The 57,671-nt window shown below is 66.2% G+C and carries 48 protein-coding genes (1 of these 48 running past the window's edge); 25 read left to right on the top strand and 23 right to left on the bottom strand.

What is annotated here, in order from left to right; all coding sequences use genetic code 11:
* The 5 genes from CXX84_RS19355 to CXX84_RS14020 all read right to left on the bottom strand — a co-directional run.
* A partial coding sequence (locus CXX84_RS19355; protein WP_223253100.1) for a hypothetical protein occupies nt 1-187 on the bottom strand: 187 nt, incomplete at its 3' end.
* Nucleotides 188-304: 117 nt separating this feature from the next.
* Nucleotides 305-1,495: an adenylate/guanylate cyclase domain-containing protein gene (locus CXX84_RS14005; protein WP_102977334.1), complete on the bottom strand. Its 1,191-nt coding sequence runs from the start codon at nt 1,493-1,495 to the stop codon at nt 305-307.
* Complete coding sequence (locus CXX84_RS14010) at nt 1,485-2,084, bottom strand: PH domain-containing protein (protein ID WP_102977335.1); 600 nt, start codon at nt 2,082-2,084, stop codon at nt 1,485-1,487. Before CXX84_RS14010 ends, CXX84_RS14005 begins: the two co-directional genes overlap by 11 nt.
* Complete coding sequence (locus CXX84_RS14015) at nt 2,077-2,985, bottom strand: biotin--[acetyl-CoA-carboxylase] ligase (RefSeq protein WP_102977336.1); 909 nt, start codon at nt 2,983-2,985, stop codon at nt 2,077-2,079. The genes CXX84_RS14010 and CXX84_RS14015 overlap by 8 nt, the downstream gene beginning before the upstream one ends.
* Before the next feature lie 87 nt (nt 2,986-3,072).
* Nucleotides 3,073-3,960, bottom strand: coding sequence for an SDR family oxidoreductase (locus tag CXX84_RS14020; protein WP_102977337.1), 888 nt, complete (start codon nt 3,958-3,960; stop codon nt 3,073-3,075).
* Nucleotides 3,961-4,185: 225 nt separating this feature from the next.
* Between CXX84_RS14020 and CXX84_RS14025 the strand changes: the two genes are divergently transcribed.
* The 4 genes from CXX84_RS14025 to CXX84_RS14040 all read left to right on the top strand — a co-directional run bounded on the left by CXX84_RS14025 (nt 4,186) and on the right by CXX84_RS14040 (nt 9,423).
* On the top strand, nt 4,186-5,769 hold the full coding sequence (locus CXX84_RS14025) for an acyl-CoA carboxylase subunit beta (protein ID WP_102977338.1): 1,584 nt from the start codon (nt 4,186-4,188) through the stop codon (nt 5,767-5,769).
* Nucleotides 5,766-6,002 carry an acyl-CoA carboxylase subunit epsilon gene (locus CXX84_RS14030; protein WP_102977339.1) on the top strand — a complete coding sequence of 79 codons (237 nt, stop codon included), beginning with the start codon at nt 5,766-5,768 and terminating at the stop codon, nt 6,000-6,002. The genes CXX84_RS14025 and CXX84_RS14030 overlap by 4 nt, the downstream gene beginning before the upstream one ends.
* Nucleotides 6,003-6,038: 36 nt before the next feature.
* Nucleotides 6,039-7,727, top strand: coding sequence for a DUF885 domain-containing protein (locus CXX84_RS14035; RefSeq protein WP_102977340.1), 1,689 nt, complete (start codon nt 6,039-6,041; stop codon nt 7,725-7,727).
* A gap of 250 nt (nt 7,728-7,977) precedes the next feature.
* Entirely contained in the window at nt 7,978-9,423 is a 1,446-nt protein-coding gene (locus CXX84_RS14040) for a dicarboxylate/amino acid:cation symporter (RefSeq protein ID WP_102977341.1), read from the top strand.
* Between the two features lie 102 nt (nt 9,424-9,525).
* On the opposite strand, the gene CXX84_RS14045 is transcribed toward CXX84_RS14040, so the two are convergent.
* Nucleotides 9,526-10,092 carry a hypothetical protein gene (locus CXX84_RS14045; protein WP_102977342.1) on the bottom strand — a complete coding sequence of 189 codons (567 nt, stop codon included), beginning with the start codon at nt 10,090-10,092 and terminating at the stop codon, nt 9,526-9,528.
* A gap of 213 nt (nt 10,093-10,305) precedes the next feature.
* Between CXX84_RS14045 and CXX84_RS14050 the strand changes: the two genes are divergently transcribed.
* From CXX84_RS14050 to CXX84_RS14075, 6 genes are all read left to right on the top strand, one after another.
* Entirely contained in the window at nt 10,306-10,959 is a 654-nt protein-coding gene (locus CXX84_RS14050) for a TetR/AcrR family transcriptional regulator (protein ID WP_102977343.1), read from the top strand.
* An 18-nt stretch (nt 10,960-10,977) separates the two neighbouring features.
* Complete coding sequence (locus tag CXX84_RS14055; protein ID WP_102977344.1) at nt 10,978-13,512, top strand: MMPL family transporter; 2,535 nt, start codon at nt 10,978-10,980, stop codon at nt 13,510-13,512.
* Between the two features lie 9 nt (nt 13,513-13,521).
* The gene (locus tag CXX84_RS14060; RefSeq protein ID WP_102977345.1) at nt 13,522-14,178 is read left to right on the top strand and encodes a Maf family protein; all 657 of its coding nucleotides are present in this window, start codon (nt 13,522-13,524) and stop codon (nt 14,176-14,178) included.
* A gap of 154 nt (nt 14,179-14,332) precedes the next feature.
* Nucleotides 14,333-16,150: an acetyl/propionyl/methylcrotonyl-CoA carboxylase subunit alpha gene (locus CXX84_RS14065; protein ID WP_102977346.1), complete on the top strand. Its 1,818-nt coding sequence runs from the start codon at nt 14,333-14,335 to the stop codon at nt 16,148-16,150.
* Nucleotides 16,151-16,164: 14 nt separating this feature from the next.
* Nucleotides 16,165-16,602, top strand: a complete 438-nt coding sequence (locus CXX84_RS14070) for a YybH family protein (protein ID WP_102977347.1) — start codon at nt 16,165-16,167, stop codon at nt 16,600-16,602.
* A gap of 35 nt (nt 16,603-16,637) precedes the next feature.
* Nucleotides 16,638-17,369, top strand: a complete 732-nt coding sequence (locus CXX84_RS14075) for a glutamine amidotransferase (protein WP_102977348.1) — start codon at nt 16,638-16,640, stop codon at nt 17,367-17,369.
* A 53-nt stretch (nt 17,370-17,422) separates the two neighbouring features.
* Here CXX84_RS14075 and CXX84_RS14080 read toward each other — a convergent pair whose 3' ends face one another.
* Complete coding sequence (locus CXX84_RS14080) at nt 17,423-18,832, bottom strand: MFS transporter (RefSeq protein WP_102977349.1); 1,410 nt, start codon at nt 18,830-18,832, stop codon at nt 17,423-17,425.
* A 276-nt stretch (nt 18,833-19,108) separates the two neighbouring features.
* On the opposite strand from CXX84_RS14080, the gene CXX84_RS14085 reads away from it, so the two are divergent.
* The 3 genes from CXX84_RS14085 to CXX84_RS14095 are packed head-to-tail and all read left to right on the top strand — an operon-like array spanning nt 19,109 to nt 24,346.
* Nucleotides 19,109-20,584, top strand: a complete 1,476-nt coding sequence (locus CXX84_RS14085; RefSeq protein WP_102977350.1) for an MFS transporter — start codon at nt 19,109-19,111, stop codon at nt 20,582-20,584.
* A gap of 1 nt (nt 20,585) precedes the next feature.
* Complete coding sequence (locus CXX84_RS14090; RefSeq protein WP_102977351.1) at nt 20,586-22,793, top strand: molybdopterin oxidoreductase family protein; 2,208 nt, start codon at nt 20,586-20,588, stop codon at nt 22,791-22,793.
* On the top strand, nt 22,790-24,346 hold the full coding sequence (locus tag CXX84_RS14095; protein ID WP_102977352.1) for an FAD-dependent oxidoreductase: 1,557 nt from the start codon (nt 22,790-22,792) through the stop codon (nt 24,344-24,346). Before CXX84_RS14090 ends, CXX84_RS14095 begins: the two co-directional genes overlap by 4 nt.
* Here the strand turns inward: CXX84_RS14095 and CXX84_RS14100 are convergent.
* Both CXX84_RS14100 and CXX84_RS14105 read right to left on the bottom strand, forming a co-directional pair.
* The gene (locus CXX84_RS14100; protein ID WP_189337601.1) at nt 24,335-24,964 is read right to left on the bottom strand and encodes a hypothetical protein; all 630 of its coding nucleotides are present in this window, start codon (nt 24,962-24,964) and stop codon (nt 24,335-24,337) included. The genes CXX84_RS14095 and CXX84_RS14100 overlap by 12 nt on opposite strands.
* Nucleotides 24,961-25,563: a flavodoxin domain-containing protein gene (locus CXX84_RS14105; RefSeq protein WP_102977353.1), complete on the bottom strand. Its 603-nt coding sequence runs from the start codon at nt 25,561-25,563 to the stop codon at nt 24,961-24,963. The genes CXX84_RS14100 and CXX84_RS14105 overlap by 4 nt, the downstream gene beginning before the upstream one ends.
* Nucleotides 25,564-25,752: 189 nt before the next feature.
* Between CXX84_RS14105 and CXX84_RS14110 the strand changes: the two genes are divergently transcribed.
* Nucleotides 25,753-26,055 (top strand): hypothetical protein, encoded by a 303-nt coding sequence (locus tag CXX84_RS14110; protein ID WP_102977354.1) that lies wholly within the window; start codon nt 25,753-25,755, stop codon nt 26,053-26,055.
* Between the two features lie 72 nt (nt 26,056-26,127).
* On the opposite strand, the gene CXX84_RS14115 is transcribed toward CXX84_RS14110, so the two are convergent.
* From CXX84_RS14115 to CXX84_RS14125, 3 genes are all read right to left on the bottom strand, one after another.
* A complete protein-coding gene (locus CXX84_RS14115) occupies nt 26,128-26,313 on the bottom strand; it encodes a PspC domain-containing protein (RefSeq protein WP_102977355.1) in 186 nt (61 codons plus the stop codon).
* Nucleotides 26,314-26,323: 10 nt separating this feature from the next.
* On the bottom strand, nt 26,324-26,584 hold the full coding sequence (locus CXX84_RS14120; RefSeq protein WP_102977356.1) for a hypothetical protein: 261 nt from the start codon (nt 26,582-26,584) through the stop codon (nt 26,324-26,326).
* A 138-nt stretch (nt 26,585-26,722) separates the two neighbouring features.
* Complete coding sequence (locus CXX84_RS14125; RefSeq protein WP_102977481.1) at nt 26,723-28,138, bottom strand: NAD(P)H-quinone dehydrogenase; 1,416 nt, start codon at nt 28,136-28,138, stop codon at nt 26,723-26,725.
* A gap of 119 nt (nt 28,139-28,257) precedes the next feature.
* Between CXX84_RS14125 and CXX84_RS14130 the strand changes: the two genes are divergently transcribed.
* Nucleotides 28,258-29,076, top strand: a complete 819-nt coding sequence (locus CXX84_RS14130; protein ID WP_102977357.1) for a purine-nucleoside phosphorylase — start codon at nt 28,258-28,260, stop codon at nt 29,074-29,076.
* 102 nt (nt 29,077-29,178) lie between these two features.
* Nucleotides 29,179-30,939 (top strand): phospho-sugar mutase, encoded by a 1,761-nt coding sequence (locus tag CXX84_RS14135; RefSeq protein WP_189337602.1) that lies wholly within the window; start codon nt 29,179-29,181, stop codon nt 30,937-30,939.
* A gap of 6 nt (nt 30,940-30,945) precedes the next feature.
* Here the strand turns inward: CXX84_RS14135 and nirD are convergent, their stop codons facing one another.
* Nucleotides 30,946-31,329 carry a nitrite reductase small subunit NirD gene (gene nirD / locus CXX84_RS14140; protein ID WP_102977359.1) on the bottom strand — a complete coding sequence of 128 codons (384 nt, stop codon included), beginning with the start codon at nt 31,327-31,329 and terminating at the stop codon, nt 30,946-30,948.
* A 271-nt stretch (nt 31,330-31,600) separates the two neighbouring features.
* On the opposite strand from nirD, the gene nirB reads away from it, so the two are divergent.
* From nirB to CXX84_RS14170, 6 genes are all read left to right on the top strand, one after another.
* Nucleotides 31,601-34,231: a nitrite reductase large subunit NirB gene (gene nirB / locus CXX84_RS14145; protein WP_102977360.1), complete on the top strand. Its 2,631-nt coding sequence runs from the start codon at nt 31,601-31,603 to the stop codon at nt 34,229-34,231.
* 2 nt (nt 34,232-34,233) lie between these two features.
* A complete protein-coding gene (gene cobA, locus CXX84_RS14150) occupies nt 34,234-35,268 on the top strand; it encodes a uroporphyrinogen-III C-methyltransferase (protein WP_102977361.1) in 1,035 nt (344 codons plus the stop codon).
* Between the two features lie 14 nt (nt 35,269-35,282).
* On the top strand, nt 35,283-36,434 hold the full coding sequence (locus tag CXX84_RS14155; protein WP_102977362.1) for a uroporphyrinogen-III synthase: 1,152 nt from the start codon (nt 35,283-35,285) through the stop codon (nt 36,432-36,434).
* A 217-nt stretch (nt 36,435-36,651) separates the two neighbouring features.
* Nucleotides 36,652-37,509, top strand: a complete 858-nt coding sequence (locus tag CXX84_RS14160; protein WP_102977363.1) for an FAD-dependent oxidoreductase — start codon at nt 36,652-36,654, stop codon at nt 37,507-37,509.
* A 210-nt stretch (nt 37,510-37,719) separates the two neighbouring features.
* Nucleotides 37,720-38,445 (top strand): deoxyribose-phosphate aldolase, encoded by a 726-nt coding sequence (gene deoC / locus CXX84_RS14165; protein ID WP_102977364.1) that lies wholly within the window; start codon nt 37,720-37,722, stop codon nt 38,443-38,445.
* A 53-nt stretch (nt 38,446-38,498) separates the two neighbouring features.
* A complete protein-coding gene (locus tag CXX84_RS14170; RefSeq protein ID WP_223253101.1) occupies nt 38,499-38,798 on the top strand; it encodes a hypothetical protein in 300 nt (99 codons plus the stop codon).
* 75 nt (nt 38,799-38,873) lie between these two features.
* On the opposite strand, the gene CXX84_RS14175 is transcribed toward CXX84_RS14170, so the two are convergent.
* On the bottom strand, nt 38,874-39,689 hold the full coding sequence (locus CXX84_RS14175; RefSeq protein ID WP_189337603.1) for a metal-dependent hydrolase: 816 nt from the start codon (nt 39,687-39,689) through the stop codon (nt 38,874-38,876).
* A gap of 3 nt (nt 39,690-39,692) precedes the next feature.
* The gene (mfd, locus tag CXX84_RS14180; RefSeq protein WP_102977366.1) at nt 39,693-43,373 is read right to left on the bottom strand and encodes a transcription-repair coupling factor; all 3,681 of its coding nucleotides are present in this window, start codon (nt 43,371-43,373) and stop codon (nt 39,693-39,695) included.
* A gap of 221 nt (nt 43,374-43,594) precedes the next feature.
* Here mfd and CXX84_RS14185 point away from each other — a divergent pair, with 221 nt between their 5' ends.
* The 3 genes from CXX84_RS14185 to CXX84_RS14195 are packed head-to-tail and all read left to right on the top strand — an operon-like array spanning nt 43,595 to nt 45,869.
* Nucleotides 43,595-45,103, top strand: coding sequence for an SDR family oxidoreductase (locus tag CXX84_RS14185; protein ID WP_102977367.1), 1,509 nt, complete (start codon nt 43,595-43,597; stop codon nt 45,101-45,103).
* A gap of 43 nt (nt 45,104-45,146) precedes the next feature.
* Nucleotides 45,147-45,644, top strand: coding sequence for a DUF2505 domain-containing protein (locus tag CXX84_RS14190; protein WP_102977368.1), 498 nt, complete (start codon nt 45,147-45,149; stop codon nt 45,642-45,644).
* A gap of 3 nt (nt 45,645-45,647) precedes the next feature.
* On the top strand, nt 45,648-45,869 hold the full coding sequence (locus CXX84_RS14195; protein ID WP_102977369.1) for an SCO4848 family membrane protein: 222 nt from the start codon (nt 45,648-45,650) through the stop codon (nt 45,867-45,869).
* Between the two features lie 109 nt (nt 45,870-45,978).
* Here CXX84_RS14195 and sufU read toward each other — a convergent pair whose 3' ends face one another.
* The 8 genes from sufU to glmU form a co-directional block, all read right to left on the bottom strand.
* Nucleotides 45,979-46,428, bottom strand: coding sequence for a Fe-S cluster assembly sulfur transfer protein SufU (sufU, locus tag CXX84_RS14200; RefSeq protein ID WP_102977370.1), 450 nt, complete (start codon nt 46,426-46,428; stop codon nt 45,979-45,981).
* A 23-nt stretch (nt 46,429-46,451) separates the two neighbouring features.
* Entirely contained in the window at nt 46,452-47,777 is a 1,326-nt protein-coding gene (locus CXX84_RS14205) for a SufS family cysteine desulfurase (protein WP_102977371.1), read from the bottom strand.
* A gap of 463 nt (nt 47,778-48,240) precedes the next feature.
* The gene (locus tag CXX84_RS14210) at nt 48,241-50,901 is read right to left on the bottom strand and encodes a LuxR C-terminal-related transcriptional regulator (protein ID WP_411266217.1); all 2,661 of its coding nucleotides are present in this window, start codon (nt 50,899-50,901) and stop codon (nt 48,241-48,243) included.
* Nucleotides 50,888-53,623 carry a LuxR family transcriptional regulator gene (locus CXX84_RS14215; protein ID WP_102977373.1) on the bottom strand — a complete coding sequence of 912 codons (2,736 nt, stop codon included), beginning with the start codon at nt 53,621-53,623 and terminating at the stop codon, nt 50,888-50,890. Before CXX84_RS14215 ends, CXX84_RS14210 begins: the two co-directional genes overlap by 14 nt.
* A gap of 122 nt (nt 53,624-53,745) precedes the next feature.
* Nucleotides 53,746-54,336, bottom strand: a complete 591-nt coding sequence (gene pth, locus CXX84_RS14220; protein WP_102977374.1) for an aminoacyl-tRNA hydrolase — start codon at nt 54,334-54,336, stop codon at nt 53,746-53,748.
* 110 nt (nt 54,337-54,446) lie between these two features.
* Complete coding sequence (locus CXX84_RS14225; RefSeq protein WP_102977375.1) at nt 54,447-55,046, bottom strand: 50S ribosomal protein L25/general stress protein Ctc; 600 nt, start codon at nt 55,044-55,046, stop codon at nt 54,447-54,449.
* A 282-nt stretch (nt 55,047-55,328) separates the two neighbouring features.
* Complete coding sequence (locus CXX84_RS14230) at nt 55,329-56,309, bottom strand: ribose-phosphate diphosphokinase (RefSeq protein ID WP_066274469.1); 981 nt, start codon at nt 56,307-56,309, stop codon at nt 55,329-55,331.
* Nucleotides 56,306-57,671 carry the 3' portion of a bifunctional UDP-N-acetylglucosamine diphosphorylase/glucosamine-1-phosphate N-acetyltransferase GlmU gene (gene glmU, locus CXX84_RS14235; protein WP_102977376.1) on the bottom strand. Its footprint extends 119 nt past the window's final position, so 1,366 of the gene's 1,485 nt are visible here — the last part of the coding sequence; its start codon lies beyond the right edge, outside the window — the gene reads right to left on this strand; it ends in the stop codon at nt 56,306-56,308. Before glmU ends, CXX84_RS14230 begins: the two co-directional genes overlap by 4 nt.

Genomic DNA, 57,671 nt, shown 5'->3' on the forward strand with positions numbered 1-57,671 from the left:
ACACACCACCATCATTCAAGTCCACCTCAGTGGTCTTGAACCCCGGATACAACACAGCACCAGTCACCACAACAGCAACCGCAGCACCAAAAGCAGTACCTCTGAAAAGGCGGGATCGGAGAAGCGGATGGCGATCTGCCGTTGTGGATGCGATGCCTTTTGCGCGCGTTCGTCCGCGAAGATTCATGGAACGGTTCCCCCAGATAGACCCCGGCAACAGCCGGCTTCCGGCTTGTGACAGCCGGGCACAACAAATATAGCCTTAATGGCCAACAAATGGATAAACTCCTGGCTCCCTGGCGCTCTAGTCCAGAACAAGCCCCTTGCCCAGTCCGCGGCCGAGCCTCACCGGCCGGATCTCGCCGAAGCCGCGGACGTTCTCGGGCGGCTGGGGTTCCAGCACAAACCGTTCGTCATGGTCCAACGCTGAAGCCGTCATCGAGTCCACCAAAACAGTCCCGGGATCGGCAAGGGTTGTGAGCCGGGCCGCGAGGTTCACGGTGGGACCATAGATGTCACCGAGCCTCGAGAGGATCCTTCCCCACACCATGGCCACCCGTGCTTCGGGAAGAATCTCGTCCTCCGTGAAGGCCTGGGCAAGGGCAAGGGAGATCTCGGCGCCGGCTGCCGGGGTTTCTGCGATGTACAGGACCTCGTCCCCTACGGTTTTCACGAGCCTGCCGCCGCCCACGGAAATAATCTCCGCGCACTTGTTTTCGAAGCGCTGGACCAGACGGGCCAGGGTTTTTTCGTTCATGCGCCGTGACAGGCTGGTGTACGAGACCAGGTCAGCGAACCCTACGGCACGAGCCAGTGGCAGCGGAGCGTCATCCTCGTCGCCTTCCCGGCCTTCTTCGCTCGCCTGCAGCCCTGCCTCGGCGCGGACGGCCAGCCGCTGGACACCGGCGTTGAGCTGGCGCCGCCAGGAGTAGACCAGCACCTCCTCGAGGGCGTCCACCAGTGCGGGCAGCTCGTTGACCAGCCGCTTGCGCGCCACCGCATCGGTGACGCCCTGCTCGTGGACCATGTCCTCCACCAGGGCTTCGATCTGCCACACCACCATCCGGTCCGTCATCTGGCCAATGGAGCGGGTGACGGAAATGGCTGCTTCTTCAGTTAGTTTTCCGGAGCGCACCAGGTCCACCACGGTGGAGAGCGCAGCCTGGTCCCGCTCAGTAAAGGCGACGTCCTCGTCGCCAAAGTTCGGGAAGCCGAGGGCGCGCCACAATTTGCGTGCGGACAGCAGGGAAAGCCCTGCGCCGGCGGCAACTTCACGACGCCGGAGCTTGCGTTCCCCGCCGAGCAGCCTGGCTTCCAGCGCCTTCATGGCGAGCCGTTCGGCGGACATGGTGCCGGTAGGGGGGTTGCTGCTGTGCACGGGCTGGCGGGTGGAAGCCTGCTGGGGATGGCTGTCAGCGACGGAAGCAGGTTCCGGGACAGCGGCAGGATTGGGCGCACTTGAGTCCACGCGTTCCTCCTGGTCCTCATCGTTCATCCCGTCCACCTTCTCTCAGTTCCCATGGCACTGCGTCGGCGGAATAATCCATTGCTCCGCCGGCCTGGCCGTCGCGTTCGTCCGGCAGTTCCCCGATGGCATCGAGGATGAAATCCCGAAACCTGGCAACCTCCGGCACATCCTGGAAAGTCACCACGCCCTGGTACCCGGTTTCCAAGGATATATTCCCTGAGCGCACCAGGCGTTGAAGTACCGATTCGTGGACAGTCAGGTTGCGGACCGACGCGAGGTTCACCTGCTGGTCCTGCCGATGCAGTATCCCGGACCGTGAAATCATGCGGCGGCTGGTCAGCGTGTACCGCGTGCCCTGCCACTTCAGCAGCCGGGGCAGGCAGTATCCCAGCCAGACGCCTGCCACCGCCAGGGCGGACCCGGCGACCAGCCACGGCGTCCACGACGCGGTCAGTTCGGGAATCAGCCGCTCTGCTTCGCCACGGACCACCCATGCGGAAGCAAAGGCTGCGATGGCCGGCGAAAGAATGAACGCTGCTGCGGCCCCCGCCAGCTTCCTCGGCTGGGGGCGGGTGGTGACAATCACCTGCTCCCCCGGCACGAGGGCTTTACGCATAACCGCCCTGGCCGGACTCATCCGGTGACGTCCAGGGGCGCAGATGCACGACGTCCCCTGCGGTCACCACGTGCTCCCGGGACTCGCGGTCAAGCACCAGGAGCGACCCGTACTCGTCGAGCCTGGACGCATGGCCAATGATCTCGTGGTCGCCCGGGAGCTGCGCCCGGACCTGCTTGCCCAGCGTCGTCATGACTGCCTCCACCCGCTTATGCAGGGACGGCCCCCCGGCCAGGCCGGCCGCAGGGTCCCCGTCAGCGTTGCAGAAGTTGCGGTACAGCAGAGCAAAGTGTGAGAGGTAGCTTTTCAGCAGCTCGGTCCGGTCCGACGTCGTCGGCGATTCCAGCAGCACAGAGGTCGCCGTGGGCACCGGGAGTTCGGCTTCCCGCAGGGTGACGTTCAGGCCGGTTCCAAGGATGACGGGCGGCACCGAGCCGTCCACCATGGGACCAAGCTGGGCAAGGATTCCCGCAATCTTCCTACCGCGCACCAGGACGTCGTTGGGCCATTTCAGCTCCGCCGGCAGGCCCGCCGTTTCCAGCAGGGTCTCACGCAGCGCCAAGGCTCCGATGAGGGACAACCAGGAGTAACTCTGGGTGGGAAGCGGCCTGCCTTCCGCGTTTACCGGCTTCAGGACAACAGAAACGGAGACGGAACTGAGCGGAGGCGCTTCCCAGTGCCTGTCCAGGCGTCCGCGGGCCGCCGTCTGGTATTCCGCGGTCAGCACGGACATGTCCGGCCAGGCCGACGGCTCCACGGTGACCGCACGGAGGAGATCAGCATTGGTGGATCCGGTGGAGTCCACCACCTCGAGCCGGGCGATGCCGGCCGCTGACAGGAAGTGGTGGTCCGCGAGGTCCCGCCGGTTCAGGGGGGTACCGGGGGCGTGTGCGTCGTCCATACCTAAACTCTACCGACAGAGCTACGTCCTGAAAGTTCCCGGATTAGGGCTGCCCGGGCACGGGTCCTTCCAAGCGGGGGCGGCAGGTTACAGAAAAATGTCCGGTGCCAGGCGGTCTTCGGGTGCGCCGAGGCTGTACGGGCGGAAATCGGTGACTCCGGCCGCCGTGAGTACCTCTTCATCCGTGTAGAAGTTGCCGCTCGGCATGCCGCCGTCGCCAAGGTTGCTGCCGGTGAGTACCGCGTGGGCCGCGTCTGCCATGATCTCCGGGCCGCGCGCCGCCTGGACGATCTGCTCACCGTGCGGCATGTTCCTGATGGCAGCCGTATCGATCAGGGTGCAGGGCCACAACGAGTTCACCCTGATGCCGTCCCCCTTCAACTCTTCGGCGAGGCCGAGGGTGGTCAAACTCATGCCGTACTTGGCCATGGTGTAGGCCAGGTGCTTTCCGGCCCAGTGCGGGTCGAGGTTCAGGGGTGGCGAGAGTGTGAGGATATGGCCCTGGTCCGATGCCCGCAGCGCCGGCAGTGCCAGCTTGGACATCAGGAACGTCCCGCGGACATTGATGTCCTGCATCAGGTCGTACTTTTTCATGTCCACGTCGTCGGTGCGGGAGAGGTCGATCGCGGAGGCATTGTTGATGACGGCGTCGATACCCCCGAACTGGTCCACCGCAGCAGAGACGGCTCCGGCCACGTCGTCGTCATTCCGGACGTCGCCCACGAGGGGAAGGGCCTGGCCGCCCGCATCCACCACCTCCCTGGCAGCTGTGTAAACAGTTCCGGCCAGCCTGGGATGGGGTTCCCCTGTTTTCGCCATGAGGACGATATTGGCGCCGTCACGGGCCGCCCGGAGGGCGATCGCCAACCCGATTCCACGGCTCCCACCGGAGATCAGAATGGTCCGTCCCTTGAGTGAGCCGTCGGCCTGGTACCTGCCTGCAGGGCCGTGCGAAGCATCATTGCTCGAAGTCATGGCAACACTGTAACCCAACTAAGTTACTCATGAGTAACATTGCGGTGCTGCTGATGACGCGGCCGAAAATTGTAGGTTCCCTACAGCTGCCGCCGCCGGTAGCGTCACTAGACTTGCCAGCAGGGTTCGCCGTTTGTGTGGAAGCTACTTAAACCTCCGCGCACCGGACCCGCCAGCAAAACCAAGCACTACAGAATCAATCTGCTACAGAGCCGGAGATACTTGATGAGCCACGATCTGACAACGACTGCGGGAAAGATCGCCGATTTCCGCGACCGCCAGGCACGTGCCGAACAGCCCTCCGGCCCTGAAGCAATCGAAAAGCAGCACGCCCGCGGCAAGAACACCGCCCGGGAGCGCATTGCCCTCCTGCTGGACGAGGACTCCTTCGTGGAATTCGACGCCCTGGCCGTACACCGTTCCACCGCGTTCGGGATGGAGAAGAAAAAGCCGCTGGGCGACGGCCTGGTGTCCGGCTACGGCACCGTGGACGGCCGCCTCGTGGCTGTCTACAGCCAGGACTTTTCAGTGTACGGCGGTTCCCTCAGCCAGGTGAACGGCGAAAAGATCGTCAAGGTCCAGGAGTTTGCACTGCGCAACGGCTGCCCCGTCGTCGGCATCCTGGACGGCGGCGGTGCCCGCATCCAGGAAGGCGTGGCCTCCCTGGCAATGTTCGCGGACATCTTCCGCAACAACGTCCATGCCTCCGGCGTGGTGCCCCAGGTCTCGCTCATCATGGGCCCTTCTGCCGGCGGCGCCGCCTACTCCCCCGCGCTCACCGACTACGTGGTGATGGTGGACAAGACCTCCCACATGTTCATTACCGGCCCTGACGTCATCAAGACAGTCACCGGCGAGGACGTGGACATGGAAACCCTCGGCGGTGCCCGGCAGCACAATGCCACGACGGGAACGTCCACGTACCTGGCCTCGGATGAAGCGGACGCCATCGAGTTCGTCCGCGAACTGCTGGACTTCCTTCCCTCCAACAACCTCTCGGAGGCGCCCGTCCTGGAGCATACCCAGGGGCTGGACGTCGACGACGACGACCTCGCCCTGGATACCCTGATCCCCGACTCAGCAAACCAGCCCTACGACATGCGCACCGTCGTCGAACAAATTGTGGACGACGGCCACTTCCTGGAGATGCAGGCACTGTACGCGCCGAACGTGATGATCGGCTACGGCCGGGTGGAGGGACACACGGTGGGCATCGTGGCCAACCAGCCGCTCCAGTTCGCCGGCACCCTGGACATTGCCGCCTCGGAAAAGGCCGCCCGCTTCGTCCGGCACTGCGACGCGTTCAACATCCCCATCATCACCCTGGTGGACGTTCCCGGCTTCCTGCCCGGCAAGGACCAGGAATTCCAGGGCATCATCCGCCGCGGCGCCAAACTGCTCTACGCCTATGCTGAGGCAACCGTTCCGAAGCTCACCGTGATCACCCGCAAGGCCTATGGCGGCGCCTACATCGTGATGGGCTCCAAGAAGCTCGGTGCTGACCTGAACCTGGCCTGGCCCACTGCGCAGATCGGTGTGATGGGTGCCCAGGGTGCCGTCAACATCCTGTACCGGCGTGACCTTGTGGCGGTGGCAGAAGCAGGCGGGGACGTGGAAGCGCGGCGCGCCGAGGTCATCCGCCAGTACGAGGAAGAACTCCTCAACCCGTACCAGGCAGCTGAGCTCGGCTATGTGGACGCCGTCATCGCACCGTCCGAGACCCGCCTGCAAATCATCAGGGGGCTGCGCGCCCTGCGCGACAAGCGCGCCAGCCTTCCCACCAAGAAGCATGGGAACATCCCGCTGTGATCCCCGCCCAACCGGCTGAAGAGAACCAGCCACCTGCTGAACCGCTGCTCTCTGTTGTGAAAGGGCAGCCGACGGCCGAGGAACTGGCTGCGCTGACCGCCGTCGTTCTTTCCCTCGGCGGCGGCGAGCCTGAGCGGGCGGACAAGCCAACCGTCCGGCACTGGGTGCGCCGCCAGCAGCTCAGGCTGGGCCCCACCCCCGGTCCCGGGGCCTGGAAGAGAAGCCGCGGCTAGCCTGAACTTTCGCGGCCGGGCGGTTAGTCTCGGTGTGTGACTACAGACACTTCGCCTGCCACCGCCCGTCCACACACCCGGATCGACGCCGTCGCAGATGACTACACCGAGACACTGATCAGGCTCAATCCGTCCTTCGCGACCACCCTCGGCATACCCGGGCACGAGACTGAATACCAGGACTTCTCCCCCGCAGGCATCGCCGAATTCGCCGAAACCGCGCGCAAGGCACTGGCCGACCTCGAGGGCCTCACGCCGCAGGACGACGTTGACGCCGTCACGCTGGACGCCATGCAGGAGCGGCTGGGCCTGCAGCTGCTGATCCATGCGTCCGGCTGGGACTATGCCGACCTGAACAACATCGCCTCCCCCGCGCAGGATATCCGCGCCATTTTCGACCTCATGCCCACTGACAGTGAGCAGGACTGGCACCACATTGCCGGCCGCGCACGCAACGTTCCTGCCGCCATTGCCGGCTACACCGAATCGCTCCGGCTGGCAAAGGACGCCGGCCGGATCGCCGCCGTGCGGCAGGTGAAAATCGTCATTGAGCAGGTCACAAAGTACGCCGCGGAGGACGGCTTCTTCGCCAAGCTGGCGGCAGGGGCATCCACCGCCGCCGGCCCCCTGCCCGCGGGCCTTCAGGAAGAGCTCGACGGCGGAGCTGCCGCCGCCCGGGCGGCCTACGCCGGACTGGCGGACTTCCTGCGCACCGAACTGTTGCCCGCCGCGCCCGAAAAGGACGCCGTGGGCCGTGCGCGCTACGCCTTGGCATCCCGCTCATTCCTCGGCGCAACCGTGGACCTGGAAGAAACCTACGCATGGGGCGTGGAAGAGCTGGACCGGCTCATTGCGCAGCAGGAACAGGTAGCGCACACCATCAAGGCCGGCGCCACCATCGCCGAGGCCAAGGAGATCCTGAACAACGATCCCGCCAGGCAGCTGCAAGGGAAAGAAGCCCTGCGGGAGTGGATGCAGGAACTCTCGGACAAAGCCGTGGCCGAATTGGCCGGTGTCCACTTCGACATCCCGGATGTCATGAGGAAACTCGAGTGCCTGATTGCGCCCACTGACGAGGGCGGTATCTACTACACCGGCCCCTCGGACGATTTCAGCCGGCCCGGCCGGATGTGGTGGTCCGTCCCCGCCGGCGAGGACACTTTCACCACCTGGGCGGAAACCACCACCGTCTACCACGAGGGCGTGCCGGGCCACCACCTGCAGGTCGCCACCGCCACCTTCCGTCGTGAGCTGCTGAACAAGTGGCGGCGCAACGTCTGCTGGACGTCCGGCCATGGTGAAGGCTGGGCACTGTATGCGGAGAAGCTCATGCAGGAACTGGGCTACCTGAGCGATCCCGGCGACCGCATGGGCATGCTGGACATGCAGCGGATGCGTGCCGCACGGGTAGTTTTTGACATCGGCGTCCACCTTGAACTGGAGGTGCCCGGGCGTTGGGGCTCCGGCACCTGGACGGCGGACAAGGGCTACGAATTCCTGAAGGAAAACCTGCCCATCAGCGAAGGCCAGCTCAACTTCGAGTTCACCCGCTACCTCGGCTGGCCGGGCCAGGCACCCTCCTACAAGGTGGGACAGCGCCTGTGGGAACAAATCCGCGCGGAACTCGAAGCACGCCCCGGGTTCGACCTGAAGGAGTTCCACACAAGGGCACTCAACATCGGCTCCGTAGGACTGGACACCCTAAGGCGCGCGCTGCTTTCCTAGCCCCCTTCGGGGCGGGAGGGCAACATCCTCGGCGCGCTGCTCGTTCCTCGCTTTGACGCGCGCTGCCGGATGTCGCCCTCCCACCCCTTCACCAGCGAGACTTTAAGCACACCCGGACCGGGAATACTTAACATAGCCGCTGCACTCCCTTGATTTCACGGGGTTGATTCGCTCCAGCGGAAACTCGGGGCGCGTAATATTTCTCAATGTTCGTTCGCCGTGATATTGGAAGTGGCTCTACCGTATTCAGGTGAGCACTCAAACCCGCCCCTCAGAATCCGCAGGAAAGTCCGGCTTCCAGCTGCCCAAATGGGCTGGCTCGTTCGGCTTCCAGATCATCGCAGCCCTTGTCGTCGGGCTTGGCCTCGGCCTGCTGGCCAAGTACACCGGCAGCACGAAGGCCAGCCCCAACGCCCTCGGCGCCACGCTGCAGACCATCGGGTCCAGCTACGTGTCATTGCTGCAGACCGCCGTCGTACCCCTGATCTTCACCGCCGTCGTCAGCTCCATCTCAAACCTGCGGCAGGTGTCCAACGCCGCCAAGCTCGCGTGGAACACCCTGCTGTGGTTCGCCATTACCTCCCTGATTGCCGTGCTGATCGGCATCGGCCTGGGCGTCCTGCTGCAGCCCGGCGCCAACACCGGGATCACCGAGGAAGCCAAGTACTCCGGCAAATCCGGTGACTGGTGGGCCTTCCTGGTGGGCCTCTTCCCCAAGAACTTCCTCGGACTGGGCGCCAGCTCCACCGTTGCCGAATCCGGCGCCGTCACCACCTCCGTCAGCTTCAACGTGCTTCAGATCCTGGTGATCGCCATCGCCGTCGGTGTAGCCGCACTGAAGGTGGGCAAGGCCGCTGAGCCGTTCCTGAACCTGAACGCTTCCGCGCTGGCCGTCATCCAGAAGGTGCTGTGGTGGATCATCCGCATCGCCCCGCTGGGCACCGTGGGCCTCATCGGCAACGCAGTCGCTGTCTACGGGTGGGACACCATCGGCTCGCTGGGCAAGTTCACCTTCGCCATCTACGTCGGTCTCGCCCTGGTGATCTTCGCGGTCTACCCCATCCTGGTCCGCGCCCACGGCCTGTCCATCAAGCAGTACTTCTCCGGCGTATGGCCTGCGGTCCAGCTGGCCTTCGTCTCCCGTTCCTCGGTGGGCACGCTGCCCCTGACCCAGCGTGTGACCGAACGCAGCCTGGGCGTCCCCCGCGCCTACGCTTCCTTCGCCGTGCCGCTGGGCGCCACCACCAAGATGGACGGCTGCGCCGCCATTTACCCGGCCATCTCAGCCATCTTTGTGGCCCAGTTCTTCGGCATCCAGCTGGACTTCACCCAGTACCTGCTGATCGCCCTGGTCTCCGTCCTGGGTTCCGCGGCAACAGCCGGAACCACGGGCGCGGTGGTGATGCTCACGCTGACGCTGTCCACGCTGGGCCTGCCGCTGGCCGGCGTGGGACTGCTCCTCGCCATTGATCCGATCCTGGACATGGGCCGCACCGCTGTGAACGTGGCAGGCCAGGCGCTGGTCCCCACCATCGTGGCCAAGCGCCAGGGCATCCTGGACGAGCAGCTGTACAACGCGCCCCGCAATGGCACGCCGTTTGTTGACGACACCGTCGACGCCGATGCTGCTGCGGCATCCTCCGATGGAACCACCACGGACACCGCTCCGCGCCGGCTGGAGGATGTAAAGGCCTAAGGGTCCCTGCTCACCCCCTGCAAGAAGCAAGAAGTCCCCGGGAACTGAACTGTTCCCGGGGACTTCTGCTGCTTCAGGCGTTGTTCGGCGGGGCCGGTGCGGTCAGTGCCCGCCGCCGCCGATCACGCCGCTCTCCACTGCCTTGGTGACCGCGTCAGCCTCGGCCTGCGTCAGTTTCCCGTCCGTGACGGCCTGGTCCAGCCGGGTCTTCAGCCCCGCCGCCTTCTCTGCCTGCCGTTCGCTGCGGAGCTCCTCCAGCGCGGCGGCGACCTTGGACTCCTCAATGCCGAGCGATTCAGCCAGCGAGGCGGCAAGGGCAGCATCGCGGGCGGCTGCGTCAGGCTTTTCGCCTTCCGCCGGCCTCGTGGCGGGTTTGTTGGCCTCACGGAAGGCCTGGAGTGCCTCCGTCACCTTGGCCTCCTCGACGGCCAGCTTCTCCGCCAGTGCGGACGCCTGGGTAATTCCGCGCTCGCCGCCCCGCCCGCCATGCTTGCCCATGCCGCCGCCGGGCATGGTGCTGGTGCTCCCGTCAGCCGAGGCGCTGGAACTCACGCTTGGGGCGGGAGCCGGTGTTGTGGTGGCGGCGGCCATGCCGGCTACGCCAATTCCGGAAGCAAGGGCCAGCGCCGTAGCTGACAGGCCGAGGGTCATTTTCTTTGTGCGTGACATTTCTTGTCTCCTGGTACTGCCGTCCGGGACGGCTGCTGGTTGTAGTCCTTTTCGGGACATTTCCAGCATCCGGGGGCAAGTCATGGGAGAGCTGTCCGGAACCTTTCATTCTCCTGTGAAAGCAAGTTGCCCAGAGTGCAAAGTTGCACGTAGTGTAAATGCGTGACAACTTCCGCTGAGCCTGCCCTGCCCGGGAACGCCGCCCGTGCGCCCATGGCAACCTCACGCCGTGAGCTGAACAAAGCCGCAACCCGCCAGGGCATCACCGACGCCGCGCTTACCCTCCTGCGCAGCAAAGGGCCCGGAAACTTCACGGTCGAGGACATCGCCGATACTGCCGGCATCTCGCGGCGCACGTTCTTCAATTACTTCAGCAGCACCGACGCCGCCCTCGCGTCCGTCACCCACGGCTTCCTGGACAATGCCATCCAGCAGTTCAAGCTCCGGCCCGCAAACGAGCCCATCCTGCAGTCGGCCCAGGAGGCGCTTATGGCGCTGGCGGACCCGATGACCGTTGCCCCGCTGGCCGAACTGTTCACGCTGACCCAGCAGAGCACCCTCATGTCGCACTCCGAACTGGAGGCCTGGGACCACTGCCGGGAACAGATCACCGCGGTGGCCCGCGGCCGCGCGGCGGCAGGGCCAGGGGCCGTGGATGAGCTCTACCTCCGAGCCCTGGCCGGTTCAGTAATTTCCTGCGGCAAGGCCGCCATGGAGGTCTGGTTCACCCGCCGTGGCGCCGACCTCTCCCCGGCATCCCTTGCCGAGCTCCGCCAGCTCCTGATCGACGCCATGGCGCTGCTGGGTTCCGGTTTCACCGCAGGTAGCACGCCTGCCCCCTCACCTTCCGCCTCCCGTTCCTCCTGATCAGATCGGTCCCCTCACATGGCATTGTTCCTTTACCGCCTGGGCAAGTTCTCCTACCGCCGGCGCTGGCTGGTCATCTCCCTCTGGCTTGCCGCCCTGCTGGCCGTGGGAGGTGCTGCGGCAGCCTTCCACGGGACGCTGTCCAACAACTTCCAGATTCCCGGCACTGAAACGCAGCGGATCGCGGACAAGCTGAAGGAAGAACTTCCCTCGGCTTCCGGCGGGACCGCCACCATCGTCTTTGAAGCGCCCGACGGCGGTTTCACGGCCGGGAGCCAGGCGGCCGTGACGGACGCACTCAAGAAACTCGAGGGCGTCCCGGACGTCCGCGGAACCGTGGACCCGTTTGCCACCCAGGCGCAGGTGGACCAGGCCGGCCAGGCCATCATCGACGGCGAGCAGCAGCTGGCCGCCGGCAAGGCACAGCTGGATGCCTCCCGTGCGCAGCTTGAAGCCGGCCAGGCGCAACTTGCCGCAGCGGAACAGCAGCTGGCTGCTGCGGGCGCCCCCGCCGCGCTCATCGAGGCACAGCTCGGCCAGCAAAAAGCCGCCCTGGCTGAGGGCCAGGCGAAGCTCGACGCCGGTGCGCAGGAACTGGAAGCCGGTACGGCGAAACTTGAACTCGGCAAGCGCCAGGCGGAGGCATCCTCGGCTATCCGCTTTGTGTCCGAGGACGGCCGCGCCGCCGTCGCCCAAGTCCAGTTCAACACCTCCATCAACGGCCTGAGCCCGGAGGTCCGCCAGCAGGTCCAGGACATTGCCCACGAAACCTCCGCAGCAGGCGTCACCGCCTATGCCAGCAAGGAGATCACCGAGGACATCTCGGAACTCTTCGGCGCGGCCGAGATCATCGGCATCGCCGTCGCCGCCCTGGTCCTGATCCTCATGCTGGGCACGCTGATTGCTGCCGGACTGCCGCTGCTGATGGCCATCGTGGGAGTCGGCGTCGGCGTCGGCATCACCTTCGCGCTCTCCGGCCTCTTCGACATGAGCTCCATCTCCCCCATGCTGGCCCTCATGCTGGGCCTGGCTGTGGGCATTGACTACTCCCTCTTCATCGTCAACCGCCACCGGACCCAACTGCTCGCCGGCATGGACCCGGAGGAATCGGTGGCACGGGCCGCAGGCACGTCCGGCAATGCCGTGGTGTTCGCAGGCCTGACCGTGATCATCGCCCTCGCCGCCCTGGTGGTGCCGGGCCTGCCGTTCCTCACCGTCATGGGCCTGGCCGCGGCCGGAACCGTGGCAGTGGCTGTCCTGGTGGCCATCACCCTCACTCCCGCCATGCTGTCCCTGATCGGGCGGCGCATCATCTCCCGCCGTGCGTGGGCCAAAGCCGAAGCGCACAACGCCGAACCGGGCCACGAAGCCGAGGACGAGGCCAAGGACCGCGAGCGCAGCACCCACGGATGGGGCGGCCTGGTCACCAAGCACCCCGTCCTTGCGCTCCTGGCCGGGGTGGTCCTCCTGGGCACCCTGGCCCTGCCCGCCACCCAGCTGCAGCTTGCACTGCCGGACGGCGGCTCCGAACCCGTGGAGTCCGAGGCCTACCAGGCCTACGACCTGACGGCACGCAGTTTCGGTGAGGGCGTCACCGGCCCCATCGTCGCCGTGGGTGAGTTCCCTGCGGATCTGGATGAGGCTGAAGCCCAGACCCTGCAGTACGACGTTGCGGACAAGCTCCGCGCCGTGGACAACGTGGTGGCCGCCGTGCCGGTGGCACTCAGCGAGGACCGCCGGACCGCGGTGTTCCAGGTCATCCCCAAGGAAGGCCCGGCCAGCGCCAGCACTGTGCAGGTGGTTTCCGAGCTTCGCGGCCTGAATAGCGAAATACAGTCCGAGTACGGCGTGGCCATGGGCCTGACGGGTCAGACCGCCGGCAACGTGGACGTCTCCACCAAGCTCGGTGACGCGCTGCCGCCCTACCTGGCGATCGTCGTCGGACTTTCCCTGATCCTCCTGCTGCTGGTATTCCGCTCCATCGTGGTGCCGCTGCTGGCCACCGGTGGATTCCTGCTCTCCCTCGCCGCTGCCTTCGGTGCCGTGGTGGCCGTGTATCAGTGGGGCTGGCTGGGCGGTGTGTTCGACGTCGCCAACCCCGGCGCCGTCCTGAGCTTCCTGCCCATCATCCTCATCGGTGTGCTGTTCGGTTTGGCCATGGACTACCAGGTGTTCATCGCCTCCGGCATGCGTGAGGCCTACATGCACGGCTCCACGGCCAGGGAAGCAGTCCGGGTGGGCTTCCGCCACGCCGCCGCCGTGGTGACCGCCGCAGCGATCATCATGGTCAGCGTCTTTGCCGGCTTCATCTTCAGCCACCTGACCATGGTCCGGCCGCTGGGCTTCGCCATGGCGTTCGGCGTCCTCCTGGATGCCTTCGTGGTGCGCATGACGATTGTCCCCGCCGTCATGTATCTGCTGGGTGAAAAGTCCTGGTGGCTGCCGCGGTGGCTGGACCGGATCCTGCCTGACGTGGACGTTGAAGGCGCCAAACTGGTGCGGCTGGAGAGCCGCCACCCGAAGCACGCCAAAGAGGCCGAGCCGGTCCACTAGGCTGGAGCCGTGGTCCGCCTGATTCTCGCTTCCCAGTCCCCCGCCCGCACCAAGCTCCTGGCCGAGGCCGGCATCAGGCACTCAGTCCTGGTGTCCGATGTGGACGAGGACGCCGTGCAGGCCCGTTATGGCGTCACCGATCCCCACGACACCGCCCTGCTCCTGGCCCGCGCCAAGGCTGAAGCGGTGGCCGCCCTGCCGGAAGCGGAAGGCGCCCTGGTACTCGGCTGCGACTCCGTGTTTGAGTTCGACGGCGAGGCCCACGGCAAGCCCTATACGGCCGCCGTCGCCCGCGAGCGCATGCTGCGGATGAGCGGGAACACCGGCGTGCTGCACACCGGTCACTGGCTGGTGGACTGCCGGGACACTGATACAGGCGACTACGGCGACGACGGCGGCGGGGAACAGGGTTCCGGCGCCACTTTGGGGACGGTGGCCTCAGCCGAGGTCACCTTCCTGGAGATGGAACCTGCCGAGATCGACGCCTACATCGCCACCGGCGAGCCACTGCAGTGCGCCGGGTCCTTCACCATAGACGGCCTGGGCGGGGCGTTCATCCGTAAGGTCGACGGCGACCCCCACACCGTCGTCGGGCTTTCCGTCTCCACCCTTCGGAGCCTCCTGTCCTCAGCGAACGTCCGTATCACCGACCTCTGGTCCGTATAGCGGGACTGGTACGGGCTGCAACAAAACTGCCGCAATTGGCAGACTCTTGTAGCTTCCCTACAAAGCCCGGCCCGTTTACACGCGGATTCCGCAAGTAATATCGGCGGAACCCTCAAAACCGCGCTAGGCTCCCTGAAGGAAAGAAGGAGACGCCTTGTCAGCAAATTTGGAGCAGTCCGCAGGAACCACGCACTCGACCCTCACAAAGGTGCTGATCGCCAACCGCGGTGAAATCGCCGTGCGCATCATCCGCGCGGCCCGCGACGAAGGCATCGCCTCAGTAGCCGTCTACGCCGACCCGGACCGGGACGCCCTGCATGTCCGCCTGGCAGACGAGGCCTATGCCCTGGGCGGGAACACGGCCGCCGAGTCCTACCTCGTCATGGACAAAATCATCGAGGCCGCCCGCCAGTCCGGCGCCGACGCGATCCACCCCGGCTACGGCTTCCTGGCCGAGAACGCCCAGTTCGCGGCACGCGTGATTGAAGCTGGCATCACCTGGATCGGCCCCTCGCCGGAAGCCATCTCGGCCCTCGGCGACAAGGTCCAGGCCCGCCACATTGCCGAGAAGGTCGGCGCCCCGCAGGTTCCCGGCACAGCTGACCCGGTGGATTCCGCCGAGGAGATCCTCGATTTCGTGGACAAGTTCGGCCTTCCGGTGGCCATCAAGGCCGCCTTCGGGGGCGGCGGACGCGGCATCAAGGTAGCGCGCACCCGCGAGGAAATTCCCGAGCTGTTTGAGTCCGCCGTGCGCGAGGCCACCGCCGCCTTCGGCCGCGGCGAGTGCTTTATCGAGCGTTTCCTGGACGCCCCCCGGCACGTCGAGACGCAGTGCCTGGCGGATGCCCACGGCAACGTCGTGGTGGTTTCCACCCGCGACTGTTCGCTCCAGCGCCGCAACCAGAAACTGGTGGAGGAGGCTCCGGCGCCGTTCCTCACCGAAGAGCAGAACCGCCGCCTGTACGAGTCCTCTAAGGCCATTCTCAAAGAGGCAGGCTATCTCGGCGCCGGCACCTGCGAATTCCTGGTGGGCCAGGACGGCACCATCTCCTTCCTGGAAGTCAACACGCGCCTGCAGGTGGAGCACTGCGTTTCCGAGGAAGTTACCGGCATCGACCTGGTCCGTGAGCAGTTCCGGCTGGCCCGGGGCGAAGAGCTCGGCTACGGCGATCCCGAGGTCCGCGGCCACTCCTTCGAGTTCCGCATTACGGGTGAAGACCCGGGCCGGAACTTCATGCCCGCACCCGGGACGATTCGTGTCCTGAAGAACCCCACCGGGCCTGGCGTCCGAATCGACTCGGGCGTCGAACAGGGCGACGAGATCAGCGGCAACTTCGACTCCATGCTCTCCAAACTGATCGTCACCGGCGCCACGCGCAGCCAAGCACTGCAGCGCTCCCGGCGTGCACTGGAGGAGATGGTGGTGGAGGGTATCCCCACCGTCATCCCGTTCGACCTTGCGGTGGTTTCGGATCCCGCTTTCGCCCCGGCCGAGGGACCCTTCACGGTCCATACCCGCTGGATCGAGACCGAGTTCGTCAACAACCTTCCGGCCTGGACGCCGGACGGCGCGGCCGACATGGACGGCAGGGCGGAGGACCGCCAGCGCGTGGTGGTCGAAGTCGGCGGCAAGCGCCTCGAGGTGGTCCTGCCGGCATCCCTGGGTTCCGTGGGAAGCGGCGGGGCGGCATCGGCCGGGAAGCCTGCGAAGTCGAAGAAGCGCTCACGCTCCGGCGGTCCTGCCGCTGCCACCGGCAATGCCCTCACCTCCCCCATGCAGGGCACCATCGTGAAGGTCGCGGTGACCAACGGTGATGTGGTTTCCGAGGGCGACCTTGTGGTGGTCCTGGAGGCGATGAAGATGGAGCAGCCGCTGACGGCACACCGCTCCGGAGTCATCATCGGGCTGGAGGCATCATCCGGCGAAACGGTGTCTGCCGGCGCCATCATCGCCGTGATCGAAGACCAGTAAGCGCGGGAGGATCCATGCTTGCACCCAGTTTCCAGGAAGAAGTGGACCGCTACCATCTGGCGGTCCCCGAAATCACGCGGGGCAACCCTGCACCCGTCAAGGAGCTTTACTCCCAGCTGGACGATGTGACCCTCGCGAATCCCTTCGGCGGGATCGCCCGCGGCTGGGCGCAGGTGGAGGCACGGCTGGACCAGGCTTCACGGCAGTTCCAGGACGGCCAAATGCTGGGGTTTGACACGATCACGTCCTACACGGCACGTGACACCGCCTACCTCGTGGAGACTGAACATTTCCGTGCCCGTCTGGACGGTGCCGCCGTTGCCGAGGAGTTCGCGCTCCGGGTCACCAGCATCTTCCGGCGTGAAGAAGGCTACTGGAAGCTCGTGCACCGGCATGCAGACCCAGCCGCCCGTCCCCAGTCCCGCCGCTCCCTCAGCCAACCTGCCGGTTAGCTGACAGGCCGGGGCTGAACCGGCACACTTAGCAGATGTTGCCTTTCCTGCTCCTGGCCTCCCGGGCGGAAGACGCTGCCGCCGACGACGAATACGCCGCCTACCTTCGGTATGGCGGGCTGGAACCGCGCGAGCTGCGCCGCGTCAGGCTGGAAGCTGCCCCGCTGCCGGAACTGGACTTGTCCAGCTATTCGGGCGTGATCGTGGGTGGAAGCCCGTTCACCTCCAGTGACCCGCCCGGGCAAAAGACCGCTGTCCAGCACCGGGTGGAGCGGGAGCTGTCCGGGCTGCTGGACGAGCTGGTGGTCCGGGACTTTCCGTTCCTGGGCGCCTGCTACGGCGTGGGTACGCTGGGAACGCACCAAGGGGCCGTGATCGACAGGACCTACGGCGAGCCGCTGGGCGGTGTGGAGATCGAACTCACGGACGCCGGGCTGGAAGACCCGGTCCTGGAGGGTATGCCCCGCTCGTTCACGGCCTTCACCGGCCACAAGGAAGCCTGCACCAGGCTCCCGCCGCACGCCGTGGTGCTCGCGCGTTCCGCGGCCTGCCCGGTGCACATGTTCCGTATCCGGAAGAACCTGTATGCCACGCAGTTCCATCCCGAACTGGACGTGGATGGCCTCATCACCCGCATCGATATCTACCGGCATGCCGGCTATTTCCCGCCTGAATCAGCGGAACAACTGATGGAAGACGCCCGGCAGTTCACGGTCACCGAACCCATGAACGTTCTCCGGAATTTCGTGGCCCGCTACGCCCGGTAGACAAGAATGCCCGGCTGGTCAGCTGACCAGCCGGGCATTACGTGTCAGTGCTGTCAGGCCACGTTGTTTTCGTAGTCCAGGTCGCGCGTCTCCTTGCTCACGAACAGGGCTATGAGCGTCAGAACGGCCATGGAGGTCAGATAGATGCCCACGAGCACCGGGCTGCCATCCGCCATTTCCCACAGCGCGACGGCGATGAACGGGGCCACCGCTGCGCCCAGGATGCTGGAGAAGTTGTAGCTCACCGCTGATCCGGTGTACCGGACATTGGTGGGGAACAGTTCCGGCAGCAGCGCACCCATCGGCCCGAACGTCAGGCCCATCAGGGAGAAACCAATCACCAGCAGCGCCATGGTGCCCACGAAGCCGCCACTGAACAGCGGGACGAAGAGCAGGCCGAAGACGAAGATGCCGCCCGTGACGGCAAGGAGCATCTTGCGGCGGCCGTACTTCTCGGCCAGCGGCCCGGACACGAGGGTGAAGATGCCGAAGAAGACGACGCCGGCAATCAGCATCCACAGGAAGTCGTTGCGGGTGTAGCCCAGGCCGGGAACGAACGCGGCAGCTGCCGCTTCCGTCATCGGCTTTCCTGCCTTTTCAGCGGCAGCCCTGGCGGCCTCCAGGCTGGCCGGACGGGTGCCGTAGGTGAGGGTGAACGTGGTCATCAGGTAGAAGAGCACATACGTGGCGAGCATGATGAACGTACCCAGGATGAGCTGGCGCCAGCTGGTCTTGAACACCCGGCCCAGGGGCAGCTTGGCTACCTCGTTGGACTCGATCACCTTGGTGAAGGCAGGGGTCTCGATCAGCTTCAGGCGGACGTACAGGCCGATGATGACCATGACGGCGCTGAGCAGGAACGGTACGCGCCAGCCCCAGGCCTGGAAGTCGGCCGGCGACAGCGCGTAGCTGAACACCAGGAAGATGACGTTGGCAATGATGAAGCCGATGGGGGCGCCCAGCTGCGGGAACGTGCCATAGATGGCGCGCTTGTTGGCGGGGGCGTTCTCGGTGGCCAGCAGCGCGGCGCCGCTCCATTCGCCACCCAGGGCCAGGCCCTGGGCGAAACGCATGACCACCAGCAGTGCCGGCGCCCAGAACTGCCAGCCCGGCACCAGTGCCGTGGGCAGGCAGCCGATCAGGAATGTTGCAATACCCATGGTGAGCAGGGATGCCACCAGGGTGCCCTTGCGGCCGAACTTGTCACCGAAGTGCCCAAAGACGATTGAACCCAGCGGGCGGGCCACGAAGGCCACACCGAACACCGCGAAGGAGCTCAGGAGCTGGGTTGTTTCGTTCTGGTTGGGGAAGAACAGCTGGGGGAAAACCAGCACCGCGGCAGTGGCGTAGACGTAGAAGTCGTAGAACTCAACCGTGGTGCCGATGAGGCTGGCAACAATCACGCGCCCGCGTGAGTTCACCGGCTGCGACCCGGGCACCGTGGAGGTATGGGTGGATGACATAGGTAAACGCTTTCGCTCGAACCGGCCGGACGCCGGCAGTGCGCCCGGCTCGAAATAGTTAGAGTTCAATATTAGTTCCCGCGGTCCAGTCAATGGACGAAAGGTCCAGTATGCGGACCTGTGCTGTCCGTCTCACCTGCCGGCCCTTCACATGGCCTCACGTGCCTCCCGGCCCGCCGATAGGCAAATGTCACAGCGCGTTAACAAACCTCGTCGGTCCGTGAAACGCGGCCTCCCTACCTTGGAGGAACAACATCCCCCAAAAGGAGGTACCCCGTGACTGTTGACCGCAACGCTGATGCCGGCCCCGGCAATTCCCTTGATCTGGACGACGCCGCAAGGCCCGGAAACCCCGACGCATCTGCCAGCGCGCAGCCCGGCCCTACCCGCACCACAGACGCCCCCGCCCTCGAATTCCGCCCCGGCCGCTGGATCGCCAACTGGGATGCCGAGAACAAGGAACAGTGGGAAAGCTCCGGTCGCTCCATTGCCCGCCGGAACCTCAACTGGTCCATTTTTGCCGAGTTCCTCGGTTTTGTCGTGTGGCAGCTCTGGTCCATCGTGGTGGTCCAGCTGCCGGCAGCAGGATTCAACTTCTCCACCTCCGAAATTTTCTGGCTGATCTCCATGCCCAGCCTGGTGGGCGCGACGCTCCGCATCCCGTACACGTTCATGGTTCCCCGCTTCGGCGGCCGCAACTGGACCATCGTGTCCGCCCTGCTGCTGCTGATTCCCGCCGTCGGTCTGGGCATCTGCGTCTCCAACCCGGGCACACCCTTCGGCGTCATGCTGCTGGTGGCAGCCCTGGCCGGCTTCGGCGGCGGCAACTTCGCCAGCTCGATGGCCAACATCACCTTCTTTTACCCGGCCCGCGAAAAGGGCTGGGCGCTGGGCCTGAACGCCGCGGGCGGCAACATGGGTGCCGCCGTCGCACAGCTGGCTGTCCCCATCGCCATCACGCTCCTGGCAGCAGGCACAGTCAACCTGCCGCTGGCCGGCTGGATGTGGGTGCCGTTCATACTGCTCGCAGCCTTCGGCGCTTTCAAGTACATGGACAACCTGACCAGCGCCAGGGGTGACGTCGCCGGTTCAGTCGCAGCCCTGAAGGAACCGCATCTGTGGATCATGGCGCTGCTGTACATTGGCACGTTCGGCTCGTTCATCGGCTTCGCCGGTGTCTTCCCCAAGCTGATCAAGGACTACTTCCCGGCGTTCTCCTCCATCGGGGTGGGTACTGTGGCGCTGTCCCTGGCCTTCCTCGGTCCGCTGGTGGGCTCCCTGGCCCGGCCGTACGGCGGCCGCATGGCGGACCGGATGGGCGGCGCCCGGATGACCGTGGCGGCCTTCGCTTCCATGGCCGTCATCACGCTCACCATGGTCTGGACCCTTCCGCTGAAGAACTTCTGGCTCTTCCTGGTCTTTTTCCTGATGCTCTTCACCGCCAGCGGCTTTGGAAACGGCGCCACCTACCGGATGATCCCGGTCATCTTCGCAACATCAAGCCGTGCCGCGCGCAAGGGCGCCAGTTCCGTGGCCACCCAGCGCCTGGCATCCTCAGCCCTCGGCCTGATCTCGGCCATCGGCGCCTACGGCGGGTTCGTCATCCCACAGGTGCTGAACGCCTCCAACACCGCCAGCGGTTCCTACACACCGGCCTTCTACGGCTTCGTCGGGGCGTATGTCCTGATGCTGGCTGTGTGCTGGTTCTGCTACATCCGCAACGCCAACCGAAACGCGATGGGACACGTCTAACATGGCCACAAGCGCCGACACGCACTGCCCTTACTGCGCCCTGCAGTGCGCCATGACGCTCACGTCTCCAGCGGAACTGGCCCCGGCTTCCCGGCCGGGGCCGGTCCCCTTGCCGGGAACCGTCCCCGGAATCCCCCTGGCGGCACCCCTCGAAGTAAGCGGCCGTGACTTTCCCACGAACCGCGGCGGCCTCTGCCGCAAAGGCTGGACCTCGCCCGCCCTCCTGAACCATCCGGGCCGGATCACCGAGCCGCTCCTGAAAGGCCCCGATGGCGTCCACCGCCCCATCAGCTGGGACCGGGCCCTGGACCTCGCCGTGTCCGCCGTAAAAGATGCACGCGCGCTGTACGGTGCGGACGCCGTCGGCGTTTTCGGCGGCGGCGGCCTCACCAACGAAAAGGCCTACATGCTGGGCAAGTTCGCCCGGCTGGCCCTGGGGACGTCGCGCATCGACTACAACGGCCGCTTTTGCATGTCCTCCGCTGCGGCGGCGGGCATGCGGGCCTTTGGAGTGGACCGCGGCCTGCCGTTCCCACTGGAGGCCCTGAACACCGCAAGCACCATCATGATGCTGGGCTCCAACGTGGCGGAGACCATGCCGCCTTTCGTGCAGCACCTTAAGGGAACGCGCGACGCCGGCGGGCTGATTGTGGTGGATCCGCGCCGTTCCGCCACGGCTGCTTTCACGGCCGACGGCGGCGGCCTGCACCTCCAGCCTCTGCCGGGCACAGACCTCACCCTCCTGCTGGGCATTTCCCACGTGGTCATCCACGAGAAACTGGTGGACACCGCCTTCATCGCGGAACGCACGACCGGCTTTAGTGCCGTGGCCCGCAGCGTTAATTCCTTCTGGCCGGAACGCGTCCAGTCCCTTACCGGCGTCCCGGCCGAACTGATCCGGGATACTGCCCGCCGCCTCGCCGCCGGAGCCCGCGAAGGCGGCAGCTACATCCTCACCGGCCGTGGCGTGGAGCAGCACGTTGACGGCACCGACACCGCCACCGCTGCCATCAACCTCAGCCTCCTGCTGGGCCTGCCCGGCTCGGCCCGCAGCGGCTACGGCACCCTCACCGGCCAGGGAAACGGCCAGGGCGGCAGGGAGCACGGACAGAAAGCCGACCAGCTCCCCGGCTACCGCAAGATCACCGACCCCGCAGCCCGCGCCCACGTTGCCGGCGTCTGGGGCGTCCCGGAGGATCTCATCCCCGGGCCCGGGCTGCCGGCCGTCCAGCTGCTTCAGTCGCTGGGACAGCCCGACGGCGTCCGTTGCCTTTTTGTCCACGCCTCCAACATCGCGGTGGCCTCCCCCGACGCCAACGCCGTGATCGCAGGGCTTCGCAGCCTGGACTTCCTGGTGGTGTGCGACTTCTTTATGTCCGAGACCGCGGCCGAGGCGGACCTCATCCTCCCCGTGCTCCAGTGGGCCGAGGAGGAAGGCACCTTGACCAACCTTGAAGGCCGCGTCCTGCGCCGGCGCCGGGCCCTGGCACCGCCCGCAGGCGCCCGCAGCGAGCTCTGGATCATGGCCCGCCTGGCCGAGGCACTGGACGCCCCGTCCACCTACAGCGAAGACCCGGAAACTGTGTTCGAGGAGCTCCGCCTGGCCTCAGCCGGCGGCCTGGCCGACTACTCCGGCCTCGACTACGCCATGCTGGACCGCGGCGAAGCAGCCTACTGGCCCTACCCCGCGGGCAGCACCGGGACTCCCCGGCTGTTCCTGGACCGCTTCGCCCACCCCGACGGGAAAGCCGTGATGACGGCGGTGGCGCCGCGCCGCCGTCGTACTCCTGCCGTAAACCCTTATCCGGATGCGAAAACCATGACCCTCATCACCGGCCGCCTGCTGGAGCATTACCAGTCCGGCGCGCAGACGCGGCGGGTGTCGGAGCTGCTGGCGGCTCAGCCGGAGGCGAAGGTCCAGCTGCACCCGGCAGCAGCGGCGTCCATGGGCATCACCGATGGCGCGTTGGTCTCGGTAGCCAACGAGCGTGGCGCGGTGGTCTGCCGGGCGGAGTTCAGCACCGCCATCCGACCCGAAACGGTCTTCCTGCCGTTCCATTTCCCGGAGCTGGAAAGTGCCAACCGCCTGACGGAAGCCGCCACGGACCCCATTTCAGGGATGCCCGAATTCAAGTTCAACACGGTGTGGGTCCGGCCTGCGGCCGGCACCCTTTCCAGCAACGTGCTTCAAACGACGGAGGCTTCATGAGCGAGCAGATTGTCATTGTGGGATTCGGCCCGGTGGCGGCCCGGCTTGTTGATGAACTCCTGCCGGCGGTCCGCAGCGGCCTGGTAACCCTGGCAGTGGTGGGAGAGGAAGCCGAAGCCGCCTACAACCGCGTGCTCGTGGCTGATCTTGGCGTGGGCAGGACCACCGCCGAGGCCCTCGCACTTGCCGATGCCGCAACCTTGGCCTGTGAAGGTGTGGACATCCGTCTCGGGGTCCGGGTCCGGCGGGTGGACCGGGCCCGGCAACAGGTCATCCTGTCCGACGGCGGTGCTGTCCGCTACGACCGGCTGGTCTTTGCCACCGGGTCGCGGCCGGTCATTCCCAACCTGACCGGGATCAACCCGGACCCCGTCCACCCGGTCCTCCCGGCGGGCGTCACCGCGCTTCGCGACCTCCGGGACGCGGAGGTGCTGCGCCGGGCGGTGGATGGCGGCAAACGGGTGGTGGTCCTGGGCGGCGGCGTCCTGGGCCTGGAAACGGCCCTCGCCGCCGCCGAGGAAGGTGCCACGGTGACCGTTGTCCACAACGGTCCGCACCCGCTGGGCCGCACCATCGACCGCGGCGGCGGCGCCGTCCTGGCGGCGGGCCTGCGGCGCTGCGGTGTGCGGATGGCGGGCAACGCACGCTCCACGGGAGTGGAGCACAACGCGGCCGACGGCGGCTTCTCGGCTTTGCTGCTCGACGACGGGTCAGCAATTGACGGCGACCTCCTGGTGCTGTCCTGCGGCGTGCGTCCCCGCACGGAGCTTGCCGAGGGCTGTGGCCTGTCCACCTCTGCCGGGATACTGGTGGACCACAAGCTCCGCGCTCATCACGAGCCGCACATCTTCGCCATCGGCGACTGCGCCGAGGTGCGCTGCCCGGATCCGGAATGTGCAGCCTGCCGTAACGCTAGGGGACCTTCAGGGCTGGTGGGACCGGGCTGGCGGCAGGCGGAATGGCTGGCAGAATACCTGGCCCTGCTGGCAGCCGGCGGAGACGCCGCGCTCCTGCCCGCGCTTCCGGCCGAGCAGCCAGGCGTCATCGTCCTGAAGGCCCGGGGCATGAACATGGCGGTGGCTGGCGAGAATTCTGCCGACCCCTGGGACGAGGACGCGCTCGCCGCCGGAGCGGTGAACGAACGCCCGCGCCTTCAGGTTGCCCAGTGGGCGGACCCGGAACATGGCCGCTACGTCAAAATGACCACCCGCGGCGGCGTCCTTGAAGGCCTGGTGGCGGTTGGAATGCCCCGCACGGCGGCCGAACTGGTGGGGCTGTTCGAACGCGGGGCAGAACTCCCCGCGGACCGGTCCCTGCTGCTGCGGCTCGACGGCCCGGACCAGCTTCCGGGCTCCGGGCCTGCCGACCCGCAGGGGACGGTATGCCGGTGTGCCGGTGTCAGCGGGGCTGCTATTGCCGGCGCGGTGGAGGAAGGCTGCTCAACCGTGGCCGAGGTGTCCACGGCAACCCGGGCCGGCACCGGGTGCGGCGGCTGCCACGAGGACATCAAGGGCCTCATCGAAAAACACTTCCAGGCGGTGTCAGCCGCCTGACTGACCGTCGGGTGCCGGTGCGGCGGGAACACCGAGCGGTGTGCCATTGCCCCAGCCTGCTTCCACTGCTGCCTGAGCAAGCGCGCGTGCCATAGCGTTGCCGTCGGGAGCAGGCGCACCGTTCATGGGCGCAGACACTACATAGGGCATTTCGAGCGTCTCCTCGCCCCTGACTGCAGTAAGGACAACGTTCGCGGAAGCGCCCCCTTTCTCACCGCGGAAGTAGCCGGTCCACTGCAGGCAGGCAAAGTCGCCGATACCGGAGACCGGTGAGCAGTTAGACGCCGACTTTGCCCTGGCGATGTCGTCCGAGGACGCCGGTGATGTGAGGGCCACGGACAGGCCAGTGAGGCCTCCTTCCATGGACTTGCTCGAATACGTGCACAGATAGGCCTTGCTTCCGTGCGGCCTGTCTGTGCTGTTCTGGCCTGCGGGCATGATCCCGGGTACGGCCTTCGCTGCGATCTCGGGAGTGATGAGGTCACAGGCTGGGCTGGTCGCGCCAGTGGAGGAGCCGGCTGCCGGTGCCGGTCCGCTTTGGTTTTCGGGCTCCGAACACCCGCTAAGAAAAGCGGACGCAGCAAGGACCAGGACGGGCACGGCTGCAGGGCTTCTCACGGGTTGAAGCCTGGCGACGATCCCGGGACCTCTGTCGACGTTGTCCCGGTACCCTGGCCCTGGCCCGCTGGGGCAGTCACCCGGGCCAGGAACTCTTCCGTGAAGTGCCGAACGCCGTCCCACTCGGTGTAGATGTAGTCGCGGGACGTGTCCAGGTCCTGTGAGCCCTTGTCCTTGACAATCTTTTTCATCAGCTGGCGTTTGAGGAAGTTGTACTGGGTGTACGGCAGCGCGCCGCCGAACAATGCCACGTGGGCGGGATGCCAGCCGGTCTCCTCCTCGAACTTTGCCACGTAGCCCTCCGCGTCCGCCTCATGACCGTGGGCCGCCAGGCTGACCGAGACCAGGGCGGAAGGCAGACGTTCAAGGTCCCCGCGGTTCCTGCGGACAAAGTCGGCCACAAAGCCCTCGTGCTTGCCCACGTGGACGGAAGCCGCCACAATGACGCCGTCCTGTCCGTCCGGAAGGGTGTCCGCGGAATGCTTGAGGTCAGCTGTTTCAGCCTGGTGCCCGTGTGCCCGGATCACATCGGCGATGTACTCAGCGATATGGGCCGTCTGCCCTTCGACGCTGCCGTAAGCAATGTAGATAGTAGCCATGCTCCACTGTTCCTCCCGGATGCGGTGGAGCAGTAGGGCATAACGTCCCCGGCGGCCGCGAGCCGTCCACAGACCTCCTGTGGGTTTCAACAGAACGCGATCTGCCTTCTACTAATGGACCCCGCCGCCCCGTAGCCTTCCCGGCAAGGGCTGACCGAAGCCCTGAAACTTTAACGGATAAGGAACGCTATGCAAGGAAAATCGATACTCGGCGCTGCTGTCTGCACACTGGCGCTGATTGGCCTTAACACGGCACCCGCCGTTGCCGGCGCGAAGCCCGGTGATGTCCCTCGGGGACAGGTGGAACAGGGCGTGGACACGGCACGGTCGATATGCGCCTACTCCGGGCTCAACGACGATCCCGACGAGGCCTTCCCATTCGACGGGCAGGTTCAGTCATACGGCCAACTCGTCAAAAGGGATTTCAAAGCCGTATTCCCAAGCCCGGGTATTGCCTGCAACCCGAACACTCCCCCGATGGAAGAGCCGTAGCGCAGGTCAGAGAGGTTGGCCCCACAGCGTGGGGCCAACCAGCGGGCCGGCGGACATTCGCTCCCTGGTGTCCTAAACCGGCGCCTTGGGAATGATGATCCAAAGCACGATGTAGGCCAGTTCGCCCACCCCTACCAGCCCAAAGATGATGAAGCCCAGCCGGACGAGGAATTTCGGGAGGCCGAAACGTACCGCGAGGGCTGCGCACACGCCGCCCAGGATCTTGCCGCTGCGCGGCCTGACGAGAGCTGTTGTCATTGCTGCTGCCCTAACCTTCCGTACCTGTTGAACCGTTGCTGCTGAAGTCACCGTTTGCTACCGCCTCCGCGTAGCGGGTGAGGTCCGGTCCCGGCTGGAAGTCGACGAACTGGTCCTTCAGCTGCTCAAACAGGAACTTATACACCTCGTCCTTGTCAGCGTCCGCCAAGGACGAGCTTGCCTCGCGGACCGCTTCCTGCAGAGCCCGGTCCGCGTCCAGCAGGATCTTTTCGCGCGCCTGTTCGTTCCACTTGACGTCCTTCAGTTCCACGGGTGGCTCCTTGCGTCGATGGCTTATGCAGGGACGGCCGAAGATTCGCCGAAAGTTCCGGCCGGTCCTTTGAGGAGTCTATGCAGGTGGCGCGTGGCGGGTCCAGACTCGGGGATTCGGCTTCCGGCCTCCCGGCCCTTACAGGTGAACGTGCAGGCGCCGCGCTGCTTCGGAAATGGATCCGCTCAGGGACGGGTAGACGGTGAAGGTGCTGGCGACGTCGTCGACGTGCAGCTTCTGCTTCACGGCGATGGAGATGGGGAAGATCAGCTCCGAGGCGTTCGGGCCAACAACCACCCCGCCAATGACAGTGCCTGACCCCTTGCGGGCGAAGATCTTGACGAAACCGTCCTTGTGGTTCCGCATCTTGGCGCGGGCGTTGCTGCGCAGGGAGAGCTTGATGACGTCGCCCTGGTACTTGCCGGAATCGATCTCAGCTTCGGAAACCCCCACGTTGGCGATTTCCGGCGACGTGAAGATGTTTGAAGCCACCTGGTGCAGCTTCAACGGAGTGACAGTGTCGCCCATGAAGTGCGCCACCGCGATGCGGCCCTGCATGGCGGCCACGGAGGCCAGCGGCAGCACACCGGTGCAGTCTCCCGCCGCGTAAATGTTGGGGGCTGAGGTACGTGATACCCCGTCAACCTTGATGTGGCCGCTTTCGCTGACCGCAACCCCGGCCTCTTCAAGGCCAATTCCGGCGGTGTTGGGAATGGAGCCCAGGCACAGCAGGCAGTGGCTGCCGGTGACCTTTGAACCGTCGCTGAGGGTGACCACCACGCCGTCGTCCGTCCGCTCAACGGTCTCGGCACGGGAACGGGAAAGAACCCGAACGCCCCGGCGTTCGAACACTTCCTCCAGCACCACGGCCGCATCCACGTCGGATCCGGGAAGCACGCGGTCGCGGCTGGAAATCAGCGTCACCTTGGAACCCAGGCCATTGTACGCGGAGGCAAATTCAGCCCCGGTGACACCGGAACCCACCACAATCAGTTCCTCGGGCAGTTCGTCGAGATCGTAGATCTGGGTCCAGTTGAGGATGCGCTCCCCGTCCGGCCGGGCCGTGGGAAGTTCGCGCGGATGGGCGCCCACGGCGAGCAGGATGGTGTCCGCCTCAACGGTTTCGGTGCCATCCGCCGTCAGCACCTCGATGGTTTGGTCATCCAGCAGCCGGCCGGACCCGGCCAGGATCCGCACGCCCTGGTGCTCCAGGCCGTCGTGGATGTCCTTGGACTGGCTGCGGGCAAGGTTCAGCAAACGGTCGTTAATGTGCTTGAGGTCGGCGCGCATCACGGGCACGAAGTCGCCGCCGTCGACGTCGAACTTCACTCCCAGCTCGCCTGCCTCGCCGACGCGCGTCATAAGGTCCGCCGTGGCGATCAGGGTCTTGGAAGGGACAACGTCGGTGAGCACGGCCGATCCACCCAGCCCGGCGCGCTCGATGATGGTGACCTGCGCCCCCAGCGAGGCGGCCACCATGGCGGCTTCGTACCCGCCGGGGCCACCTCCCAGGATTGCGATCCGGGGGGAGCTGAAATCTGGATGCGTAGTCACAAACATTCATTCTCCTGCAACTCCCCCGCACCACCAAAGAAAACGTTCTCTCAGCAACGGGCGGGGATGACGGTCGGCAGGGGTGGGCGCCACCACGGGCAGCAGGATAGCTTGTACCAGTGAGTACAACTGACTTCCTGAACACCGATCCCTTCGTCGCGGCCCGTGCCGCCGCCGACTACATCGCCGAGGAAACCGGCGTGGACAGCCACGACGTCGCCCTGGTGCTCGGCTCAGGCTGGGCCGAAGCAGCCGACCTGATCGGCGAGACCACCGCCACCCTGTCCGCCGAAGAGGTCCCCGGTTTCCATGCCCCGGCGGTGGAAGGCCATGTGGGCACCATCCGGTCTGTGCTGACCAAGGATGGCAAGCGGGCCCTCGTCCTGGGAGCGCGGACGCACTACTACGAGGGCAAGGGCGTCCGCGCGGTAGTGCACGGGATCCGCGCAGCGGCCGCCGCGGGCTGCAAGACCCTGGTGCTGACCAACGGCTGCGGGGGGCTGCAGGAAAACTGGAGCCCGGGCACCCCGGTGCTGATCAGCGACCACATCAACCTCACTGCGGCCTCGCCGCTCGAGGGCGCTACCTTTGTGGACCTGACGGACCTCTACTCGTCCCGGATCCGCGGCCTGGCACGTGAAGTCGATGCCACGCTTGGGGAAGGCGTCTACGCCCAGTTCCCCGGCCCGCACTATGAGACGCCGGCCGAGGTGCAGTACGCCAAGCGCATCGGCGCCGACCTGGTGGGGATGTCGACGGCGCTGGAGGCCATCGCCGGACGCCACGCCGGAATGGAAGTGTTCGGCATCTCGCTCGTCACTAACCTTGCCGCCGGCATCAGCCCCGAGCCCTTGAGCCACCAGGAGGTCATCGAGTCCGGGCAGGCCGCGGGTCCGCGGATCTCAAAGCTGCTCGCCGAAATCATCGGCAGGCTCTAAACAAAAGCGGGGTCAGTTCCGGCCCATCGCGAAGGCCGGAAGGGACCCCCAGCGACCCCGGTTTGCAGGAACTCGACGGCCAACAACGATAGGTTTATGCCCATGACGTCTTCCGATGCCGATCTCCGCCTGCTCAACGACGCCCGCGAGTGGGCTGCCCAAGACCCCGATCCGGTGACGTCGGCTTCGCTCCTTGAACTGGTCCGGCGGGTGGAGGACGGGGTTCCGGCAGCGCGCCAGGAACTCGAGGACAGCTTCCGCGGCACCCTGCAGTTCGGCACCGCAGGGCTGCGCGCCGCCCTGGGTCCGGGCCCGAACCGGATGAACCGGGTGGTGGTGCGCCGGGCCGCGGCCGGTCTGGCGGACTTCCTGGTTTCGGCGGTAGGCGAGGCGTCGCCGGGAACCCCGCCGCGCGCCGTCGTCGGCTACGACGCCCGGCACAACTCGGACATCTTCGCGGAGGAAACCGCGGCCATTTTCACTGCCGCGGGAATAGAGACGTTCCTGATGCCGGCTGCGCTGCCCACTCCCCTGCTGGCCTACGCGGTCAGGGCGCTGGAGTGCGATGGCGGAGTCATGGTGACCGCCAGCCACAACCCGCCGCAGGACAACGGCTACAAGGTGTACCTGGGCCGCCATGCCGTGCCGGAGAGTGGCAATGGCGCCCAGATCGTCACCCCTTACGACGCCGGCATCGCAGCCCGGATCAACGCCGTGGGGCCGCTGGACGCGATTGCCCTCGCACCCTCCGGCTGGACTGTCCTGGACGAATCCCTTGCAGCCGACTACGAGCGGGCGACGGCCGCGCTTGCCCTGCCGGAGGAGTTCCCGGCCCGCGACCTGCGCATTGTCCTGACGCCCCTGCATGGCGTGGGGGGCGGGACTGCACTGGCAGTGTTGAACGCTGCAGGTTTCAAGGACATCACATTGGTGGCTGAGCAGGCTGAACCGGACCCTGACTTCCCTACCGTCAGCTTTCCTAACCCGGAAGAACCCGGCGCCCTGGACCTGGCCCTGGAGGCCGCGGAACGCCTTGACGCTGACCTCGTGATTGCCAACGATCCCGACGCCGACCGGGCAGCCGTTGCAGCAAAGGACCCGGACACCGGTGCCTGGCGCATGCTCCGCGGTGATGAAGTAGGGGCGCTGCTGGGAGCCCATGTTGCGGCCCGGCTGGCTGCGGACAGGATGAAGGACGACGGCGGCACGGAAGAAGGCGCGCGGGGAGTGTTCGCGAATTCCATTGTGTCGTCCCGGCTGCTGGCCCGCATTGCTGCTGCGGCCGGTTATGACCACCAGGAAACACTGACCGGGTTCAAGTGGATTTCCCGGGTTCCCGGGCTGGTATACGGCTACGAGGAAGCGCTTGGATACTGCGTGGCGCCGGACCTGGTCAGGGATAAGGACGGCATTTCGGCTGCCCTGCTGATCGCCGAACTCGCCGCAGCCGCTAAGGCTGACGGCAAGACCATCTTTGACACGCTGGACGAGCTGTACCTGCAGCACGGCCTGCACGCCAGTGACCAGCTCAGCATCCGGGTTGCGGACCTGGGGCTCCTGGACGCCATGATGAACAGGCTGAGGGTCTCCCCGCCGGAAACGTTCGGGTCTTCCGCTGTTGAGGTTTATACCGACCTGGCCGAGGGCAGTGAGCAGCTTCCGCCCACGGACGGGCTGCTGTATGTCACCCGGGACCTGACCCGGGTGATCATCCGCCCCAGCGGCACCGAACCTAAGCTCAAGTGCTACCTCGAGGTGATCCACCACGTGGGCACCGCCGCGGAGCTGCCGGAGGCCCGGCAGGCGGTCCGGACAGCGCTGGACGACGTACTCCGCGACGTCAGCGAGGCGTTGGGACTGTAGCGGCCGCTAGAGCTCAACCTCGATGACGCCGCCGGCAACGCGGGTGCGGAAGGTGGCAAGGCCCGGTCCCGGGCTGCTGAGGCATTCGCCGGTGTGAAGATCGTAAACCTCTTTGTGCAGCGGTGAAGCAATGGTGGGACGGTCGCCGCGCGAACCCACGATTCCGCGTGCCATGACGTGTGCTCCCGTGGCCGGGTCCTCGTGGGCTACCGCAAATACTTCCTGGGCGCCGGTGCGGAACAGGGCGATCTGGCGTCCGGCAATAAGCGCCGCCTCGCCCCAGGCGGGTTCCAGATCCTCCACCCGGCAGACGCTGTGCCAGCCGCCGGTTCCGGCTGCGGTCTCGTCAAAGCCGGCCTCGAGTGCCCCAAGTTCCAGTGTTGCCGTCATGTCCGGCCCCTCTCCCTGTGCGTTGCATCGTTCGCAATGGCCGCGTTCTGCAGCCGTGAACCACGCTAGGTCCCGGGTGTTTCAAAGGCATGCAATGAATGTGTCGGGCGCGTAAAAGACACCTCACCCGCCCGGAAACGCGTTTGTGATGCAGAAGTTAAGTTGGCGAAACAATTGGGAAACTGAAGCGAAACTGCGTCTCCCTAGTCTGGATGGACAGCTCGACAGAGAAGGCTGCAGTCCCACTGCGGCCCATGCGAAAGGCCCATCAGTGACCGAACAGACTTCAAGCACAGAGACTCCGCGCCGCATCGTCGTCGCCGGCGGCGGCCCCGCGGCCCACCGTTTTGCGGACGCCATGCATGCACGTGGCCTCGATGGCTGGCAGGTCACGGTCCTCACCGAGGAAGCCCACCTGCCGTATGACCGCGTGGCACTGTCCAAGGCACTTACCCGGAAGGACGTGGACCTGACCCTGGGGACGGCGTCCATGTGGGACCACCCTTCCCTCGAGCTGAAAACCGGCGAGCGCGTGGTCAGGATCAACACCGGCTCCAAGACAGTGGAAACTGCCGCCGGCAATACCTTCGACTACGACGAACTGGTGGTCGCCACCGGCTCCAACGCCGCCCGGCTGCCCATCCCGGGTGCCGAGCACACGCATGTTTACCGCACGCTCGAAGACGTCTGGGCCATCAACGAGGCCATGACCGGACTCACGAAGAAACTGGGCCGCAAGGTCAACGCAGTCACCATCGGTGGCGGCCTTCTCGGACTCGAGTCCGCGGCCGGCACCGAGCAGCTGGGCGCCAACCCCATCGTCATCGACGGCTCGCAGTGGCTCATGGCCACCCAGCTCGACGAAGGCGCCGGCCAGGCAATGGGCCGGCTGATCAAGGCCAAAGGCTTCGAAGTCCACGGCGGCGTCTTCCCGTCCGAAGTGTTGTCTGACGACGACGGCCAGGTCACCGGCGTGCTGATGGCAGACGGCCGCGTTATCGACGCCGATCTGGTCATCGTGGCCATCGGTGTCCGTCCCCGCGATGAACTGTTCCGGGCTCCCGAAGGCGAAGAGCAGGTCTTCAGCCTCGGCCAGCGCGGCGGCGTGGTCATCAATGACTACTGTGCCACGGAGGTACCCGGCATCTGGGCCATCGGTGAAGTAGCCAACTTTGGCGGCATGTGCCTGGGCCTGGTGGCCCCCGCCAACACCATGGCTGAAATCGTCGCCGACCGCCTCCACGGGGGTGAGGCTACGTTCCCCGGCTTTGACACCGCCACCAAGCTGAAGCTTTCCGGCGTGGACGTGGCCAGCTTCGGTGACGCCTTCGCCAAAACCGAGCACGCCCTCGAAATCGTCTATGCCGATCCCGCCCGCGGTATCTACCAAAAGATCGTCACCACCGATGACGCCAAGACGCTCCTGGGCGGCATCTTTGTAGGCGACGCCACCCCGTACACCAGCCTGCGTCCCCTCCTTGGCCGTGAACTCCCGGCCGAGCCCGGCGCCTACCTCACCGCCGCCGGCGGCGGCGATGCCCCCGAAACCGAACTCCCGGACGACGCCACCCTCTGCTCCTGCAACAACGTCACCGCCGGCAGCATCCGCGATGCCATCAACGGCTGTGGAGCCTGCGAGGGCAACGCGCCCGTCCAGGAACTCGGTGAGCTGAAGGGCTGCACCCGCGCCGGCACCCAGTGCGGCTCCTGTGTCCCCATGCTGAAGAAGCTGCTGGAAACCGAACTGACCAAGTCCGGCGTCGAGGTTTCCAAGGCCCTCTGCGAGCACATTGCCCTGTCCCGCCAGGAACTCTTCGACGCCATCCGGGTCCTGGAGCTCACCTCGTTCGAAGAGATCATGGCCAAGTACGGCACCGGCGCCGGCTGCGACATCTGCAAGCCGACGGTCGCCAACATCCTGGCCAGCCAGAACAGCGCCTACGTCCTCGATGCCGGCCGCGGCACCCTGCAGGACACCAATGACCGCGCCCTGGCCAACATGCAAAAGGACGGCACCTACTCGGTGGTCCCCCGGATCGCCGGCGGCGAGATCACCCCCAAGAAGCTGGGCGTCATCGCAGCCGTGGCCGAAAAATACAACCTGTACACCAAGATCACCGGCGGCCAGCGGATCGACATGTTCGGTGCCCGCCTGGAACAGCTGCCGGAAATCTGGAAGGAACTGGTGGACGCCGGCTTCGAATCCGGCCAGGCCTACGGCAAGAGCCTGCGTACGGTGAAGTCCTGCGTCGGTTCCACCTGGTGCCGCTTCGGCGTCCAGGACTCGGTGGCCATGGCCATCCAGCTCGAGCTGCGCTACCGCGGACTGCGCAGCCCGCACAAGCTGAAGATGGGCGTCTCCGGCTGCGCCCGCGAATGCGCCGAGGCCCGCGGCAAGGACGTGGGCGTCATTGCCACCGCGGACGGCTGGAACCTCTATGTCGGCGGCAACGGCGGTGCCACCCCGGCCCACGCCCAGCTGCTGGCCAAGGACCTGGACGACGAAACGCTGATCAAGTACATCGACCGCTACTTCATGTACTACATCCGCACGGCGGACCGCCTGCAGCGAACAGCCCGCTGGCAGGAAGAGCTCGACGGCGGCATCAAGCATGTTGAGGACGTCGTGGTCAAGGACACCCTGGGCATCGCGGCGGACCTCGAGGCGGCCATGGCCAAGCACGTGGACACGTACATTGACGAGTGGGCCGACACCCTCAAGGACCCCGAGCGCCTGCGCCGGTTCCGCTCCTTCGTCAACGCCCCCGACCAGAAGGACGACTCCATCACCTTCGTCCCCGATGAACGCGGCCAGATGCGCCCGGCTACACCCGAGGAGAAGGGCAAGGTCCTCATCGGCGCCTCCATCCCCGTCCGGCCCGGCAACGAGAACGAGGTATAGGCATGCAGCTCAGCATTGATCTCACCGGCAGGGACGTCCTGGTCACCGGGTCGGATGCCGCAGCGCGGCAGGCCGTACGCCGCTATGAAGCCGCGGGCGCCGTCGTCTACCGCCTCAGCACGCCGCAGGGCGCAGCCCATGACGGCCCGTTGCCCGAACGCCCTTTCCTCGTGGCAGCGGTCGACGACGGCCAGCCGGGCTGGGAAGCCCTGCTCGGCAGGTGCCGGGAGACCGGAATTCCGGTGGCCGCCGAGCCCGCCGCCGGCGCACCCGGCCAGGTCACCCTGGTGGGTGGAGGGCCCGGCACCGCCGAGCTGCTCACTGTCGCCGCCGTCAGGGCACTGCGGGATGCCGATGTTGTCTTCTATGACCGCCTGGCCCCGTACCAGGAACTGCCGTCCCTCACGTCCGCCGAACTGGTGGATGTCGGCAAGAAGCCCGGCCACCACAAGGTGAGCCAGTCCGACATCGAAAAGCTGATGGTGGAAAGCGCACTGGCGGGCAACAACGTGGTCCGGCTCAAAGGCGGAGACCCGTACGTCTTCGGCCGCGGCGGCGAAGAAGTTGCCGCCTGTGTTGCCGCCGGCGTCAAAGTCCAGGTCATCTCCGGCGTCACCAGCGCGATTTCCGTCCCCGCCGCTGCGGGCATCCCCGTGACCCACCGGGAAGTCAGCCACATGTTCACCGTAGTGTCCGGCCACGCCCCGCTCACGGAAAAAGAGCACACGCACCTCGCCGGACTGGGCGGCACCATCGTGGTGCTGATGGGCATCGGAACCCTCCACCAGCTCGCCGCAGGACTCCGCCGGGCCGGAATGCGGCCGGACATGCCCATGGCCGTGGTGGAGCGCGGCTACCGTCCCGGGCAGCGCACCACCATCGCAGATCTCGGCACCATCACCTCCGCCGCCGCCGGGTGCAGCAACCCTGCCGTCCTGGTGATCGGCGAGGTGGTCCGGGTGGCTGAGGCCAACCGCGGGCATGCGGAGGCCGCCGCCGACCTCGACAGGCTGGCGGCCTCGCTGCTGGGTTCATGAAAGGATTGACCCCCATGACTGCACTTGCACCGGCCGAACCTCCGCAGGTTGACGAAGCAACGGACACTGCCGCCGAATCACCCCTCGAGGGCTTCCGCATCGGTGTCACCTCGCACCGCCGGTCACAGGACCTGATCGAGGCCCTGGAACGCCGCGGCGCGGAAGTACTGCACGCCCCCGCCCTGAAGATCGCCCCCGTGCAGGAGGACATGCGGCTCATCGAGGACACCAGGGCCATCATCGACGCCCAGCCGGACCTCTGCATCGCCACCACCGCCTACGGCATGCGCCGGTGGTGCGAGGCCGCCGATTCCTTTGGTATCGGCGAGCAGCTCCTGGAAACGCTCGGCGCCTGCCGGATGTTCGTGCGGGGGCCCAAAGCCCGCGGCGCCGTGCGCGCTGCGGGACTTGCCGACGTCGGAATCAGCAGCGACGAAACCACCGCAACACTGGTGGACATGCTGCTGGCTGAAGGCGTACGCGGCAAGACTGTAGCCGTTCAGCTGCACGGCTACACGGATGTGCGGCAGCTGGAGCGCCTGCGCATGTCCGGCGCCACGGTCCTGACGGTCACGCCCTACCGCTGGGTTAAGCCCGACGGCGAGGACAGGCTTCCCCGGCTCATCGAGGCAGCCTGCAGCGGAAACCTGGACGTCCTGACCTTCACCAGCGCACCCGCCGTCGATGCGATGTGGAGCACGGCCCACGAGATGGGCGTGTACAAGCAGCTGATCGAGAGCCTGAAGACGAACGTCACTACGGCAGTGGTGGGTCCGGTCACGGCGCAGCCGCTGCTCGACGCCGGCGTGACCCCGCTGATTCCCGAGCGTTTCCGGATGGGCGCCCTCATCCGGCTGGTTTGCGAGCACCTCGCGCTCAACCACGTCCGGCGGTTGGACACGAGGTCCGGCAGCATCGAGCTGCGCGGCCGCTGCCTGCGCGTCAACGGCCAGGCCGTTGAACTCGCTCCCGCACCCCTGCTCCTGCTCCGTGCCCTGCTCGGTGCCGGCGGCGCCGTCCTGTCCCGGGAATCGCTGTCCGACCTGCTGGAACTGCGCGGATCGGTGCACGCCCTGGACATGACAGTCAGCCGGCTCCGGTCGTCCCTGCCCGACGGACGGCTGGTGGAAACCGTTGTGAAGCGCGGCTACCGCATCCGGGTCTAGGGGTACTCCATCCAGCTGACGCGGCCGCGTGCGATTGTGTCGATTGCAGGTGGGATGAGAAGCACGTCACAGGTTCTGTTACCGGCCGGTAAACACTGGCGAACACGGGGCCGCAAAACGGCAACTGCGGGGAAACACAACGGTAAAAGCACGCGCCTACGCTGGGTTCCATCACGAAGTTCCGGCCGTTTCCGGCCGCCAGCGAAAGGGCCAGCACATGTCCGCTCCGGCACCCACCTCCACTGCTCCCACCACCCGCATCGTCATTGCGGGCGCAGGGCCTGCTGCCCAGGCACTTGTCAGTCAGCTTGACCGCGCCCGCTTCAGCGGCACCATCACGGTGCTGAGCAACCGGGACGACACCCCGGAGGAACTGCTGGAGCTGGCGCTGCTCCCCCAGGTTTCCGTCCGGTTCGGCCAGCCTGCCAGCCACATCGACCCCGTCAACCGCACCGTGGCCACGGCAGACGGCATGGAGTTCGGTTACGACCAGCTGGTCATCGCCACCGGATCAGCCCCCGTGGCCAACCCGGTTGACGGGGCCGGCCAGTGCCTGAGCTACTCCACCATCGATGACGCCGCCCGCATTGGCGAGGCCGTCAGCGAGGTAACCAGGGAGCTGGGCCGCCGCCCCTTGGGAATCCTGGTGGGCAACGGTGCGGCGGCGGGGCAGGCTGAAGCTGTGCTGCGTGCCCGGGGCGTCCGCCCCATCCGCACCACAGCCCGTCCTGCGGCGGTTATTCCCGGCGCGTCAGCTTCCGGACTGGCTGCCTCTGCCGTGATCTTCGAAGATGGCAGCAGCATGAACGGGGACCTGGTGGTCCTGGCCGAGGACCGCATCTCCCGGGACGGCCTGGCCGCCAGCGCCGGGCTTCGGACCGCAGCCAGCGGCGGGATCGTCATCAGCCAGGACTTCCGGACCTCGGTTGCCGGCATCTGGGCCATCGGGGATGCAGCAGCGTTCGACGGCGTCCGGCTGGGTTTGCTGGTTGCCGCCGCTTCCGCTGCCGGCGCCTGCGCCACACAACTGATCACGGCCGCCTCGGCTCCGGGGCCGCTGCAGGCCGCTGCCTGAGCTCCCCGCCAACGCGGGGCCATGTGCGGCCCGCTGGGCAGAGGCCCCAGGCGGGATGTGGCCACGGGTGGTCCCGTCCCCCGCGCTGTCCTGCGCCCCGCGCTGTCCTGTGCCGCAGGTTTAGGGTGGTCCCCGCTGTGGCAAGATGGTTCACGAACTGAGTCGAGGGCGTTACAACGCCCGGCGCACCGGCCCTTGGAGAGGACCATCATGAGCAACGAAGCCACCCCTTCCGTTAAGACTGCAGCCGCCGGCACCGCCGGTTCCGGCAGCATCGCCTCCTATATCGACCACACACTCCTGAAGCCCGAGGCGGGAGAGGCTGACGTCCTCAAGGTCTGCGCGGAAGCGGCGGAATATGGCTTCAAGTCCGTGTGCGTCAACCCTATCTGGGTCAAGACCGTGAAGACGGCCCTCAAGGGTTCCGGCGTCCTCACCTGCTCCGTGGTGGGGTTCCCCCTGGGCGCCACGCCCACCGACGTCAAGACCTTTGAGGCCCGGGGCGCCGTACTGGACGGAGCCGATGAAGTGGATATGGTCATCAACATCGCCGCTGCCAGGGCCGGGGACAAGGGCGCACTGATCGAGGACATCGCCTCGGTGGCCGAGGCAGTCCACGCCAGCGGGGCCATCCTTAAGGTCATCATCGAAACAGCTCTGCTCACAGACAGCCAGAAGGTCCTGGCCTGTGAAGCAGCTGCCGAGGCCGGTGCCGACTTCGTCAAAACCTCCACCGGGTTCAACGGCGGCGGCGCCACGGCAGAGGACATCGCGCTGATGCGCGGAACTGTGGGGCCCGGCCTGGGTGTCAAGGCCTCCGGCGGGGTGCGGTCCCTCGAGGATGCGCAGGCTATGATTGCTGCAGGTGCAACACGTATTGGTGCCAGCTCCGGAATTGCCATTGTGAAGGGTGAACAGGGTTCATCTTCCTACTGACGGCAACTCCGCCGCCGCCACAGATTGAGCCCCGCGGGGCCGAGGAGGAACGAATGTCCAGCAAGATTACGGCGTCCAACGACGGCACGGGTTCCAACCACGGATCATCAGCCCGGCAGGGCACGCTGTCCAACCAGGACACCGTCCGCACACCCCAGAACGAGAACAAGCTCGGTACGAGCATTCTCCTTTTTGCCGTCATGCTGGCACTGTTCCTCGGAGCCGTATACTCGCTGTCCTTCCTCACCCTGGACAACCCCTGGCCCATGGCAGTCTGCATTATCCTCTTTGCCCTGGCCTTCTGGGTTCCGCAGAGCATCCTGGGCCGTTCAGACTCCGCCGGCGAGCACTAAAACCCCGGCTCCACCGAAACCCCCGGATGACCTCCGGGGGTTTCGCCGGTTAAACCGCCAGTCCAGGACTGGTTCTCACAGCCACAGACGTGTCCAGGCCAGGGCGGCGTCTGCGGCCCTGCCCCAGTGGACTTCCGCGATGGACCACGCGGCCACCGCGAGCCCAACCATGGCATACGCGCTCACGGGGATCAGGACAAGCCACTCGCGCTTCGACCCGGCCCGGCCAAGCAGCGGGAGGGACAGCGCCCCGTTGGGCCGCCAGACCTGGCGCAGCAGGGGCATCCGCCGGAGGGGTTTCGGCGGCCGGACCACCAGCGGCCAGAGCAGGGGCACGCCGCCGGTGGTGACCAGGTCCCCCACAATATGCACCACCACGCCGGTCAGCATGGAAACCGGAAGCCACGTCCACTGGTCCGGAGCAAACCAGGTGACCAGCCCGGCCATGGTCAGGGCGAAGATCCAGTTGCTGATGAACCCTGCCTTGGGAAACAGTTTCAGGGCCTTCGCCGCGATGTTGATCATGAACATGCACAACAGCCCCGCGCCGATGGACAGCAGCCCCCACTCCGTCTGCAGCTGGACCTGGCCTGCCAGCGTGGCCAGCAGCACAAACAACGCCGCCCCGAGGACCGAGTGCGTTCCCTGGCGGTGCCCGCCGCTGGCATTCTCTATCCCGACGGCGATGATGTTGGAGAGCGGCGGCAGCGAATTCGCCACCGTGCTGTGCCGGTGGTCCCAGTCGCACACCAGGGCCGTTCCCGCCGTCGCCATTCCGCCGATCAGGATCCCGGTGGCATCCAGCGGGTACCAGCCGAGGGTGTACGGCCCTGTTGAGGCAATAGCCACCCACGCCGCGGCTCCAGACGCGGCGTGGTGTCCCCCCATCATCCGTCAGGCCACTGTCAGCGGCTGGTCGGAGAAGATGTTGCGGATCACGCCGTTGGCCCATTCCAGGATCTCTGCGTCCTGCAGGTCCCTGCCGCCGATCCTTGCGGTCTTCGGCTTGGGGATCAGCACCGCATCGAGGGCCGGCTTGGACTGGGACCCCGGGTACATCCGGTTCAGGCGCATGACCTTGGATTCCGGCAGGGTTGCGGGCGAGAACTTGATGAAGTTCCCCTGCAGGGCGACGTCGGACAAGCCGGCTTCCCTGGCCCCCACTCGGAAGCGGGCCACGGACACCAGATTTTGGGCCGGAAGGGGCGGCTCGCCGTACCGGTCCACCAGTTCGGCCAGGACTTCGTCGATGGCCTCGTTGGTGAGCGCGGAGGCAAGCTTGCGGTAGGCCTCCAGGCGCAGCCGCTCCCCCGGCACGTAGTCGTGCGGAAGGTGGGCATTGACCGGCAGTTCGATCTTCATCTCGGCGGCCTTTTCCTCGGCCTCGCCGCGGAAGTCGGCCACAGCCTCGCCCACCAGGCGGATGTAGAGGTCGAAGCCGACACCCTGGATGTGGCCGGACTGCTCGCCGCCCAGGAGGTTGCCGGCGCCGCGGATTTCCAGGTCCTTCATGGCCAGCTGCATGCCCGCGCCGAGCTCGTTGTGCGTGGCTACGGCCTTCAGCCGCTCGAGTGCCACCTCCCCCAACGGCTTCTCCGAGGGGTACAGGAAATAGGCGTAAGCGCGTTCCCGGCCACGGCCCACACGGCCGCGGAGCTGGTGAAGCTGGGACAGGCCGTACTTGTCCGCGCCGTCCACGATCAGGGTGTTGGCGTTGGAGATGTCCAGGCCGGTTTCGATGATGGTGGTGCACACCAGCACGTCAAAGCGCTTCTCCCAGAAGTCAACGATGATCTGCTCCAGCCGGCTCTCGGACATTTTGCCGTGCGCCACCTCCACGCGTGCTTCGGGTACCAGTTCGCGGATCTTTGCAGCCGTGCGTTCGATGGTGGACACCCTGTTGTGGACAAAGAAGACCTGGCCTTCGCGCATCAGCTCCCGGCGGATGGCGGCAGAGGTCTGCTTGTCCGTGTACGGGCCAACGTACGTCAGGACCGGATGCCGTTCCTCCGGCGGGGTAGCCAGCGTGGAGGTTTCACGGATGCCCGTGAGGGACATTTCCAGGGTTCGCGGGATGGGGGTTGCGCTCATGGCCAGCACGTCCACGTTGGTGCGCATTTTCTTGAGCGCTTCCTTGTGCTCCACGCCGAAGCGCTGCTCCTCGTCCACGATCACCAGGCCGAGGTCCTTGAACTCAAAGTCCTTGGACAGCAGCCGGTGGGTACCGATCACCACGTCCACGCTCCCGTTCTTGACGCCCTCCGCCGTCTCCTTGGCCTCCTTGGACGCCTGGAAGCGCGAGAGCGGCTTCACGCGCAGGGGGAAGCCGGAGAAACGTTCGGTGAACGTTTCGTAGTGCTGCTGCGCCAGCAGGGTTGTTGGGACCAGCACGGCCACCTGCTTGCCGTCCTGCACTGCCTTGAAAGCGGCCCGTACGGCAATTTCCGTCTTGCCGTAGCCAACGTCGCCGGAGACCAGCCGGTCCATGGGGATCTCGCGCTCCATGTCCGCCTTGACCTCGTTGATGGTGGTCAGCTGGTCCGGCGTCTCCACGTACGGGAAAGCTTCCTCCAGCTCGCGCTGCCAGGGGGTGTCCGGTGCAAAGGCGTGCCCGCGTGAAGCCATCCGGGCCGAGTACAGCCGGATGAGCTCACCGGCAATCTCCTTGACGGCTTTCCGGGCCTTGGACTTGGTGCTGGCCCAGTCCGCGCCGCCCATCTTGCTGAGCACCGGGGTGTCTCCGCCCACGTAGCGGGTCACCTGGTCCAGCTGGTCGGTGGGAACGAACAGCCGGTCCCCCGGGGCGCCGCGCTTGGATGGCGCGTATTCCAGCACCAGGTACTCGCGCACACCGTCGCCGCCGCCGGCCACCTTGCGCTGGATCAGCTCCACGAACTTTCCAATGCCGTGCTGCTCATGGACCACATGGTCGCCTGCAACGAGCTGCAGCGGGTCCACGGCGTTACGGCGCTTGGAGGGCATCCGTCGCATGTCCTTGGTGGACCCGGCAGAGGTGCGGCCCAGCAGGTCGGCTTCCGTCAGCAGGCCGAGTTTCAGCCCGTCCAGGACAAAGCCGCGTCCGACGGCGGCGGTGGTCACTTCGATGATGCCCGCCTGCGGCTCGTGGTCCAGGCTGTCCACGCGGGCGCAGGGAATGTCGTTCTCGTGGAAGAGCTCCGCCAGGCGCTGGGCGGGGCCGGGGCCTTCGGTGGCCACAACGATGCGCCACTGGTCGCGGACGTGCGAGCCGATGAAGTCCATCATTTCCGCGACGTCGCCCTGGTAGCCCCGGGGTTCGCGCGCGTGCAGGTTCAGGACGTCAATCTCCGGGAGCAGTTCCTCGTCCTGTGCCAGGGACGTGATGGACCACCAGGACACCCCGTGTTCCAGCGAAGATCTGCGCGTTTCGGCCAGCGAGCGAAAGCTCGCGGAATGGAGCGCTGCACTTGCCTGCGAGCTCAGGTCAAGCGGGGCAGCCCCGCCGTCCGAGGCAGTCGACCAGGCGGCCTCAAGGAATTCCTCGTTCGTGGCGGCCAGGTCATGGGCGCGGGTCCGGACCTTTTCCGGTTCGATGACCACCGCAATTGAGCCTGCGGGCAGCTGGTCCACGAATGGAACCATGGAGTCGACCAGCACCGGCGCCAGTGATTCCATACCCTCCACGGCGATGCCGCCGGCGATCTTTTCCAGCATGTCCGCCGCTGCAGGAAGCTGGGATTTGAGGGTGGCGGCCCGGGACATCACCGACGGGGTGATGAGGATTTCACGGCACGGCGGCGCGTGCAGTTCGGTGGGGTGGTGCAGGCCGGGTGAGGACAGCGAGCGCTGGTCGGCCACCGCGAACCAGCGCATCTGGTCTACCTCGTCACCGAAGAATTCAACCCGGATGGGGTGGTCCTCCGTGGGCGGAAAGACGTCGATGATGCCGCCACGGACGGCGAACTCACCCCGGTGCGTCACCATGTCCACCCTGGCGTAGGCGGCATCAGCCAGGCTTCGCACCACCTCGGTGAAGGGTTTCTCCTGGCCCACCTTCAAAGTCACCGGTACCAGCTCGCCCAGGCCGGCCACCACGGGCTGGACCACCGCGCGGACCGGTGCCACCACAACGCGGAGCGGTCCCGCCGTCGAGGTTTCCGGGTGCGCCAGGCGGCGCAGCACGGAGAGGCGCCGGCCCACTGTGTCCGAACGCGGGGAGAGCCGCTCGTGCGGGAGGGTTTCCCAGCTGGGGAACTCCGCCACGCAGTCGGCAGGGAGGTATGCCCGCAACGCCGCCGTCAGGTCCTCAGCCTCGCGGCCGGTCGCGGTGACCGCCAGCACCACTCCGGAGCCGCCGTCGTGCCCTTCGCCCGGGGCGTGGGAGGCGGTAATCCCGTCCGCCATCTCGGCCAGAAGTACCGCACGGAGGCCGGCGGGTGCACTGATCTGGTAATCCTGGCCCCGGACGTCGAAGCCGCGGGCAGCCTCGGCCCGGACGCGGGCAAACGTCTGGTCCGGGGCGAGGGCACGGCGGAGCCCGTCCAGCGACGGGCCTGCGCTGGATTGGCCGGCGGTGGACGGGCCTGGAAGGCTCATGGCAAAAGCTCCTGTGGTGTTCAACGGATCGCAGGCAACGCGAAAACCCGAAATTCGCTGCGAATCCCGGGTAAACCCAGCCTACCGCGCAGCAACGACAATGCGGGCTGGCACAGGTCTAGGCTGGCAGGGGCGGGCAGGTGACGCCGGCGCCAATGTCCAGGAGAAGCAGTCCGGACTGCTGGCCGCTCCGAATGGCCTGTGGACGAGAAGGAGTCAACATGACCGAACCCAGCAACACTGCGCGTACATCGAAAACGGTCCTGGTCACCGGGGCCACCGGTTACATCGGCGGCCGCCTGGTGCCCAGGCTCCTGGAGGCCGGGCACACGGTCAAGGTCCTGGTGCGGTCTCCGGACAAGATCGCCGGGGTGCCGTGGCGGGACGACGTGGACGTGGTGGAAAGCAGCCTCGACGACGGGGACGCCCTCCGCCAGGCGCTGGCCGGCGTCGACGTGTTCTACTACCTGGTGCACTCCATGGCCGCGGGGCAGGGCTTTGAGGCCAAAGAACAGGCCATGGCCAGGACGGCCGCTGATGCCGCAACGGCAGCAGGCGTGGACCGGATCGTCTACCTGGGCGGGCTCCACCCCACAGGAGTGGAGCTGTCCACCCACATGCGTTCCCGGGAGGCTGTGGGCAAGGTGTTCCTCGATAGTCCCGTGGATGCCGTCGTGTTCCAGGCAGGGGTGGTTATCGGTTCAGGTTCCGCCTCGTTTGAAATGATCCGCCACCTCTCCGAGACGCTGCCGCTCATGCCGGCACCCAGCTGGGTCCGCAACCGGATCGAGGCCATCGCGGTGCGGGACGTTCTCTATTACCTGGTGTCCGCGGCTTCCCTGGCCGGCCCGATCAACCGGACGTTCGACATCGGCTGCCGCCAGGTGCTCACGTACGCCGGAATGATGAAGGAGTACGCGGCGGAAGCCGGCCTGCCGTACAGGGTGGTGCTGGCCCTGCCGGTCCCTGCCCCGAAGCTGGCCGGCATGTGGGTTGCCCTCACCACCCCCATCCCGCTGTCCATGGCCGTGCCGCTGGTCCAGTCCCTGCAGCATGACGCGGTCTCGGATGAGCACGACATCGACCAGTACATTCCACAGCCCGACGGCGGCCTGACCGACTACCGCACCGCCGTCGCCCTGGCGCTTGGCAAGGAACGCGACGGCCAGGTGCAGACCACGTGGGCAAATGCGGGTGCATCCTCCGATCCGTTGCCCAGCGACCCCGAGTGGGCCGGCCACAAGGTGTACATGGATGAGCGGACCTTCCATGGCGACGTTGATCCGGCCGACGTATGGACGGTCATTGAGGGTATCGGCGGGAAGAACGGCTGGTATTCCCTCCCGCTGGCGTGGCAGGTTCGCGGCTGGCTGGACAAGCTGACCGGCGGCGCGGGGCTCCTGCGGGGACGGCGGCATCCCCATTCCCTCGCAGTCGGGGAGGTGGTGGACTGGTGGCGTGTTGAACGGATCGACCGCGGCAGGCTGCTGCGGCTCCGTGCCGAGATGCGCGCCCCGGGCCGGGCCTGGCTGGAGCTTTCCGTGGAGCCGGACGGGAAGGGCAGCCGCTACCGGCAGCGGGCCATCTTCTTCCCCAAGGGCCTGAGCGGCCGGTTGTACTGGCTGGCTGTGCTTCCTTTCCACAGCCTGATCTTTCCGGCCATGGCCCGGAACATCACCAGCGCTGCGCAGGAGATCGGGGATGCGGAGCGCGCAGCGCGGACCCCGTAGGATGTGGGGAGCAAAAACCGTTCCGCATGTCCCAGGAGGACCCATGGCCTTGAGCGCAACCACCACCCTTCCGCACTCTGTCGACAGCGTCGCAGCCGTCCTGGTGAACGAGGATTTCCAGCGCCACGTCAGCCAGCTGGTAGGCGGCTCGCTGGAGTCGTTCACCGTTGACGGAGACCTTGCCGGATCCTTCAGCGCCACCTCGGTGCGGACCCTTCCCACCACCCGCCTTCCCGAATTCGCCCGGAAGTTCGTGGGTGAGCAGCTCAAGGTGACGCAGGTGGAAAAGTGGGACGCCCCGGCGGCGGACGGCTCCCGCCAGAGCACCATCTCGTTGAAGATCGCCGGCGCACCCGTCGATGTCACCGCCGTACAGCGGCTGGTGACTGCCGATGGCGGAACCCGCGTGGAACTTGAAGGTGCCGTGAAATCCTCTGTGCCGTTCCTTGGCGGGAAGATCGCCGACGCCGCTGAGCCCATGGTGGCCAAGGCCCTGAACCTGCAGGCCAAGCAGGCGCAGGCCTGGCTGGAAAGCCACTAGCCAATGGAACTGCCCGTCGTTGCATCGCTGGTCCTGATCATTGCAGGAGTTTGGTCCCTGGTGGTCTGGCCGCAGTTCCTGCGCCGGGTCATGAAGGATCCCCGTGCCCGGGACTCTGCCGGCAAGGCCACGAAGTTCCTCACCGTCCACGTGGTGCTGGTCAGCATCTCCATGGTGCTGGGCGCCGCCACTGCGGTCATCGGCATCATGGCCATGGCCGGCTGAAGAACAGCACCGGGGGCACGATCCCCAGGTAAAAGGCCCTCTTCCCGGCGGGAGGAGGGCCTTTTCGTGCAGCGGGGCAGCCCGTGCAGCCGGGTGGAGGGAGCGGGAGTCAGGCGGCCTGGTTCAGTGCGTCCTCGGCGGCAACCCAGGAAATCATGGCGCACTTGACCCGGGCCGCATAACGGGCCACCCCTTCAAACGCTGCCGCATCCCCCAGCAGTTCAGGATCCGCCGCGATCTTGCCCCGGGACCGCAGGACGTCGCGGAAGCTGTCAATGACCTGGTGCAGTTCCGGGACGGTCATGCCTTCAGCCATTTCACTGAGAACGGATGCGGAGGCCATGGAAATTGAGCAGCCCGCCCCGTCCCATGAGACCTGGGTGACCTTCCCGTCCGCGACTGCCACCCTGAGCGTCACTTCGTCACCGCACACCGGGTTGAGCTGGTGCGACTGCCCGGTGGTTGCACCCTCGGGTGCATCTGTCCCGGCGAGGCCGCTGCCGTGCCGGACTTTGGAATGGTCCAGGATGATCTGCTGGTACAACTGGTCAAGGCTCATAGTGGTACTTTCGGTTTTCGTTGCTAAGCGCGGAAATAGGCCCGCACACCGGCTACGGCATCCAGGAACTGGTCGACGTCGTCCGTCGTGTTGTACAAGTACGCGCTGGCCCTGGTGGTTGCGGTCAGCCCCAGCTTGCGGTGGAGCGGCTGGGCGCAGTGGTGGCCCACCCGCACGGCAATCCCCCGCGAGTCCAGGAACTGCCCCACGTCATGGGCGTGGACACCGTCGACGTCGAAAGCAGCCAGTCCGATGCGTTCCTGGCCGGCGGCAGGGCCGAGGACCCGGATTCCCGGAATCGACTCCAGCCCGGCAACCATGCGCTGGCCCAGCCCGGCTTCCCATTCGTGGATCCTGGCCAGTCCCGTTTCAGTCAGGTAGTTCGCCGCTGCCGCCAATGCCACAGCCTGTGAGATCCGCTGTGTTCCGGCTTCGAAACGTTGGGGTGCGGGCAGATATTCAGCACGTTCCATGGTGACGGTAGTGATCATGGAACCGCCGGTCAGGAAGGGCGGCAGGATGTCCAGGAGCTCCTGCTTTCCGTACAGCACCCCGATCCCCGTGGGTGCAAGCATCTTATGGCCGGAAAAGACGGCGAAGTCGACGTCGAGTGCCTTGACGTCAAGGGGCAGGTGCGGGGCGGACTGGCAGGCGTCCAGAACCACCAGGGCGCCGGCCCGCCGGGCCAGCCCCACAAGATCCGTGACCGGGTTGATGGTGCCCAGGACATTCGACGCGTGGGTGAACGCCAGCACCCGGGTACGGTTGCCGATCACCTCCGCGGCCACGTCCATGCGAAGCGATCCGGCGTCGTCGACGGGGATGTAGCGGAGCGTGGCACCGGTGCGGAACGCCAGTTCCTGCCAGGGAATCAGGTTGGCGTGGTGCTCCATTTCGGTAACCACGATCTCGTCGCCCGGCTTCAGCGCAAGCTCCTTGAGCCCTGCATCACCGCGGCCCTGCGCAGCCCAGAGTCCTGCAGTGGAGAACGCATAGCTCAGCAGGTTGAGGCCTTCCGTGGCATTCGACGTCCAGACGGTCTCCGCGTACTCAGCGCCGATAAAATCGGCGACGGTCTGCCGGGCATCCTCAAAGACCTCGGTGGCCTCCACGGCAAGGTGGTGGGCCCCCCGGTGAACAGCTGCGTTGCGCTGTTCGTAGAATTCCTGTTCAGCTTCAATGACGCTCAGCGGGTTCTGCGAGGTGGCGCCGGAATCGAGGTAGACCAACGGGTGGCCGTTAACCACCTGGTCCAGGACCGGAAAATCGTTGCGGATGCGGAGAACTTCCGCGTTGTCCATGACCGGCAGGGCGCGTTCCAGCGTGGGAGGCGTTGATACTACGGCCAAAATTAACTCCTTGAGATGCCAGCCAATGACACTCAATTGTCCCATAGCACAGCTGTGGCGGCCGCCCTGGAGGGGCAGCCGCCGCATCCGCTCCGGGCTTCAGCCCGCGGAATGGAGGGCCGGCGACGGCTGGGGGGAGAGTCTCGGTCTCAGAAGACTCTAACGTCGCCGGCCCCGTCTGGCCCGGTCACGGAGACCGGAAACTTGTGAGGCCTTGAATGGCTGTCGCATGTTCTGCGGCTTTTCGCCGGCCGCTTCCTTCGACTCTTTAAGTAAAGCTTGCAGGGCACGGACGTACACGAGTAGGAAGTACTCGAATTCGCCCACCCGGCACTACCGGGTTCACCGGCTGATACCCGCTGGGAGCCCGACGACGGACGGCCGGCTACCCGGAAGAGCGCAGGGGGCATTGCCGTTTCACCATAGGGACGCACAAGGGGCGGCAGAAAATAGCGGCGCCGGCTTACTTTGGCAGTGCCGCGTCCAGCTCATCCCGGCTGCGTACACCGAGCTTGACGTAAGTGCGGTACAGGTGGCCCTCGACGGTCCGGACGGAAACCATGAGGCGCTGGGCAATCTCACGGTCCGTCAGGCCCTGCACGGCGAGCTCCACGATGTCCTGTTCGCGGCGGGTGAGGTGGACGGCCGGGGCCGCAGCTATGAACCTGCCCTCCCGGAACCGCTCACCCAGTTCGTGGTCGCATTTCTCGCGCTGCGCAACGGCCTGCCTGGACCTGCGGCGTTCCCCCGCCTGCTCCAGCACCGTGCTGGCACGGGCGTACGCCTCGCGGGCGAGGTTAACGAACCCCGATTCCTCGAGCATGGCCGCAGTTTCCATCAGGGCATCCCCGTCAGCTGCTTCCCAGTCGGACGCCAGTTTGAGCATTGAGGCGGCCCAACGGCCATCCACAGCCCGGGCCGCGTTCTGCACCATGGGAATCACCGAGGCGTCCCCCAGGTCCCAGCACAGTGACAGGAGCTCCAGCAAGGTACCGGCCCTTGATGACGCTTCCGTGGTGGTGGCCAGCGTGTGCAGTGCGGCGAGGCCCTTGCCGTCCCGGGACAGATACTCTGAAGCGGCCGCACCGTAGGCGCCGGCAAGGAAGTCGTGGGCAGGCCCTCCTGCCACCGCATCCTTGTAGTCCTGTTCGAGGCGCTTCGCCTGGGCAGTGTCACCCAGCCGCGAGGCAACGTAGAAGCCCAGGGCTGAACCGAAGCGGAACAGTTGAAGGGGATCGCTCAGGCGCAGCGCCTCCACCGCCGGCAGCAGCAGCTGGTAGGCGCGCTCCATCCGGCCCTGGCGCAGCATGGAATAGCCCCGAAGCACCTGGAGGCTGCCGTTGAAGGTTGCGTCTCCGGCAGCATGCGTTGATGCGTAGCTTTCGAGTTCACGCTCCGCGGATTCCCACTCGCCCATGGCAAGGTAGTCAATGACCAGCCGCCCCAGCACGAATTCCGAATAGAAGAACAAATCACCTTCCAGGATGGGCAGCTCAGAAGCTGCAAGGAGTGCCGCGTCGAGTCCCTCCGAGGGCCGTCCGGCCGCTGCAAGGGCATGGGCCAGGAGCGCCTCGCCCAAGGCTTTGAGCGGCTCGTTGCCTGTTCCGGCGGAGCTGCTGTTCCTGATCTCCGCTACTCTGTCACCGAGCGCCTCGAAATCCACTTCGGCGCCGAATTGCAGCAGCTCCAACAGCTCTTCCTGCCGGCCCCTGGTTTCCTCCGGTAACCCCTGCTGCTGTTTCCGCACGTCCTCGGCGAACTCGGCAAGCGGCCGGCCCGCTGCCTGATGGGCTGCCATCCTGAGTAACAGGACCGAAGGGCCCTGGGCATCACCGGCGAGCTGTACCCAACTGCTGTCCAAAAGCGTTGCAGCTTCCGCATAGGCGCCCTCGTTGTACAGTGCGCGCGCCTGGACGGCGTTCGCAAGGTGCACCAGCTCCGGGTCCCGGATCTTGGCTGCGATGGAGCGGGCGCTGTGGTTCCTGAAACGGCTCAGGGCCTCACGTGCAGCGTCCAGCATTTCAGCGTCCGGGACGCGCAGCCCGCATTCAAGGGACCACTCGACAAACCGCAGCCGGCCCTCCGCACGAAGGGTGGCCGAATCCTGGTGTTCCCGGATCTTCTCCAGCAACTGCAGGCTCCGGGAGACCGAGATCGTGTTTCTGATGGCTTTCGCGAACAGGACGTTCCACACGCTGAGTTCGGCCGGGACCCCCGAATTCTCGACAACGGTCTGCTGGTCCAGCAGCGAACGGACAACCGCTGCCCCGCAGATCTCCTCAATGACTTTCCGTCCCACCGGGCCTGCGAGGGCAATGAGTTTCAAGGCCTCCTGTTCCTCCGGCCGGCGCCGGAGATGGTCCTTGGTGACCACTGCCGTGAGCCGGACCCCGTCCGTGGGCAAGGAGCCCAGCAGGACCCAGATCCCGTTCCGTTTGGCGAGTATCCCGGCCTCGGCAGAGTCGTGCAGCAGCGCATTCAGGACGCGGGGGTTGCCGCCGGAGGCGCTCCAGACAGCGTTCACGGTGGCGTCCGGAACGGTCCCGTCAAGAACGTGGGCGAGGACCTCCTCGATCTGTTCCCGGTTCAGCGGACGCAGGTCCACACGCTCGGCAAGGCCGTCGTACCAGAGCTGGTCCAGTGGTTGGGGCAGGCCCGGACGAGGCCTGGCCGCGGCCACCACTGTTGCCCATCCGGCTGAGATCAGCTCGGCGACGACGCCGGCCGATGCCTCGTCCAGGTGGTGCGCATCATCGATGACGACCAGGACAGGGGCCCCGTTTCCGGCCCTCAGCTGCTCGAAGTAGCTCCACATGGACCGAAGCACGGCGACCGGAGAGACAGAGTCTTCCGCACTCAGCTCGCCGGTGTAGGGAGTAAGGACGCCGAACGGCACGGCGGCGAGGGCAGAGCTGCCGTGGATATGCAGTATGTTCAGTTCGCCGGCAAGGCGCTCGGCAATGGCCTCCGTCAGTGAAGATTTGCCGATGCCGGGCCCTGCCATGACAAAAACCGCCTGGCTGGTGCGGCTCCGGACAATATTGCAGATCCGGTCCAGCGGTTCCCGCCGCCCGGTAAGGAACCTGTGCGCAGTGGTGGGCTTGTGGCCATTAGACGAGTCCAGTCAGATCACCCCTGGAAGTTACGCCGAGCTTGGTGAAGACCTGGTACAGGTGGCCTTCCACGGTCCGGACTGAGACACCCATTTCCAGGGCGATGTCGCGGTTGGAGGCTCCCCGCCCTGCCAGCCGCGCAATCTGGCGCTCCCTGCTGGTCAGCAGGGGGCTGCCGCTGCTGGGGACAATAGGGAGGTTGGCCACAGTGGCGGCGAGGATATCAAGCCGTGCCTGCGCTGTCCGGGCGGTGAGCGAGTCGCCGTCCTGACGCGCGAAATCCACGGCAAGGGCCATGCAGCGGGCTTCCACCGCATCCAGCTCCAGGGTGGCCGCCAGCTCGCCGCCGGCGAGGAGGGTCTTGGCGTCCTTTGTCCGGCTTCCCACTGCGATCAGCCGGGAGACCTCTGCCAGCGGGCCCTGGCGGTGGTCCGCGATCTCCTCCAGCAGCCGGAAGTCGGCGTCGCTGCCATTCACGGTGGCCGCGAGCAGGTTGATCCCGGCCAGGGTGAAGCGCCCTGCTTCCATATTCTGGCGGGCTGCCCTTTTAAGCCCGGCAACGGCGTCGGAATCACCCAGCCACCGGCCGGCGACCAGGGAGCAAAACTCGACGATGTTCTCAGTGATGAAGCTGGAGTTCCCGGTGGTCCTCTGCAGTTTGCCAAGGTATTTGCGTGCCTGCCCCGCATTGCCGATTTGGGCATGGGCCAGCGCAATGGCTGCGTACGCGCAGCGGAGGGCCGCCTGGACGGGCTGGAGCTCCAGCTGGGCGGCGGCAGAAATCAGCGGGTCAAGGGCAGCGGCTCCCCGGCCGGAATAGACGTACGCAATGCCGGCCGCCAATTCGGTTGCAGCGCTCCGGAATGGAAGGCGGTACGGCTCATCCATCGTCTGCGGGCCCAGAAGGTCAATGCACCTCCGCCACTGCCCCGCCGTCAGCAGGACCAGGTAAGCCTCCCTGGTGTACCGCTCCCGCAGGCCGACGACATGGGAGGCGTCACTGATCTGGCCTCCCAGCTGCCGCATGAGGCTGAGGGCATCCATCTCCCGCCCGGTCATGGCCAGGGCAGTCATCAACAGGATGGCTGCATTCATGCGGTGTTCAGTGTCCGGATTGAGTACCGGGTCCGAAGCTGTTTCAAGGGCCGGAATGATGGCAGCGTAGTCGCCCACGAAGGAGCGGTATTCGAACTCACTCAGCGCCACCCGGTTGACGGCCGAGGCCGCAGGATGGGGCCATGCAGTGCCGGCCGCTGCTTCCCCGAGCCGCTCGCCGGCTTTCACCAGGAGGTCCGGCACCTTCGCTGCCGCTTCCGGAAGCCACATCATCACCTGTGCCTTGGCGGCTACGACATGCGCGTACTCCTGGACATCAAGGCTCTCGAGTTCCGGCTGGGTGATGCCATCAAGTGCGGCCATGGCCTGGACCGGCATGTCCAGCTGGAGGTACGCGGCCGCCTTCTGGCGCTGGCCGGCCACCCACTCCCGGTCGGTCCGTTGAAGCATTTCCGCATAGGTCAGGGCGAACCGGGGGTCGAAAAGCTGGACGGCAGCGTCGGCGGCCGCGAGTGCAAGGGCAGGACTCAGGTCCGCCTCGCATTCATGCGTCCACGCTGCGAAGGCCATCAGTTCATCAACTGTCATCCCGGCAGGATCCGGTTCGGTGCCGCCCAGGAGCACGCTCCGCAACTCGCGGCGGCGGGCAATGCTCAGCCAGGTGCGCACCACATCACCGATGTACTTCTCACGCAGGGACACCCACCGGTGGTCGGAGGAGTCGATCTCCAGCAGCCCGCCGTCCTCCATGTCGGCCACAACTTCAGCGCCGTAGATGGCAGTCAGCCGTGACAGTTCCACCCTGCGGGCGCACGACAGCATCTCAAGGACTTCCCGGGTTTCCGGCGTTTCCCTGGACCAGCGGGACCGGACAATATCATCAAGGCTGGCCGCGCCGTCGAGCACCACCTTTTCCCGCAGCGTCCAGACGGAGTCGGACAGCACCAGGTTGCCGGACAGCTGCTGTTCCGTGACGAGCGCCTTCAGCAGAAGCGGGTTGCCGCCCACCATGTGGTGGTAGGTGCTGACCAGGGATGCCGACACCCGGTGGCCCAGGAGAGATAACAGAACCTGACGGGTTTGCAGTTCGTTGAGGTTGCTGAGCCGCACTTCGGTCAGGCGCCGGTCCGTCAGCAGCCAGTGGAAGTCTGCCGGAAGGTCACTGATCTTCGGCGCCACCGCAATAATTTTGGCCGTACCGGTCAGGAGGACGTTCAGGAGTACGCCGGCACTCATCTCGTCGATGCTTCCGGAGGTGTCCAGCGTGATCACGCAGGAACGGCCGGCGGCGTCGCTGCGGATCAGGGACGAAATACCCCGCAGGATGGCCGTGGGCGAACCCATGTACGCCTGCGGGAGCCTGGCCAGGAGAAAGGAAAGGCAGCCGTAGGGCGTGGTGGCACCGGCCGGGCCGTTGCGGAGCTGCAGTGACCACACATCCGGGCCAAGGTCCATGACCGCAGCACGGGCCAGCGAGGACTTCCCCACGCCGCGGCCGCCGGTGATGACGACCCCCAGGGAATCGGCGCTGGTGAGTGCTGTGCGGACCGACTCAAGGTTGGCGCCGCGGGCAGGAACAGACCACAGCTGACCCTCCCGTTTCCCGGAGGTGTCTCTGTTCAGCCCAACGTCGTGAGGCGTTGACCCACGTTCCCAGCTGAGTGGCTCGATTGACATGAACTTATCCCCTACATCACGCTATAGCGGGATGTAGCCCCATTGCTCCCCCGCATAGGTAGAAGACTACCCCGGGGCACAGACAAGGAGACAGGGTCAGGGGTCTTTAAGTTTCCATGTTGCTAGCGCCCGGACTTCGCGGGGTGGAACTTTTGCTGCGCTGCAGTGAGCCCGTCCTGCACCAGGCTTTCCACTGCGTCCGCTGCTTCATCCAGCAGGAAGGGCAGTTCCTTGAGCTCGGCGGTGCCGAAGTCGCGGAGGACGTAGTCGGCGGTTTCCATGCGCCCGGGCGGCCGCCCCACCCCCACCCTGACGCGGAGGTAGTCCTTGGTGCCGAGAGCTTTGGAGATGTCCCGCAGCCCGTTGTGGCCGCCCTCTCCCCCGCCAATCTTCAGCTTCACCGTATTAAAGGGAATGTCTATTTCGTCGTGGACAGCTATCACATGGTCCGGGGCAATGCCGTAGAAGTTTGCCAGCGAGGCCACGGGTCCGCCGGAGACGTTCATGTAGCTCATGGGCTTTGCCAGTACCAGGCGGGGTCCGCCGATACCCAGCCGCCCTTCCAGGACCTGGGCACGGGCCTTGTGGCTTTTGAAGCCGGCGCCCATCCGGGCCGCCAGTTCGTCGAGCACCATCTGGCCGACATTGTGCCGGTTGCCGTGGTACTGCGCCCCGGGGTTGCCGAGGCCGACGATGAGCCAGGAATCAGTCATGAATCAATCCTAGGGTCGGACGCCCGTCCGGGTTGATGCCGGGCGGGACAGTAGACATGCCAGTGGCCGGACCCCTGGGGATCCGGCCACTGGCAGAAACGACTGGTGAATTACTCGGCAGCAGACTCGGAAGCGGCGCCTGCAGTTTCCTCGGTGCCTTCCTCGTCAGAGGTTTCGGTAGCTTCGGAGATGTTCACCACGAGGGCGTCGGCGTCGGCCAGGAGGACGGCACCCTTGGGCAGGACCAGGTCCGATGCGTGGATGTGCTCGCCGGCGGCACGGCCTTCGATGCTGACCTCGACGGCCTCGGGCAGGTGGGTTGCCTCAGCCTCAAGGGAGATGGTGGTCAGTTCCTGGTTGAAGACGTTGCCCGGTGCAAGCTCGCCGACAACGTGGACGGGGATCTCCACCGTGACCTTTTCGCCCTGGCGGACGGTCAGGAGGTCGATGTGCTCGATGATCTGCTTGATCGGGTCGCGCTGGACATCCTTGACCAGGGCCAGGTGGCCTTCGCCGTTGATGTCCAGGGACAGCAGGGCGTTGGCGGTGCGGACGGCCAGCGTGGTGGCCTTGGCCGGGAGGGTCACGTGGATGGGATCCGCACCGTGGCCGTAGATGACGGCGGGGATGAGGTTGGCCATCCGGGCGCGACGGGCGTAGCCCTTGCCGAATTCGGTGCGTACTTCTGCTGCGAGCTTCTGCTCAGACATGGAAATCTCCTTGAAACTAAACGGTGTTCAGCAAGGGCGGAGGTCTGTCGCGACCTTCAACGCCGGGCGGCCGGAGCCATTGCCCATCTTCGAAGGGAGATTCAGACCCAGTCGATAACGGAGACCTGCAGTCCGGTTCCCGCAGCTGCGGTGACCGGCGCTCTCCCTCGCCAAGGTATCGCTGAATAGCTTACCAGCGCCGGTCCCGTTTACTGAAAACGGGCCCGCACCCGGCGGTTGTCCAAGTGGCCGCCGGGTGCAGGGCCCGCATGTCGAAAAGGCTCAGGCGTTGCCGTCGAAAAGGCTGGTGACGGAGCCGTCGTCGAACACTTCACGCACTGCCCGGGCGATCAGCGGTGCGATGGAGAGCACGGTCAGCTGCGGGAACCGCTGGGAGGCAGTCAGCGGAAGGGTGTTGGTCACCACTACTTCACGGGCGCCGGATTCGGAGAGACGCTTGGCCGCGGGGTCGGAGAAGACGGCATGCGTGGCCGCGATAATGACGTCCTTTGCCCCGGCGTTCTTCAGCACCTGGACTGCACCGGAGATGGTTCCGCCGGTGTCAATCATGTCGTCGATCAGGACGCAGGTGCGCCCCTCGATCTGGCCCACCACTGTTTTGGAAACGGCCTGGTTCGGCACGGTCAGGTCGCGCATCTTGTGTACGAACGCGAGCGGCGCGCCGCCCAGCCGCTCAGCCCACTGCTCCGCTACCCGGACCCGTCCGGTGTCCGGCGAGACAACGGTGACGTTTTCGGCGTCGACGCGGGTCCGGATGTAGTCGGCCAGCAAGGGAATGGCCATCAGATGGTCCACCGGGCCGTCAAAGAAGCCCTGGATCTGGGAGGTGTGCAGGTCAACGCTCATGATGCGGTCCGCGCCGGCCGTTTTGTACAGGTCCGCCACCAGCCGGGCGGAGATGGGTTCACGGCCGCGGCCCTTCTTGTCCTGGCGGGCGTAGGGGTAGAAGGGTGAAACAACGGTGATGCGCTTGGCAGAGGCCCGCTTGAGCGAATCGATCATGATCAGCTGTTCCATCAGCCAGTTGTTCAGCGGTGCCGGGTGTGCCTGGATCACGAAGGCGTCGGTGCCGCGGACGCTTTCCCCGGCACGGACGTAGATCTCACCGTTGGCGAAGTCGTAGGCATCCACCGGCAGCAGTTCGGTGCCCAGCTCCTTGGCGATTTCCCGGGCCAGCTCGGGGTGTGCCCGCCCGGTGGCGAGTACCAGCTTCTTTTCGCCGCGCGCCGTAATTTCGCTCATGGTTGGTTGCCCTCTTCTGTAGATGCCGGGGTACTTGAGGAATCTGTGGTGGCTGCCTGGGCCAGTTCAGCGGATCGGGTTCCGGGGCGGTTGGCCGGCACCCAGCCCTCTGTGTTCTGCTGCGCAGCAACGGACAGGGCCAGCGCTCCCGCAGGGACGTCCTTGCGGATCACCGCGCCGGCGCCGCTGTAGGCGCCGTCCCCCACGGTGACCGGGGCAACGAACACTGTGTTGGAACCCGTGCGGACGCCCGAGCCGATCACGGTGCGGTGCTTCTTCTCGCCGTCGTAATTGGCTGTGATGTTTCCGCAGCCGATGTTGGTGTCCTCGCCGATTTCGGCATCGCCGGCGTAACCGAGGTGGGACAACTTGGAGCCGCGGCCGATGATCACGTTCTTGGTTTCGTAGAAGGCACCGATTTTGCCGGTCTCACCCAGTACGGTGCCGGGGCGCAGGTAGGTGAAGGGTCCGACGGCGGCGCCTGCCCCGATGCTGGCACCGGAACCGTGGGTGCGGACCACCTTGGCGCCCTCGCCGATGGTGACGTCCGTCAGGGTGGTGTCCGGGCCGACGACGGCGTCCCTCGCCACACGGGTGGTGCCGTGCAGCTGGGTGTTGGGGAGGATGCGGACGTCCTCGTCCAGGGTCACGGAGGAGTCGATCCAGGTGGTGGCGGGGTCCACGACGGTGACGCCGGACCGCATCCAGGCCTCCACTGTCCGGCGGTTCAGCTCGGCGCCCAGCGCGGAGAGCTGGACGCGGTCGTTGGCGCCCTCCACCTGCCAGCGGTCGGCGGTGACGACGGCGGCAACCCGGCCGCCTGCCTGCCGGGCCAGGCCCAGGACGTCGGTGAGGTACTTCTCGCCTTGTGAGTTCTCAGTCGTGACGTGGGTCAGCGCGTCCCGAAGAACGGCTGCGTCGAAGGCGTAAATGCCGGAGTTGACCTCGCGGATGAGCCGCTCGGCGTCGGAGGCGTCCTTGTGTTCGACGATGCCGGTGACGGTCCCGTCGTCGCCGCGCAGGATGCGGCCGTAGCCGGTGGCGTCATCGAGGACTGCCGTGAGGACAGTGACGGCGTTGGCCTCGTGCTCATGGGTGGCGACGAGCTCGGCGAGCAGCTGGCCGGAAAGCAGCGGCACATCGCCGTAGGTCACCACCACGGTGCCGGCCAGTTCCTGACCTGCGTCAAGGGCCTGGAGGGCAACCTCGACGGCGCGGCCGGTGCCGGGAACCTCGTCCTGGTCCACGATGACGGCAGCAGGATCGAGCTCTGAGAGGTGGCGGGCCACCAGGTCACGTTCATGCCGGACCACGATGGCGAGCTGGCGGGGATCGATGCTCCGCGCGGCGAGCAGCGCATGG

It is taken from the genome of Arthrobacter sp. AFG7.2, from assembly GCF_002892835.1.
Classification (GTDB): domain Bacteria; phylum Actinomycetota; class Actinomycetes; order Actinomycetales; family Micrococcaceae; genus Arthrobacter.

What these genes read in the sequence shown, in the direction of transcription:
- CXX84_RS14005 (WP_102977334.1), bottom strand. Translation starts at nt 1,495, where the DNA reads ATGAACGATGAGGACCAGGAGGAACGCGTGGACTCAAGTGCGCCCAAT.
- CXX84_RS14010 (WP_102977335.1), bottom strand. Translation starts at nt 2,084, where the DNA reads ATGCGTAAAGCCCTCGTGCCGGGGGAGCAGGTGATTGTCACCACCCGC.
- CXX84_RS14015 (WP_102977336.1), bottom strand. Translation starts at nt 2,985, where the DNA reads ATGGACGACGCACACGCCCCCGGTACCCCCCTGAACCGGCGGGACCTC.
- CXX84_RS14020 (WP_102977337.1), bottom strand. Translation starts at nt 3,960, where the DNA reads ATGACTTCGAGCAATGATGCTTCGCACGGCCCTGCAGGCAGGTACCAG.
- CXX84_RS14025 (WP_102977338.1), top strand. Translation starts at nt 4,186, where the DNA reads ATGAGCCACGATCTGACAACGACTGCGGGAAAGATCGCCGATTTCCGC.
- CXX84_RS14045 (WP_102977342.1), bottom strand. Translation starts at nt 10,092, where the DNA reads ATGTCACGCACAAAGAAAATGACCCTCGGCCTGTCAGCTACGGCGCTG.
- CXX84_RS14050 (WP_102977343.1), top strand. Translation starts at nt 10,306, where the DNA reads ATGGCAACCTCACGCCGTGAGCTGAACAAAGCCGCAACCCGCCAGGGC.
- CXX84_RS14055 (WP_102977344.1), top strand. Translation starts at nt 10,978, where the DNA reads ATGGCATTGTTCCTTTACCGCCTGGGCAAGTTCTCCTACCGCCGGCGC.
- CXX84_RS14070 (WP_102977347.1), top strand. Translation starts at nt 16,165, where the DNA reads ATGCTTGCACCCAGTTTCCAGGAAGAAGTGGACCGCTACCATCTGGCG.
- CXX84_RS14075 (WP_102977348.1), top strand. Translation starts at nt 16,638, where the DNA reads ATGTTGCCTTTCCTGCTCCTGGCCTCCCGGGCGGAAGACGCTGCCGCC.
- CXX84_RS14080 (WP_102977349.1), bottom strand. Translation starts at nt 18,832, where the DNA reads ATGTCATCCACCCATACCTCCACGGTGCCCGGGTCGCAGCCGGTGAAC.
- CXX84_RS14090 (WP_102977351.1), top strand. Translation starts at nt 20,586, where the DNA reads ATGGCCACAAGCGCCGACACGCACTGCCCTTACTGCGCCCTGCAGTGC.
- CXX84_RS14095 (WP_102977352.1), top strand. Translation starts at nt 22,790, where the DNA reads ATGAGCGAGCAGATTGTCATTGTGGGATTCGGCCCGGTGGCGGCCCGG.
- CXX84_RS14105 (WP_102977353.1), bottom strand. Translation starts at nt 25,563, where the DNA reads ATGGCTACTATCTACATTGCTTACGGCAGCGTCGAAGGGCAGACGGCC.
- CXX84_RS14110 (WP_102977354.1), top strand. Translation starts at nt 25,753, where the DNA reads ATGCAAGGAAAATCGATACTCGGCGCTGCTGTCTGCACACTGGCGCTG.
- CXX84_RS14115 (WP_102977355.1), bottom strand. Translation starts at nt 26,313, where the DNA reads ATGACAACAGCTCTCGTCAGGCCGCGCAGCGGCAAGATCCTGGGCGGC.
- CXX84_RS14135 (WP_189337602.1), top strand. Translation starts at nt 29,179, where the DNA reads ATGACGTCTTCCGATGCCGATCTCCGCCTGCTCAACGACGCCCGCGAG.
- nirD (WP_102977359.1), bottom strand. Translation starts at nt 31,329, where the DNA reads ATGACGGCAACACTGGAACTTGGGGCACTCGAGGCCGGCTTTGACGAG.
- cobA (WP_102977361.1), top strand. Translation starts at nt 34,234, where the DNA reads ATGCAGCTCAGCATTGATCTCACCGGCAGGGACGTCCTGGTCACCGGG.
- CXX84_RS14155 (WP_102977362.1), top strand. Translation starts at nt 35,283, where the DNA reads ATGACTGCACTTGCACCGGCCGAACCTCCGCAGGTTGACGAAGCAACG.
- CXX84_RS14160 (WP_102977363.1), top strand. Translation starts at nt 36,652, where the DNA reads ATGTCCGCTCCGGCACCCACCTCCACTGCTCCCACCACCCGCATCGTC.
- deoC (WP_102977364.1), top strand. Translation starts at nt 37,720, where the DNA reads ATGAGCAACGAAGCCACCCCTTCCGTTAAGACTGCAGCCGCCGGCACC.
- CXX84_RS14170 (WP_223253101.1), top strand. Translation starts at nt 38,499, where the DNA reads ATGTCCAGCAAGATTACGGCGTCCAACGACGGCACGGGTTCCAACCAC.
- CXX84_RS14175 (WP_189337603.1), bottom strand. Translation starts at nt 39,689, where the DNA reads ATGATGGGGGGACACCACGCCGCGTCTGGAGCCGCGGCGTGGGTGGCT.
- mfd (WP_102977366.1), bottom strand. Translation starts at nt 43,373, where the DNA reads ATGAGCCTTCCAGGCCCGTCCACCGCCGGCCAATCCAGCGCAGGCCCG.
- CXX84_RS14185 (WP_102977367.1), top strand. Translation starts at nt 43,595, where the DNA reads ATGACCGAACCCAGCAACACTGCGCGTACATCGAAAACGGTCCTGGTC.
- CXX84_RS14190 (WP_102977368.1), top strand. Translation starts at nt 45,147, where the DNA reads ATGGCCTTGAGCGCAACCACCACCCTTCCGCACTCTGTCGACAGCGTC.
- CXX84_RS14195 (WP_102977369.1), top strand. Translation starts at nt 45,648, where the DNA reads ATGGAACTGCCCGTCGTTGCATCGCTGGTCCTGATCATTGCAGGAGTT.
- sufU (WP_102977370.1), bottom strand. Translation starts at nt 46,428, where the DNA reads ATGAGCCTTGACCAGTTGTACCAGCAGATCATCCTGGACCATTCCAAA.
- CXX84_RS14215 (WP_102977373.1), bottom strand. Translation starts at nt 53,623, where the DNA reads ATGTCAATCGAGCCACTCAGCTGGGAACGTGGGTCAACGCCTCACGAC.
- pth (WP_102977374.1), bottom strand. Translation starts at nt 54,336, where the DNA reads ATGACTGATTCCTGGCTCATCGTCGGCCTCGGCAACCCCGGGGCGCAG.
- CXX84_RS14225 (WP_102977375.1), bottom strand. Translation starts at nt 55,046, where the DNA reads ATGTCTGAGCAGAAGCTCGCAGCAGAAGTACGCACCGAATTCGGCAAG.
- CXX84_RS14230 (WP_066274469.1), bottom strand. Translation starts at nt 56,309, where the DNA reads ATGAGCGAAATTACGGCGCGCGGCGAAAAGAAGCTGGTACTCGCCACC.